50 protein-coding genes and 1 pseudogene (1 of these 51 running past the window's edge) are annotated in these 57,671 nt (G+C 46.7%); 36 read left to right on the top strand and 15 right to left on the bottom strand.

The features are described 5' to 3' along the window. Positions 1 to 48: the beginning of a methionine--tRNA ligase gene (metG, locus tag ICN15_RS04945; RefSeq protein WP_216201599.1), read on the bottom strand. Its footprint begins 1,623 nt before the window's first position; the window shows 48 of its 1,671 coding nt (coding positions 1–48); it begins with the start codon at positions 46 to 48; its stop codon lies off the left edge, out of view. A 133-nt stretch (positions 49 to 181) separates the two neighbouring features. Here metG and ICN15_RS04940 point away from each other — a divergent pair, with 133 nt between their 5' ends. The 5 genes from ICN15_RS04940 (at position 182) to ICN15_RS04920 (ending at position 4,595) form a co-directional block, all read left to right on the top strand. After that, positions 182 to 1,036: a formate dehydrogenase accessory sulfurtransferase FdhD gene (locus ICN15_RS04940; RefSeq protein ID WP_216201598.1), complete on the top strand. Its 855-nt coding sequence runs from the start codon at positions 182 to 184 to the stop codon at positions 1,034 to 1,036. 41 nt (positions 1,037 to 1,077) lie between these two features. Further along, a complete protein-coding gene (gene dcd / locus ICN15_RS04935) occupies positions 1,078 to 1,644 on the top strand; it encodes a dCTP deaminase (protein WP_216201597.1) in 567 nt (188 codons plus the stop codon). A 53-nt stretch (positions 1,645 to 1,697) separates the two neighbouring features. Then, positions 1,698 to 3,965, top strand: a complete 2,268-nt coding sequence (locus tag ICN15_RS04930; RefSeq protein ID WP_216201596.1) for an arginine/lysine/ornithine decarboxylase — start codon at positions 1,698 to 1,700, stop codon at positions 3,963 to 3,965. A 119-nt stretch (positions 3,966 to 4,084) separates the two neighbouring features. Continuing rightward, entirely contained in the window at positions 4,085 to 4,342 is a 258-nt protein-coding gene (locus ICN15_RS04925; RefSeq protein ID WP_216201595.1) for a type II toxin-antitoxin system Phd/YefM family antitoxin, read from the top strand. Continuing rightward, positions 4,332 to 4,595, top strand: coding sequence for a Txe/YoeB family addiction module toxin (locus ICN15_RS04920; protein ID WP_216201594.1), 264 nt, complete (start codon positions 4,332 to 4,334; stop codon positions 4,593 to 4,595). Before ICN15_RS04925 ends, ICN15_RS04920 begins: the two co-directional genes overlap by 11 nt. Positions 4,596 to 4,611: 16 nt before the next feature. Here ICN15_RS04920 and ICN15_RS04915 read toward each other — a convergent pair whose 3' ends face one another. Genes ICN15_RS04915 through argH form a run of 3 tightly spaced genes read right to left on the bottom strand, consistent with a single transcriptional unit; the run spans position 4,612 to position 8,116 of the window. Further along, on the bottom strand, positions 4,612 to 6,144 hold the full coding sequence (locus ICN15_RS04915; RefSeq protein ID WP_216201593.1) for a TRAP transporter large permease subunit: 1,533 nt from the start codon (positions 6,142 to 6,144) through the stop codon (positions 4,612 to 4,614). Then, entirely contained in the window at positions 6,141 to 6,692 is a 552-nt protein-coding gene (locus ICN15_RS04910; RefSeq protein ID WP_216201592.1) for a TRAP transporter small permease subunit, read from the bottom strand. The genes ICN15_RS04915 and ICN15_RS04910 overlap by 4 nt, the downstream gene beginning before the upstream one ends. Positions 6,693 to 6,697: 5 nt before the next feature. Then, positions 6,698 to 8,116, bottom strand: a complete 1,419-nt coding sequence (gene argH / locus ICN15_RS04905; protein ID WP_216201591.1) for an argininosuccinate lyase — start codon at positions 8,114 to 8,116, stop codon at positions 6,698 to 6,700. Between the two features lie 43 nt (positions 8,117 to 8,159). On the opposite strand from argH, the gene hemC reads away from it, so the two are divergent. Beyond that, entirely contained in the window at positions 8,160 to 9,140 is a 981-nt protein-coding gene (hemC, locus tag ICN15_RS04900; RefSeq protein ID WP_216201590.1) for a hydroxymethylbilane synthase, read from the top strand. 21 nt (positions 9,141 to 9,161) lie between these two features. After that, positions 9,162 to 9,971, top strand: a complete 810-nt coding sequence (locus ICN15_RS04895; protein ID WP_216201589.1) for a uroporphyrinogen-III synthase — start codon at positions 9,162 to 9,164, stop codon at positions 9,969 to 9,971. Between the two features lie 19 nt (positions 9,972 to 9,990). Here ICN15_RS04895 and ICN15_RS04890 read toward each other — a convergent pair whose 3' ends face one another. The 3 genes from ICN15_RS04890 to ICN15_RS04880 form a co-directional block, all read right to left on the bottom strand. After that, complete coding sequence (locus ICN15_RS04890) at positions 9,991 to 10,554, bottom strand: chorismate lyase (RefSeq protein WP_216201588.1); 564 nt, start codon at positions 10,552 to 10,554, stop codon at positions 9,991 to 9,993. Between the two features lie 2 nt (positions 10,555 to 10,556). Continuing rightward, on the bottom strand, positions 10,557 to 12,182 hold the full coding sequence (locus ICN15_RS04885) for a DEAD/DEAH box helicase (RefSeq protein ID WP_216201587.1): 1,626 nt from the start codon (positions 12,180 to 12,182) through the stop codon (positions 10,557 to 10,559). A gap of 253 nt (positions 12,183 to 12,435) precedes the next feature. Then, positions 12,436 to 13,839: a coniferyl aldehyde dehydrogenase gene (locus tag ICN15_RS04880; protein ID WP_216862798.1), complete on the bottom strand. Its 1,404-nt coding sequence runs from the start codon at positions 13,837 to 13,839 to the stop codon at positions 12,436 to 12,438. Positions 13,840 to 13,890: 51 nt separating this feature from the next. On the opposite strand from ICN15_RS04880, the gene msrA reads away from it, so the two are divergent. Further along, on the top strand, positions 13,891 to 14,463 hold the full coding sequence (msrA, locus tag ICN15_RS04875; RefSeq protein ID WP_216201586.1) for a peptide-methionine (S)-S-oxide reductase MsrA: 573 nt from the start codon (positions 13,891 to 13,893) through the stop codon (positions 14,461 to 14,463). A gap of 30 nt (positions 14,464 to 14,493) precedes the next feature. Here msrA and pdxH read toward each other — a convergent pair whose 3' ends face one another. After that, positions 14,494 to 15,129 carry a pyridoxamine 5'-phosphate oxidase gene (gene pdxH / locus ICN15_RS04870; protein WP_216201585.1) on the bottom strand — a complete coding sequence of 212 codons (636 nt, stop codon included), beginning with the start codon at positions 15,127 to 15,129 and terminating at the stop codon, positions 14,494 to 14,496. A gap of 22 nt (positions 15,130 to 15,151) precedes the next feature. Between pdxH and ICN15_RS04865 the strand changes: the two genes are divergently transcribed. From ICN15_RS04865 to ICN15_RS04840, 6 genes are all read left to right on the top strand, one after another. Next, positions 15,152 to 15,925, top strand: a complete 774-nt coding sequence (locus ICN15_RS04865; RefSeq protein WP_216201584.1) for a ThiF family adenylyltransferase — start codon at positions 15,152 to 15,154, stop codon at positions 15,923 to 15,925. 235 nt (positions 15,926 to 16,160) lie between these two features. Next, the gene (locus ICN15_RS04860) at positions 16,161 to 17,543 is read left to right on the top strand and encodes an amino acid permease (protein ID WP_216201583.1); all 1,383 of its coding nucleotides are present in this window, start codon (positions 16,161 to 16,163) and stop codon (positions 17,541 to 17,543) included. Between the two features lie 10 nt (positions 17,544 to 17,553). Further along, positions 17,554 to 18,672, top strand: coding sequence for an alanine dehydrogenase (ald, locus tag ICN15_RS04855; RefSeq protein WP_216201582.1), 1,119 nt, complete (start codon positions 17,554 to 17,556; stop codon positions 18,670 to 18,672). Positions 18,673 to 18,779: 107 nt separating this feature from the next. Further along, entirely contained in the window at positions 18,780 to 19,355 is a 576-nt protein-coding gene (locus tag ICN15_RS04850; protein ID WP_216201581.1) for a TMEM165/GDT1 family protein, read from the top strand. 33 nt (positions 19,356 to 19,388) lie between these two features. Beyond that, positions 19,389 to 22,007: an aminopeptidase N gene (gene pepN / locus ICN15_RS04845; protein ID WP_216201580.1), complete on the top strand. Its 2,619-nt coding sequence runs from the start codon at positions 19,389 to 19,391 to the stop codon at positions 22,005 to 22,007. A gap of 62 nt (positions 22,008 to 22,069) precedes the next feature. Further along, positions 22,070 to 23,080, top strand: coding sequence for a class 1 fructose-bisphosphatase (locus ICN15_RS04840; RefSeq protein WP_216201579.1), 1,011 nt, complete (start codon positions 22,070 to 22,072; stop codon positions 23,078 to 23,080). Between the two features lie 40 nt (positions 23,081 to 23,120). Here the strand turns inward: ICN15_RS04840 and cphA (ICN15_RS04835) are convergent, their stop codons facing one another. Then, complete coding sequence (gene cphA / locus ICN15_RS04835) at positions 23,121 to 25,691, bottom strand: cyanophycin synthetase (protein ID WP_216201578.1); 2,571 nt, start codon at positions 25,689 to 25,691, stop codon at positions 23,121 to 23,123. A gap of 33 nt (positions 25,692 to 25,724) precedes the next feature. After that, positions 25,725 to 27,884: pseudogene (cphA, locus tag ICN15_RS04830) on the bottom strand (cyanophycin synthetase); the annotation flags it as partial. A 210-nt stretch (positions 27,885 to 28,094) separates the two neighbouring features. Between cphA (ICN15_RS04830) and ICN15_RS04825 the strand changes: the two are divergent. From ICN15_RS04825 to ICN15_RS04780, 10 genes are all read left to right on the top strand, one after another. Beyond that, a complete protein-coding gene (locus ICN15_RS04825) occupies positions 28,095 to 30,407 on the top strand; it encodes an ABC transporter ATP-binding protein (RefSeq protein WP_216201576.1) in 2,313 nt (770 codons plus the stop codon). Then, positions 30,404 to 30,880: a DUF1854 domain-containing protein gene (locus ICN15_RS04820; protein ID WP_216201575.1), complete on the top strand. Its 477-nt coding sequence runs from the start codon at positions 30,404 to 30,406 to the stop codon at positions 30,878 to 30,880. Before ICN15_RS04825 ends, ICN15_RS04820 begins: the two co-directional genes overlap by 4 nt. Before the next feature lie 221 nt (positions 30,881 to 31,101). Further along, positions 31,102 to 32,100, top strand: a complete 999-nt coding sequence (locus ICN15_RS04815) for a tripartite tricarboxylate transporter substrate binding protein (RefSeq protein WP_255532911.1) — start codon at positions 31,102 to 31,104, stop codon at positions 32,098 to 32,100. A 107-nt stretch (positions 32,101 to 32,207) separates the two neighbouring features. Continuing rightward, the gene (locus ICN15_RS04810) at positions 32,208 to 32,735 is read left to right on the top strand and encodes a tripartite tricarboxylate transporter TctB family protein (protein ID WP_216201573.1); all 528 of its coding nucleotides are present in this window, start codon (positions 32,208 to 32,210) and stop codon (positions 32,733 to 32,735) included. A gap of 43 nt (positions 32,736 to 32,778) precedes the next feature. Further along, on the top strand, positions 32,779 to 34,278 hold the full coding sequence (locus ICN15_RS04805; protein ID WP_216201572.1) for a tripartite tricarboxylate transporter permease: 1,500 nt from the start codon (positions 32,779 to 32,781) through the stop codon (positions 34,276 to 34,278). A 129-nt stretch (positions 34,279 to 34,407) separates the two neighbouring features. Further along, positions 34,408 to 34,779 (top strand): DUF2946 domain-containing protein, encoded by a 372-nt coding sequence (locus ICN15_RS04800; protein ID WP_216201571.1) that lies wholly within the window; start codon positions 34,408 to 34,410, stop codon positions 34,777 to 34,779. A gap of 76 nt (positions 34,780 to 34,855) precedes the next feature. Then, positions 34,856 to 37,012, top strand: coding sequence for a TonB-dependent receptor (locus tag ICN15_RS04795; RefSeq protein ID WP_216201570.1), 2,157 nt, complete (start codon positions 34,856 to 34,858; stop codon positions 37,010 to 37,012). Beyond that, positions 37,012 to 38,262, top strand: a complete 1,251-nt coding sequence (locus ICN15_RS04790; protein WP_216201569.1) for a sialidase family protein — start codon at positions 37,012 to 37,014, stop codon at positions 38,260 to 38,262. Before ICN15_RS04795 ends, ICN15_RS04790 begins: the two co-directional genes overlap by 1 nt. Next, positions 38,259 to 38,732, top strand: a complete 474-nt coding sequence (locus ICN15_RS04785; RefSeq protein ID WP_216201568.1) for a TlpA disulfide reductase family protein — start codon at positions 38,259 to 38,261, stop codon at positions 38,730 to 38,732. Before ICN15_RS04790 ends, ICN15_RS04785 begins: the two co-directional genes overlap by 4 nt. A 46-nt stretch (positions 38,733 to 38,778) precedes the next feature. Continuing rightward, positions 38,779 to 39,252, top strand: coding sequence for a copper chaperone PCu(A)C (locus tag ICN15_RS04780; protein ID WP_216201567.1), 474 nt, complete (start codon positions 38,779 to 38,781; stop codon positions 39,250 to 39,252). A gap of 99 nt (positions 39,253 to 39,351) precedes the next feature. On the opposite strand, the gene ilvD is transcribed toward ICN15_RS04780, so the two are convergent. Next, on the bottom strand, positions 39,352 to 41,040 hold the full coding sequence (ilvD, locus tag ICN15_RS04775) for a dihydroxy-acid dehydratase (RefSeq protein WP_216201566.1): 1,689 nt from the start codon (positions 41,038 to 41,040) through the stop codon (positions 39,352 to 39,354). A gap of 227 nt (positions 41,041 to 41,267) precedes the next feature. Between ilvD and ICN15_RS04770 the strand changes: the two genes are divergently transcribed. Both ICN15_RS04770 and ICN15_RS04765 read left to right on the top strand, forming a co-directional pair. Next, positions 41,268 to 41,906, top strand: a complete 639-nt coding sequence (locus tag ICN15_RS04770) for a response regulator transcription factor (RefSeq protein ID WP_216201565.1) — start codon at positions 41,268 to 41,270, stop codon at positions 41,904 to 41,906. A 62-nt stretch (positions 41,907 to 41,968) separates the two neighbouring features. Continuing rightward, on the top strand, positions 41,969 to 43,033 hold the full coding sequence (locus ICN15_RS04765) for a helix-turn-helix domain-containing protein (protein ID WP_216201564.1): 1,065 nt from the start codon (positions 41,969 to 41,971) through the stop codon (positions 43,031 to 43,033). 34 nt (positions 43,034 to 43,067) lie between these two features. Here the strand turns inward: ICN15_RS04765 and ICN15_RS04760 are convergent, their stop codons facing one another. From ICN15_RS04760 to trxB, 4 genes are all read right to left on the bottom strand, one after another. After that, positions 43,068 to 43,406, bottom strand: a complete 339-nt coding sequence (locus tag ICN15_RS04760; protein ID WP_216201563.1) for a P-II family nitrogen regulator — start codon at positions 43,404 to 43,406, stop codon at positions 43,068 to 43,070. A gap of 70 nt (positions 43,407 to 43,476) precedes the next feature. Continuing rightward, complete coding sequence (locus tag ICN15_RS04755; RefSeq protein ID WP_216201562.1) at positions 43,477 to 45,096, bottom strand: NAD+ synthase; 1,620 nt, start codon at positions 45,094 to 45,096, stop codon at positions 43,477 to 43,479. A gap of 29 nt (positions 45,097 to 45,125) precedes the next feature. Beyond that, positions 45,126 to 45,662, bottom strand: coding sequence for an inorganic diphosphatase (ppa, locus tag ICN15_RS04750; RefSeq protein WP_216201561.1), 537 nt, complete (start codon positions 45,660 to 45,662; stop codon positions 45,126 to 45,128). A gap of 145 nt (positions 45,663 to 45,807) precedes the next feature. Next, complete coding sequence (gene trxB, locus ICN15_RS04745) at positions 45,808 to 46,764, bottom strand: thioredoxin-disulfide reductase (protein ID WP_216201560.1); 957 nt, start codon at positions 46,762 to 46,764, stop codon at positions 45,808 to 45,810. 114 nt (positions 46,765 to 46,878) lie between these two features. Between trxB and ICN15_RS04740 the strand changes: the two genes are divergently transcribed. The 10 genes from ICN15_RS04740 to ICN15_RS04695 all read left to right on the top strand — a co-directional run. After that, positions 46,879 to 49,116: a DNA translocase FtsK gene (locus ICN15_RS04740; RefSeq protein ID WP_370625418.1), complete on the top strand. Its 2,238-nt coding sequence runs from the start codon at positions 46,879 to 46,881 to the stop codon at positions 49,114 to 49,116. Further along, positions 49,088 to 49,819 (top strand): outer membrane lipoprotein carrier protein LolA, encoded by a 732-nt coding sequence (locus ICN15_RS04735; protein ID WP_370625417.1) that lies wholly within the window; start codon positions 49,088 to 49,090, stop codon positions 49,817 to 49,819. Before ICN15_RS04740 ends, ICN15_RS04735 begins: the two co-directional genes overlap by 29 nt. 28 nt (positions 49,820 to 49,847) lie before the next feature. Beyond that, on the top strand, positions 49,848 to 51,158 hold the full coding sequence (gene serS, locus ICN15_RS04730) for a serine--tRNA ligase (protein ID WP_216201558.1): 1,311 nt from the start codon (positions 49,848 to 49,850) through the stop codon (positions 51,156 to 51,158). A gap of 266 nt (positions 51,159 to 51,424) precedes the next feature. After that, complete coding sequence (locus tag ICN15_RS04725; protein ID WP_216201557.1) at positions 51,425 to 52,705, top strand: integrase family protein; 1,281 nt, start codon at positions 51,425 to 51,427, stop codon at positions 52,703 to 52,705. A gap of 180 nt (positions 52,706 to 52,885) precedes the next feature. Further along, complete coding sequence (locus ICN15_RS04720) at positions 52,886 to 53,122, top strand: helix-turn-helix domain-containing protein (RefSeq protein WP_216201556.1); 237 nt, start codon at positions 52,886 to 52,888, stop codon at positions 53,120 to 53,122. A 113-nt stretch (positions 53,123 to 53,235) separates the two neighbouring features. Next, positions 53,236 to 54,408 carry an ATP-binding protein gene (locus tag ICN15_RS04715; RefSeq protein ID WP_216201555.1) on the top strand — a complete coding sequence of 391 codons (1,173 nt, stop codon included), beginning with the start codon at positions 53,236 to 53,238 and terminating at the stop codon, positions 54,406 to 54,408. A gap of 320 nt (positions 54,409 to 54,728) precedes the next feature. Further along, positions 54,729 to 55,046: a hypothetical protein gene (locus ICN15_RS04710; RefSeq protein ID WP_216201554.1), complete on the top strand. Its 318-nt coding sequence runs from the start codon at positions 54,729 to 54,731 to the stop codon at positions 55,044 to 55,046. Positions 55,047 to 55,206: 160 nt separating this feature from the next. Next, the gene (locus ICN15_RS04705; protein ID WP_216201553.1) at positions 55,207 to 56,208 is read left to right on the top strand and encodes a phage major capsid protein; all 1,002 of its coding nucleotides are present in this window, start codon (positions 55,207 to 55,209) and stop codon (positions 56,206 to 56,208) included. A gap of 278 nt (positions 56,209 to 56,486) precedes the next feature. Beyond that, positions 56,487 to 56,918: a phage terminase small subunit P27 family gene (locus tag ICN15_RS04700; RefSeq protein WP_216201552.1), complete on the top strand. Its 432-nt coding sequence runs from the start codon at positions 56,487 to 56,489 to the stop codon at positions 56,916 to 56,918. Positions 56,919 to 57,025: 107 nt separating this feature from the next. Beyond that, a partial coding sequence (locus ICN15_RS04695; RefSeq protein WP_216201551.1) for a helix-turn-helix domain-containing protein occupies positions 57,026 to 57,671 on the top strand: 646 nt, incomplete at its 3' end.

Genomic DNA, 57,671 nt, shown 5'->3' with positions numbered 1-57,671 from the left:
GTAAGGTAGGGCAGAGGTAACTAGCAGGCGACGTTTGGAGCTACTCATGAAAAACGGACTTAAATAGAAATAGTGAACTAATGGGAATACCAGATTATGAGGCTTGAGCCTCTACTTCAGCGCTAATTTTAGTCTGCGGTTAAAGTAAACACCGATTCAAACCTAATTTAAGAGATGTTTTATGGCTTCAAGCCACCATATTCAGATGTCTAGTGCTTCCGTGCCTTTAGTGCATGAGGTACAAATTATGGACGAAGCAGGGCGCATCAAGACTGCCCATATTCCCGGCGAGCGCCCGCTCACCATTTATTTAGATAAACGTGAAGTGGTCACTTTAATGACTTTGGGTAGTGCCCCAGAGGCTTTGGTGCTCGGCTATCTCCGTAATCAGCGATTGGTAGAGTCACCGGATGACATTGCGAGTATTCAGGTAGATTGGGAAACCGATTCTGCTGCAGTGAGGACCCTTCGCAGCACCGTGGACATCGACGCATTGACCAGTAAGCGGGTGGTTACCACTGGCTGTGGTCAGGGCACGATGTTTGGTGGATTGATGGAGGAAATGTCGGAGATTCGACTTCCTGACGGGCCTCAGCTAAGTCAAGAAGCCATCGTTAACCTCATCGACAGTATTCGGGTTCATGACACGATTTACAAGAAATCAGGCTCAGTACATGCCTGTGCCGTGTTTGAGCGGGACGGAGATGGTGGTGTCCGCCTGCTACATTTCATTGAGGATGTGGGTCGACATAATGCAGTTGACTCGATTTCAGGTCTGATGTGGTTGGCTGATAAACCAGGCAGGGATCTGATTTTCTTCACTACTGGACGGCTTACTTCGGAGATGGTCATTAAGGGTGCTCAGATGGGCATCCCTTTTCTCATGACGCGCTCTGGAATGACCTTAATGGGCCTAGAGTTAGCCCGCAAAACGAACCTCACGCTTCTATCTCGCTGTTCTGGCAAGCATTTTGAGATCTTCAATGCCCCTGAGAGGGTCATTTTTACCTCCCCACCCGCAATTCCCTCCCCATAAATTGGTGGGCATAGGCCCCGCGATGGTTTTACAATTCGGCCATGACTATTAAATCTGACCACTGGATCCGCCGCATGGGCGAGCAAGGCATGATCAGCCCATTTGAGCCTGAGCAGGTTCGCCAAGACGCCGCCGGACAAAAAATTGTGAGCTATGGCACTTCAAGCTATGGCTATGACATTCGTTGCGCTGATGAATTCAAGATCTTTACGAACATCAATAGCACTATTGTTGATCCCAAGAACTTCGATGAGCAATCTTTCGTCGACTTCAAGGGCCCGGTATGCATCATCCCGCCCAATTCTTTTGCTTTAGCAAGAACGGTTGAGTACTTCAAGATTCCACGCAGCGTATTAACGGTCTGCGTCGGTAAGAGTACTTATGCGCGTTGTGGAATTATTGTGAACGTCACGCCATTCGAGCCAGAGTGGGAAGGTTATGTGACTCTGGAGTTTTCCAATACCACGCCCTTGCCTGCCAAGATTTATGCCGGCGAGGGATGCGCACAAGTATTGTTCTTTGAGAGCGATGAAGTGTGTGGCACTTCTTACAAAGATCGTGGCGGTAAGTATCAAGGTCAAGTTGGCGTTACATTGCCAAAGACATAAATCAAAGACTTAAATCTATTTAATCGCCTCACTGGCGAATTTAAAGGGTACTCATGAAATTTCGTTTCCCAATCATCATTATTGATGAGGATTTTCGCTCTGAAAACATTTCAGGTTCAGGCATTCGCGACTTAGCTGAGGCTATTGAAACCGAGGGCATGGAGGTCATCGGCTTGACTAGCTATGGTGACTTAACCTCCTTTGCCCAGCAAGCGTCCCGCGCCTCTAGCTTTATTGTGTCGATAGATGACGAAGAATTTGTTTCGGATTCTGAAGACCATGATTTACCTGCACTCAATAACTTACGCGCCTTTATTACTGAGGTACGTAAACGCAATGAAGATATTCCGATCTTCTTGTATGGTGAGACTCGTACTTCGCGTCATATGCCGAACGACATTCTCCGTGAGTTACACGGCTTTATTCATATGAATGAAGACACGCCTGAGTTTGTGGCGCGCCATATTATTCGTGAAGCCAAGGTCTACCTAGACTCATTAGCACCTCCTTTCTTCCGGGCCCTTACTAATTACGCCTCTGAAGGTTCATATTCTTGGCACTGCCCTGGGCATTCTGGTGGCGTTGCTTTCTTAAAGAGCCCAGTAGGGCGTATGTTCCATCAATTTTTTGGTGAAAACATGCTTCGCGCCGACGTGTGTAATGCGGTTGAAGAGTTAGGTCAGTTGCTGGATCACACTGGTCCGGTATTGCAGAGCGAGCGTAATGCTGCACGTATTTTTAATGCCGATCATTTGTTCTTTGTGACGAACGGCACCTCGACATCCAACAAGATTGTTTGGCATTCTACTGTTGCCCCTGGCGACGTGGTGGTGGTAGATCGTAATTGCCATAAGTCGGTGATCCATTCGATTACGATGATGGGCGCGATCCCTATCTTCTTGATGCCAACCCGCAATCATCTTGGCATTATTGGCCCGATTCCTAAAGAAGAGTTTGAGTGGAAAAACATCAAGAAAAAGATTGATGCTAATCCCTTCATTAAAAATAAGGATGTCATTCCACGGGTAATGACCCTCACGCAAAGTACCTACGACGGTATTATTTACAACGTCGAGATGATTAAAGAGATGCTCGATGGCAAGGTGGACTCATTGCATTTCGATGAAGCTTGGCTCCCGCATGCCGCCTTCCATCCCTTCTACAAAGACATGCACGCCATCGGATCTGACCGTAAGCGCACTAAAAAAAGTTTGATGTTCGCTACCCAATCGACTCATAAGTTGTTAGCTGGTCTGTCACAGGCTTCACAGGTATTGGTGCAGGATGCTGAAGACACCAAGTTGGATCGGGACTGCTTCAATGAAGCTTACTTGATGCATACCTCTACCAGCCCACAGTACGCCATTATCGCGTCTTGCGATGTGTCTGCAGCCATGATGGAATCCCCAGGCGGCACCACCCTAGTGGAAGAATCGATCGCCGAGGCAATGGATTTTCGGCGTGCGATGCGCGAAGTAGATGATAAGTTTGGTGCAGATTGGTGGTTTAAGGTTTGGGGTCCAGATCACTTAACTGAAGAGGGCATTGGTGAGCGCTCTGATTGGGTATTGGAGCCGAATGCCAGCTGGCATGACTTTGGTAAGGTTGCTCAAGATTTCAATATGCTTGATCCAATCAAGGCGACTGTTGTAACGCCTGGTTTAGATATCGAGGGTAACTTTGGCTCTATGGGTATTCCGGCAAGTATTGTGACAAAGTACCTGGCTGAGCATGGCGTGATCGTTGAGAAGTGCGGTTTGTATTCTTTCTTCATCATGTTTACTATTGGTATTACGAAGGGTCGTTGGAATACCTTAGTAACGGAATTGCAACAGTTCAAAGATCACTTTGATAAGAACGCTCCTCTCTGGAAAGTATTGCCTGAGTTTGTTGCTAAACATCCCCGTTATGAGCGTGTTGGCCTCAAAGATATTTGCCAGCAGATTCATGAGTTCTATAAGAGCCGTAACGTAGCACGCATGACTACAGAGATGTACACCTCAGACATGGTTCCGGCCATGATGCCTTCAGAGGCTTGGGCCAAAATGGCGCACAAGGAAGTGGATCGAGTTCCTTTGGATCAATTGGAGGATCGGATTACTGCAATGTTAGTGACACCCTATCCTCCAGGCATTCCATTGTTGATTCCGGGTGAACGCTTTAATAAACGCATCATTGACTATCTCTATTTTGCGCGTGACTTCAATGCGCAGTTCCCCGGCTTTGAAACCGACATTCATGGTTTAGTCAAAGCAGATATAGATGGGCGTAGCGAATATTATGTTGATTGCGTAAGGCAAGAGCCGGATATCACCCTTTAATTTGGTTTAAATGCATCATCCCCCCGAATACCCTGCATTTGCAGGGTATTTTTTTTGCTTGCACTGAAATAAGAATTTGAATATACTTGTACAATATATAGAACAAGTAGGATTTGACCATGAGAGTGATTAATTTTTCTGATGCCAGAAACCAATTTAAGCAAGTGATTGATCAGGTGGTGAGTGATTGTGATGTAGCAATCATCTCTCGCAGAGATGCTGATGATGCGGTGGTAATGTCTTTGAATACCTATAACAGCATGATGGAAACACTCCATTTATTAAAATCTCCTGCTAACGTAAAACATCTGGAGAAATCATTGGCGCAATATCGCAAAGGGCAAACCAAAGAACGAGCCCTTGTAGATGCTAAGTAGGATTGTGTGGACAAGCGCTGCATGGTCTGATTACGTTTACTGGCAAGGACAAGATAAAAAAACTTTAAAGCGTCTCAACGCGCTTATTAAAGATACTATGCGAAATCCCGAGGATGGCATTGGTAAGCCTGAAGAATTAAGAGGAAGCCTATCGGGACTTTGGTCAAGACGAATAGATGACGTTCATCGTCTTGTTTATGCCATCGAGAAAGATCAGCTTGTGATCATTGCGTGCCGATATCACTATCAATGATCGTGTTTTGGGGCGGTTATTTGATCGGCTTATCCAATTGAAATATCACTTGCGCATCCTCATCAACCTTGCTTGGTAATTTTTCTGATTTAGCATCATCACCGCTCGTGAAATTAAATTCCTGACTCTCGGCCACTGCTGCTGGCTTATCAAGCAGAGTAGTGACTAACGCTGGGAATGCCGCCACAAGCACAACCATGATGAGTTGCAGTCCTACCCAAGGCAATGCACCCCAGTAGATATCACTACTCTTCACTTCTTTGGGCGCTACACCGCGCAAATAGAAGAGTGCAAAGCCAAAGGGAGGGTGCATAAATGACGTTTGCATATTGACGCACAGCATTACGCCAAACCAGACTAGCGCAGCGCTGGCAGCGGCTTGAGGATTGCCATTCATTGAGGCGAGCAAGACGGGCGAGAGTAGCTTGACTGCGACAGGTGCCAGTAAGGGCACGATGATGAAGGCGATCTCGAAGAAGTCTAGGAAGAAGGCGAGGAAGAAAACAAACAAGTTCACTACAACTAAGAACCCAATCCAACCACCTGGCAGATGGGAAAATAATTCCTCGACCCAGTGCCCACCATCTACTCCTTGGAAAACTACTGAGAAGCAAGTGGAGCCAATCAAAATGAATACCACCATAGCAGTAATGCGCATTGTGTTTTGATAAGCCTCCTGAATCAGCCCCTTCAGATTGGGAATATTCGCTCTACGAAGCCATGCCAACAGTAATGCACCCATTGCCCCCATGGCGCCTGACTCGGTTGGGGTCGCAATTCCCATCATAATGGTGCCTAGTACCAAAAAAATCAGCGCTGCCGAAGGAATAATTCCCATGAAGCATTTTTTCCAGAGCGCCAAACCCTTGAGGGTAAGCTCACTCTCTGGCGCAGCAGGCAGGTAGTCTGGCCTAAGGCGTGACAGAAAGAAGGTGTAGAGCGCAAACAGACCAATTTGGAGCAGGGATGGACCCCAAGCACCCAGATACATACTGCCGACATCTGCGCTACCACTTTGAGTCTTCAGTTGATCAGCCAACACGATCAATACCAATGACGGTGGTACAAGCTGGGTAATCGTCCCAGAAGCCGCTAAAACGCCCGTAGCGTAGCGCATGTTGTAACCATAACGGATCATTACTGGCAGCGAGATCATGGCCATAGCGATCACCTGAGCAGCCACTGTACCGGTAATCGCCCCCAAAATGAATCCCACAATAATCACTGAATAGCCTAGACCACCCCGAACACGCCCAAACAGTTGGCCCATAGAATCGAGCATTTCTTCTGCAAGACCACAGCGTTCCAGAATGGCGCCCATGAAGGTGAAGAACGGAATAGCCAAGAGAAGATCATTTGCCAGAACACTGCCAAAGATCCGCTGTGGAATGGCTTGTAAGAACGGCATACCAAAAAAGTTCTCGCTAATAGCGATGCCGGCAAAAAAGAGGCCCGCCGCCATTAATGAAAACGCAACCGGAAAGCCGATCAACATAAACACAATCAGTCCGCCAAACATCAGCGGTGGCATCCATTCAAGCGGAATCATTGCATGGGCTTTTCATAATGGAGATCTTCAGCCGGCAGAGTTACTTTCCCCTTGAGGGCGCCAATGCGTTTAATAATTTCAGATACGCCTTGCAGGCTCAACATGAAGAAGCCGAATGGAACAATCAATTTAATGGGGTAGCGTGGTAAACCACCGGCATTGAGGGAATGCTCCGAGACCAGCCATGAGGGGTAGAACAGGGTAGTCCAAGAGAGCCAGGCAAATAAGATGCAGGCGGGCATCAAAAACAAGATCAAACCAAAGAGATCTGTATACAGTCGACCGCGATCCGAAAGTTGTGAGTAAATTAAATCGACTCGAACATGCTCATTGCGCTTGAGTGTGTAAGAGGCGCCCAGCATAACAGCCGCGCTAAAGAGATACCACTGCAACTCTAACGGCCAGTTATTGCTGATATCTAAGCCGTAGCGCATAAGCGCATTGGCCGCTGAAACTATGCAGGATAGCAAAATCAGGATGCTGGCTATCTGGCCTAAGAATTGATTGAGGCGATCAATTCCGTTTGAGAGCGTTCCCCAAAAGCCCATGCAATCTAGAGATCCGCGCGACCCTGTTTGATTGCAGCGAGTACCTGAGTTGGCGCAGTGCCACCAGCATGTTGACGTGAATGAACAGAGCCATCGACAGTCAATAGGTCAAATACATCGTCGCCAATGAGTTCAGGACGACTATCTAAGCCACAAGCAAAGCGCAACTCAGAAAGACTCAGGTCAGTCAGCATGCAATGACGACCTACACAAGCCTTGACTGCATGCGCTACTGCCTCATGCGCATCACGGAAGGCCAATCCTTTTTTAACCAGGTAGTCAGCTAAGTCGGTTGCGGTTGCAAAGCCCTCTTCAGCAGCCGCTTTCATGACATCCGCCTTGACTTGAATATGGGGCACCATGTCCGCGAAGATGCGCAAAGTATCTTGTACGGTATCGACCGCATCAAACAACGGCTCCTTGTCTTCTTGATTGTCTTTGTTATATGCCAACGGCTGACTCTTCATTAGCGTCAATAAAGCAATTAAGTCGCCATACACACGCCCTGTTTTGCCACGAGCGAGCTCCGGTACATCCGGATTTTTCTTCTGCGGCATTATGGAGCTGCCGGTACAGAAGCGATCTGGCAAATCAATAAAGCCAAAGCGTGGACTGAGCCACAGCACTAGTTCTTCAGAGAGACGGGAGATGTGCATCATCAAAATTGATGCAAAAGCGCAAAACTCAATCGCAAAGTCACGATCAGAGACGGCATCTAACGAGTTATTGCAGATACCATCGAAGCCCAGAAGCTTGGCTACTTGCTCACGATCAATCGGGTAGGTTGTCCCAGCTAGTGCTGCAGCACCTAATGGCAGGCGATTAAAGCGGGCGCGCAGATCAGCCAAGCGACTAGCATCACGACTAAACATTTCGTAATACGCCATCAGATGATGACCAAAAGTAATTGGCTGCGCTACTTGTAAATGGGTATGGCCCGGCATGATCGTGGCGGCGTGAGTCTCTGCTAGATCGAGTAAGGCAATACGCAAAGTTTTGAGGGTTTTCGCAATCTGATCGGCGCCATCCCGTAGCCATAGACGTAAATCGGTAGCTACTTGGTCATTGCGTGAGCGACCAGTATGCAGACGCTTTCCGGCATCACCCACCAATTCTGTCAGACGGGCCTCGATGTTCAGGTGAACATCCTCGAGGGCAAGTTGCCATTGGAAGATACCAGCCTCAATTTCACTTTTAATCTGGGCCATCCCCTTCTGAATATCTGCTAAATCTTGTGCGCTGATAATCTTTTGGGAAGCCAGCATTTCCGCGTGAGCTAGGGATCCTGCGATATCTACTAAGGCAAAACGTTGATCAAAGCCGATAGAGGCGGTATAACGCTGCACCAGTTCGTCAACCGGTTCAGTGAAACGGGCCGACCAAGCTTGGGCTTTGTTGGCGAGGGAATTTTTGGATGAGCTCATAAAAGCAGTATATTGGTGTCGGTCTTTAATTATTTTAAATGTTATGTCCCAATCTTCCCTATCTAGCGCTACCCCTTCTATCTCCAGCCCTCCAGAGCGTCTTGTAATCGCCTCCCGCGAGAGCCGGCTTGCCATGTGGCAGGCTGAACACGTCCGAGATTGCCTCAAAAAGCTCTATCCAGGATGCGATGTCCAAATTTTGGGTATGACCACTCGGGGAGACCAAATATTGGATAAAGCGCTCTCCAAAGTCGGCGGAAAGGGCTTATTTGTTAAAGAGCTAGAAACTGCACTGGAGGATGGACGGGCAGATTTGGCAGTGCATTCTTTAAAAGATGTCCCCATGGTGATGCCTGAAGGCTTTGATCTGTCTTGCGTGATGGTCCGGGAAGATGCCCATGATGCATTTGTTTCTAATGACTATGCCGGTCTTGAAGATCTACCCCAAGGCGCGGTTGTAGGGACCTCTAGCTTGCGACGTGAGTCGGTTCTCCGAGCCAAATTTCCCCATCTCGAAATTCAGCCCTTAAGAGGAAACTTAGATACTCGGATGGGCAAATTGGACCGGGGTGAGTATCAGGCGATTATTTTGGCTGCCGCCGGTCTCAAGCGACTTGGTTTGGAAAGTCGCATTCGGGCTTTATTACCTATCGATCCTTACACTCCAGCAGCAGGCCAAGGGGCTCTGGGAATCGAAACCCTGAGTAAGCATCCCAACATTAAGCAGTGGCTTGCCCCGTTAAATGATTTGGCAACGTTGTATGCCGTCTCTGCTGAACGCATGGTGTCACGCCAGCTTGGAGGCTCTTGTGAGGTGCCACTCGCAGCATATGCTACTTGGGACCAGAATCAGATGCATATCCGATCTTTTGTAGCTAGTGTAGATGGCAAGGCAATTTGTCTTGCTACCGCGCAAGGTGCAGTGGCGAGTTTGGAGGATGCCGAAGCCTTGGGCTTGTCTGTGGCACAAGATTTAATTGCGCAGGGTGCTGCAAGCTTGTTGCCAAATGGCTTGCCCCAGTAATTCTCGGCGACATAAAGCGTCATGAGTAGCAAGACGATTGTCGTTACCCGCCCTAGTGGGCAGAGTCGACAATTGTCCGAAGCGCTACAAAAATCCTTACTCAAGAGTGGCATTACCAAAGAGCTCTCCCCCAAGATTATTTCTTTGCCATTACTTACCATCGTCCCCAAGAATGAGGATGGTTTAGGCAATCAGATGATTCAAGCTCTTCAATCGGCTGACCTCGCTATATTCGTCAGCCCAAATGCCATTGAGTGCACCCTGCGTCTTCTCGAAAAGTCTTGGCAGGAGCTATCCAATCACGTGATTCCGATTGGGGTGATGGGTGGCAGCAGTATGGCGGCGTTAAAAAATCATGGCATTGGAGCTGAGAGCACTCCCACACTAATCATTCTTCCGCAAGATAAGGCCCATTGGGATTCAGAAGGCTTATGGTTTGAGTTGCAGAAATTGCAATGGAATTGGCCAAGTAAGAAAGTGCTGATCTTCAAAGGCGAGGGTGGGCGCGACTGGTTGGCTGAAACCTTGAAGAATGCAGGAGCGCAAGTGGAGGCGATTTCAGTCTATCAGCGTGTGCCTTTAGCTCTCGATAATCCTGCTTGGCATGACATTCATGAGATGGATTTTGCACAATCACTTTGGTTGCTGACCTCTTCTGAGGCGGTGCGCTATTTGGGTCAGGCGAAGTTGCCATTGGATCTCGCTACTGCGATTTGTCCACATCACAATATTGCAGACGCTGCTGAGCGAATTGGCTTTGGAGAGGTGTTTACTTGTGAGCCCGGCGATGATGCTTTGATGGCAGCATCGCAAGCTTGGGCCGCTATTTAATCTGGGCTAGATCAGTAATTCAGTAGCTCAGTAGTGCTGGCAGAAAAACTTCACTCACTAGAAGTGGGCGCCCTTTGAGCTCATAGAGTGTTCGTCTTGCCCAAGTTACCGATGGTAGTTTAGGATATTGCTGAACACATTTTTTCCATAGTGAACTTTGCTTATCTAGGCGCGAAATTTCGCGCAGCGGTTTCCTGTGGGAGTGCATGCGTGTTTTTGCAAAGAGAACAGCGCCTAATGGCTTCTTGCCTAGGCGCAGAACTTCATGATTGCTGCCACTTGAGCTCATGGTGGGGATGATGCTACGCGCCATTACCAGCGGAATGCCATTGGCGCAGAGTAATACTTCTCGTATACGACAATGTTTGATTTTGAAATGAAAATAGCGACTCTCGTCGCTATCTAAGTTTTGCCGGCAATCGCGTAACACTACAACCTCTAGCTTTTGACCAATGAGCTGTTCAATTTTTTGGGTTAAAGAACCAGTATCACTAAGCCAAGGCTGCCATTGGCGTGGCGCTTGATGAAGTTCACCGGAATCGACTCGATTCCATGCAGAACGGAGACGAAAACGGTGAATCATTTTTAGCTACCGCTAAAGTTTCTGCGTTGACCACCAGTTTTGGGTTTAGCAAAACGAGGACCAGCAGACGGACGTGAGTCACCAGAGCGAGCAGGTCGTGAGTCACCAGAGCGAGCAGGTCGTGAGTCGCCAGACGGGCGTGAATCACCAGAGCGCGCAGGACGTGAATCAGCAAAGCGATTAGCGCCAGCAGCAGGACGTGAGTCGCCAGATGGACGGGAATCACCAGAACGAGATTCAAAATGATTGCCTGAGCGATTACCACCGCCTCCGCCACCACCACTGCCAGAGCGAGACTCTGAACGAGCGCCTGAACCATAACGACCACCGCCACCGCCGCCGCCAGAGCGACCGCCGCCACCGAAACCACCTGAACGACCACCGCCTGGGCGACCGCCGCCGCCACCACCAAAGCTAGGCTTGGCTTGCGGCTCTAGACCAGCGATTACTGAAGCAACAATGTCTTGCTGGGTAAAACGCTCAATATTGCGAATCTTGGCACGGTCACGATGTTCAACCAAAGTGATGGCAACGCCATTACGACCAGCGCGTCCAGTTCTACCAATGCGGTGCGTGTAATCTTCTGGTTTCATTGGCAAGCCAAAGTTAATCACATGACTAATACGGGGCACATCGATACCGCGAGCGGCTACATCAGTCGCAACCAAAATCTTGGTGTGACCTTTGCGAAGAGACTCGAGACGACGCATACGAACAGCTTGTGGCATTGCACCGTGTAAGGCGCTTGCTTCATAACCATTCGCACGCAGAGTATCAGCAATTTTTTCACTTTCAATTTGCGTACTAGCAAACACCACTGCTTGATCTAAAGAGGCGTCAGCCAAAATGTGCTCGAGCAGCTTATGTTTGTGTGACATGCTGTCAGCCCAATGCAACTTCTGTTCGATATTGGCATGCTTTTCACCAGCGTGAGCAAGCTCAATCCGCTTTGCATTGCTAGTCAGTTCATTTGCTAAAGACATAATCTTTGGCGCAAAAGTTGCTGAGAACATTAGGGTTTGGGTACGGCTAGCACAACGTTTGTCAATGGCTTCGAGATCATCAGCAAATCCCATGTCAAGCATACGATCAGCTTCATCGATCACGAGTTGTTTTACATCATCTAAGCGAATTGCTTTGCTGTCAGTCAAGTCGAGTAAACGACCAGGGGTTGCGACAACTAACAAGGCGCCTTTGAGCGCTTGGATTTGCTTGCCATAAGGCATGCCACCCATGACGGTTGCGATACGAATGCCTTTCATGCCACGAACTAAGTTGACTGCATCTGCAGCAACCTGTTGAGCTAATTCACGAGTAGGGCAGAGCACCAACACTTTAGGTTGAGCGCGGCCTGGAACAGGTGAGCTGTTAGGGTTATCTTCGATCAGTTGATTAATTAAAGGTAATAAAAAGGCTGCAGTTTTACCGCTACCAGTTTGGCTGCTGACTAATAAGTCACCGCCAGCGAGCGCCGCAGGAATAACCTGAGCTTGCACTTCAGTGGCTTGGGTATAACCCAGTTCAGCAACGTTTTTAAGGAGTTGCGCCGCAAGGGCGAAAGACTGGAACTCAGTTCCAGAGGGTTTTGAGTCTTTCAACTCAGGATTCGTTTCTTTAGAAAAAGTCATGCTATTGCACATCCCGATGAAGGGATGTCTCCGTGTATACACTCTTTGTTTTTTACTGAGTGTGATGGTCAAAGGCATCGACCATCAGACAGGCGGCAGCGCGTTTTTTGGACTTCGGTGTTTATAACCTCTAAACGGTACGCTGAAATATAGCTGGGGGGCGATGAATCAAATTGCTTTAAAAAGCCTCCAATTATGGCATTTTTGTAGCCGTATTACAAGGGTTTTCCCGAATTAATTGCTACTGAAGCAATTAAGGTAGCCAACGCAATAAACGCTCCACCCCATTGCCGTATGGCGGTCTTACCAACTGAGTACCCCGCAAGTAAGGTATGCCAAAGAAGCCACGGACTTCCAAAACGGATTTGCGATGACTGAATAGTTCAAAACCCACTTTGCCATGGTAGGCACCCATGCCACTGGGACCAACGCCGCCAAAAGGTAAATTTTCTACCGCTGCGTGTAGCAGGGTGTCATTAATCGTCACACCACCAGAGCGTGTTTCATCGAGAATGCGCTGCATCACTTTTTTGTTGTTGCCAAACCAATATAGGGCTAATGGCATTGGCCGGTCATTGATATACCGAATAGTAGAGACCAGATCATTGATTATTACGATTGGCAGAATGGGGCCGAAGACTTCTTCTTGCATGATGAGCGCTTCATCAGGCACATTAAGGAGTGCTACGGGCGTGAAGGAGGGCGAGCTATTTTCACCAAAAGAAATGAGTGGAATTGCTTGCGCACCACGCTTCACTGCGTCTTGAACTAATTGTTGCCAGCGAGTAAGTTGATGTTCATCAATCGCTCCAGTTAATACTTCGGGATTCGAGAATTGATTTTGAGCCGCACGCTGCAGCTCTTGAACAAAGTTATCGACATCATTAGCATGCACCACCACATAATCAGGGGCAATGCACGTTTGACCACCGTTAATGAGCTTACCGTAAATGATGCTGGCCGCAGCCTCTTGAAGCTTGGCAGAGGGGTCCACAATAGCTGGGGACTTACCCCCTAGCTCTAGTGTTATAGGCGTTAAGTGATCCGCAGCGGCGCGCATAACTTTTTTACCAATATTGCCGGAGCCAGTGAAAAATAGATGATCAAAAGGGAGTGCCGCAAAAGATTCTGCGAGATCTGCGCCACCAGCGATGACACAAAATTCGCTAGGGTGAAAGTACTCTTGGATCAAGGCTGTCAAAAATCCGGAGGTGCGTGAACTTCTTTCTGATGGCTTGAGCCATACTCGATTCCCGGCTGCAAGGGCGGCGATGGCTGGAACCAGCGCAAGCTGAACGGGATAATTCCAAGGACTCATGATGCCAACTACCCCTATAGATTGCATTTGGGTCCAAGCATGAGAAGACCCCATAAATCCTGGGGTCGGCACAAGCTGGGGTTTCATCCACTCTTTGAGATGCTGGCGAACATGCTTACAAGCCTGATAAATCATCTGAAATTCAAGCAGCCTACTCTCAATTGGGTGACGCGTACCAAAGTCTGCAGCCAATACCGTACAGAGCTTTTCCTCATTGGCAGCAATCATTTGTTCAATGCGCCCAATGCGCTCAAGGCGAACCTCTAAGCTGGGGTTTGGTTCTAAAGCATAAGCCGCCTTGATTTCATCTAATTGGAGTGTGAAGCGATTTATGAGCATTGAGTTTATCTATGGCGAGCAAAAGATTGAATAAGGCATTAGGATAAAGCCATGAACGAAATCACCCATAAAAATCACTCAGGCCTGGAGCGCGCCACTTTGGGAGGCGGCTGTTTCTGGTGCCTAGAGGCGGTTTATCAGCAAATTTCAGGTGTGAGCACGGTAGTGTCCGGTTATGCAGGTGGAGCCATGCTAAATCCTGATTATGAATCGATCTGCTCTGGTCAAACGGGCCATGCAGAAATCGTCGATGTGTACTTTGATCCGGAGATAGTCTCTTATCGCGACTTATTAGAAATCTTTTTCGTGATTCATGATCCAACAACCTTGAACTATCAAGGTAATGATCGTGGTACGCAATATCGCTCAGTTATTTTTACTCATAGCGAGAGTCAAATGACAATGGCGCACGAGGTTGTAAAAGAGCTGGAGGTGGCGAAAATTTATTCGGGTGCGGTTGTAACTCAAATTGATGCCGCTCCTGTCATTTATCCAGCTGAAGCGTATCACCAGAATTATTTTCGTCAGCATCCAGGTCAAGGCTACTGCATGGCAGTTGTCGCTCCCAAGTTAGCTAAATTTAGAGCAAAGTTTCACTCTTTAATTGCTTCGGAGTTTCGCTAAGACGGTCGAGATTGTTTCTGCTAAGCCTCTTTAGGGTGCTAGGCGGGTGATGCGCCAACCGTTACCTACAACTCGGTAATGGATGCGATCGTGCAGGCGTGAAGGGCGACCTTGCCAAAATTCAATCTCAGTAGGATGCAGGCGATAGCCACCCCAGTGCTCTGGTCTTGGAGCTTGGTCACCAAAGTCTGCCGCGAAACGTTTTTCAGCGTCTTCAAGAAATTCTCGACTGGGAATTTCAGCGCTTTGTGGAGAAGCCCAGGCGCCAATGCGGGAGGCGACAGGGCGAGAATGGAAATATTCATCGCTTTCTGCGGCGGTCGCTTTTTCGACTACACCTTTGATGCGAACTTGGCGTTCAAGCTCATGCCAATGAAACAATAAGGCAGCATGAGGACGAATGGCCAACTCTTTGCCTTTTTGGCTTTCATAATTAGTAAAGAAGGTAAAACCAGCTTCATCCGCCCCTTTGAGTAAGACAATACGGGCTGAGGGATTGCCTGATATATCAGCAGTCGCCAAAGTCATCGAGTTCGGTTCCGGACATTGTGCCGTAATTGCCTGATCAAACCAGACCTGAAATAAGACCAAAGGATCGGGTGGAACCTCAGTTTCTGAAAGCTGACCGAAGGTATAGTTTTTGCGAAGTTGAGCAATGGAGTCCATTTTTTCAGTATAAAGAGAAGCTATGGAAGAAAACAAGATAGAAGATAGGAAAGAAGTCAATTTGGATGATCGTCGTTTTGGGGGAGTAGCTCGTCTATACGGCCCTGAGCTGCGGGAGTGCTTTCGTCATGCCACGGTCGTAATTGCCGGCCTAGGAGGAGTGGGTTCTTGGGCTGCCGAAGCCTTGGCGCGCACGGCAATTGGACATCTTGTATTAATTGATTTTGATCACATTGCTGAAAGTAATACCAATCGTCAACTTCACGCGCTCGAGGGTGAGTTCGGTAAGGCAAAAGTACAAGTGATGACTGATCGTATTCGCCGAATTAATCCTGATATTCAATTAACCTCCTGCGATACATTTTTGGAGTCAGGGAATTTAGATGAATTAATTCCCCCTGATGCCATTATTTTGGATGCTACAGATTCAGTACTAACCAAAATTGCCTTAGCAGTGTGGGCAACTAAAAACGAGCGCGCTCTAGTGATGTGTGGTGCTGCTGGCGGAAAATCTGATCCTACTTCTGTGCGTTGCGATGATCTTTCTCGAACCGAGCAAGATGCTTTACTCGCTAAGGTGCGTCAAGGCCTACGACAAGACCATGGCTTTTCTAGAAGCCTGAAGAAAAAAATTGGCATTCGCGCTATTTATTCTCATGAGCCACGGGCAGGGGCTGCCAGCGGTGGTCTAGCTTGTTCTGGTTATGGATCTACAGTCATGGTCACTGCAGCCTGTGGTTTGGCCGCTGCTGCCGAAGTTTTAAATCTGATTGCGATTCAGAAGGCCATTGCTTAAAACGATCCCCAAATCCTTTAGGGGAATCCCTGTAGGAAATTACGGATTCTGATGTCGTCCCTAATTAATTCAAGTTCGTCTTAGCCTTTATCTATTAGGTTAACAACTTTTTTGCACCTCATATTTATTTCTTTAAGCACTTTGTGCATTTCTAGCCTCTAGTCTAGAAGTCCAGTCCTCCCTAGACTTTGTCTCGTTGGTGACTTATCAACGACAAATCGAAAGGAGGTCTCTTTTGCAGACTGAACACACTGGTTTAAAGCGCCACCTCAAAGTCCGGCATATTCGCCTCATGGCCTTGGGTTCTACTATCGGAGTTGGATTATTTCTGGGATCGGCTAGCGCGATCCAAATCGCAGGACCCTCTATTTTGCTGGGATACCTGCTGGCCGGCATCGTGGCCTTCATTGTGCTGCGCACCTTGGGGGAAATGGCTGTTCATGAGCCAGTAGCGGGCTCATTTGCCGCCTATGCCAACAACTACGTTGGCCCACTAGCAGGCTATATGGTGGGTTGGGGTTATTGGACTTATTGGATTGTCGTTGGCATTGCTGAGGTAACTGCTGTTGGTATTTATATGGGCATTTGGTTTCCTGATACACCTCAGTGGATATGGGCCTTATCTTCTATCTTGATGATGGGCCTGATTAATCTCATTGCTGTAAAAGTTTTTGGTGAGTTTGAGTTTTGGTTTGCCTTAATCAAAGTAGTTGCTATTGTTGCCATGATTGCATTAGGTGCTTCCGTCATTTTGTTTGGCTTTACCAATGACTGGCAACCGATTGGCTTGAGTAATTTGTGGCAACACGGCGGCTTCTTTCCGAACGGGATTAGCGGAATGCTACTTTCCTTGCAGATGGTCTTATTTGCCTATGTTGGTATTGAGATGATTGGTTTATCTGCTGGTGAAGCTGAGAATCCACGCAAAACGATTCCCATGGCAATTGATTCATTGGCATGGCGCATCTTGATTTTCTATATGGGCGCAATCCTCGTTATCTTAGCCATCTTTCCTTGGAATGAAATTGGCCAACAAGGTAGTCCGTTTGTAGTGATGTTTGAGCGTATTGGACTGCGTGAGGCTGCTGGAATCATTAACTTTGTGGTGATTACTGCAGCGTTGTCATCTTGCAATGCCGGCATCTTTAGTGGCGGTCGTCTCTTGTACGCACTCTCGAAGAATAACTATGCGCCAGCTCCGTTTGCCAAGCTATCAAAGAATGGTGTTCCGCATCGGGCAGTGATGGCTACCGTAGCAGTCTGTATGACGGGAGTGGTATTGAATTACTTTGTTCCAGATAAGGCATTTCAATACATCATGGCCGCAGTTACTTTTATTGGTCTGATGGTATGGATTGCTATTTTGATCACACAAATTCAATTTCGCCGTTCTCTTACTAAAACCCAGGTTGCTGAGTTGGCCTATCGCGCACCCTGGTGGCCCTATTCCTCGTGGTTCGCATTGGCATTTATTGCTTTGGTAGTGGTGTTGATGGGCTTTCATGAGGATGCACGGATAGCTTTGATCTTAGGTCCGTGCTTATTAAGTGTGTATCTCGCCATGTTTTATCTCGTTGGCTTGCATCGCAAAACAAAACTGAGTCGTGAATTCAAATAAGGAGATATAAATGATTGTTGGCGTACCTCAAGAAGTAAAAAATAATGAATTTCGTGTTGGCTTAACACCAGGTAATGTTCGGGGTTTGTGTAAGCACGGTCACTCTGTTTTAGTGCAACGTGGAGCTGGTGAGCAAATTGGTTTGAGCGACGAGTCTTACCGCTTAGCTGGAGCTTCTTTGATTAATAGTGCTGCAGAGGTGTTTGCCAAAGCAGAGATGATTGTTAAAGTAAAGGAGCCTCAGCCACAAGAATGCGCGATGTTGCGTGAAGATCAAATTCTTTTCACTTATCTTCATCTGGCCCCAGATCCACAGCAGACTATGGCCTTAATCGCTTCGGGAGCCACGTGTATTGCATATGAAACTGTCACTTCATGCACTGGCACACTGCCGCTTTTGGCGCCTATGAGTGAGGTAGCAGGCAGGATGTCCATTCAAGCTGCCGCTATTCATCTAGAAAAGACGTCTGGAGGATTAGGTATTTTGATGGCCGGCGTCCCTGGAGTAGCGCCGGCAAAGGTGGTCATATTGGGGGCTGGTGTAGTAGGGCGAAATGCTTTGCAAATGGCGGTTGGCATGGGTGCAGAGGTTTGTATCTTTGATCGCAATATTGACTGTTTAAGACAGATTGATATGCTCTACGGGAATCGCGTAAGAACCTTTTATGCAGATCCACTTTTAGTGGAGTTAGAAGTCTGCGAAGCCGATGTAGTGATTGGTGCCGTGTTATTGCCAGGTGCCGCAGCGCCAAAGCTGGTCACTAGAGAGATGGTTCGCAAGATGAAGGCTGGCGCAGTAGTGGTCGATGTAGCAATTGATCAAGGCGGTTGTTTTGAAACATCTAAACCCACTACGCACGCAGATCCTACCTTTATGGTGGATGGCATACTGCACTATTGTGTTGCGAATATGCCCGGCGCAGTTGCTCGCACATCTACTTTTGCTTTGACTAATGCGACCTACCCCTTTATTGAAGCATTGGCAAACCGCGGAATAGTGACAGCCTTATCTAAAGATCATCACTTGCGTAACGGCCTGAGTGTGCATCGAGGAAGTCTGACATCTGAGCCGGTAGCTCAGGCCCAAAAAGTCGATTTTGTATCGGCCGAAGAGTTGTTGGCTGTTTAATTCTCGCATTAAAGTTGTCCATGCTGAATGCATCAATTTCATCTGATGCATTCAGTACAAAATAGATAGAAGCTTGCAATGACTGGATCTTCCTCTATTATTCAAGAATGGACTTATCCGCACTAGCAATTTCTACGGGTGTAGTGGCTCTCGCCGAGATGGGTGATAAAACACAATTACTCTCACTCATGCTAGCTGCACGCTATCCCAAGCAGGCCTTTGCGATTATCGGCGGGATTCTGATTGCAACCATCGCCAATCATGCCTGTGCCGCATTACTAGGTCATTGGCTCACCACATTATTGAGCCCAGACCTGCTGAAGTGGATTTTGGGATTAAGCTTTTTGGGAATAGGGCTCTGGCTCTTGGTTCCTGATCATATTGATGATGCTGGAAGTTCTAAGGCAGTTGATCGCCCTTTTCAGGTATTTATTCTGACGGTTGGACTTTTCTTCTTAGCAGAGATGGGGGACAAGACTCAGATCGCAACGATTGCTTTAGGCGCTAAGTATTCCGATGTTTTTTCTGTAACCGTTGGTACCACTTTGGGGATGATGTTAGCCAATGCTCCAGCGGTTTGGATTGGTCAGAAATTTACCCAGCGCATGCCAATTCGGTGGGTACATGCTGTAGCTGCCGTAACCTTCATTGCTATCGGTGCAGCAACCCTTATTTGGGGCTAGGGCAAATGGATCCACAGGGCTTAAAATTGCCCTATGAAAACTGATCTCCCACAGAGCTTTCGTAGGCTCGAATACCGCGCTCCAACTTATACCTTTTCACAGGTCGAACTCGACATTGCCTTAGATCCTGCTAGGACAATTGTAAAAAGTCGCCTTGAAGTTTTGCCTGGAGCTGGCTATGAGGCAGGTGCTCCTCTGGTATTGCAGGGTCATGAGCTTGAGTTTGTTAGTTTGCGCATTAACGGTGAGGCGCATCGTCAGTTTGAGTTGAATCCAGAAGCTTTGACTATTCATGCCTTGCCTAGTGGGGGCAAGCAGGGTTTTGTTGTCGAAATTATCTGCGTCTGTGTGCCTGAGAAAAATACTTCCCTGATGGGCCTGTATGTTTCTAATGGCAACTTTTTTACGCAATGCGAAGCTGAAGGTTTTAGAAAGATTACTTACTTCCTCGATAGACCGGATGTAATGGCACGATATCGCGTTACCTTGCGCGCTCGCGAGGCTGCGTACCCAGTTCTACTTTCTAATGGAAACCTCATTAGCACTGAGAAACTCTCTAATGGTTGGCATAGCGCTGTTTGGGAGGATCCATTTCCGAAGCCATCCTATTTATTTGCTTTGGTTGCTGGTAAGTTGGAATGTATTGAAGAGACTATTACCACTAGTAGCGGTGCACAGAAGTTATTGCAAATTTGGGTCGAACCTCATGATCTAAAAAAGACCCGTCACGCAATGGATTCTTTAATCGCCTCCATTCGTTGGGATGAAAGGCGCTATGGTCTAGAGCTTGACCTGGAGCGTTTCATGATTGTTGCAGTGGGTGATTTCAATATGGGTGCAATGGAGAATAAGGGCTTGAATATCTTCAATACCAAATATGTTCTCGCTCAAGCCGAAACTGCAACTGATGCTGACTTTGCCAATATCGAAAGCGTTGTAGCGCACGAGTACTTCCACAATTGGACCGGTAATCGAGTGACTTGTCGTGATTGGTTTCAGCTCTCGCTCAAAGAAGGCCTGACTGTGTTCCGTGATCAAGAATTTTCTGCGGATCAAATGGGAAGTGAGTCGGGGCGAGCAGTAAAACGCATTGAGGACGTCCGCCTCTTGCGTCAATTGCAGTTTCCAGAAGATGCGGGTCCCATGGCTCATCCGATTCGCCCTGATGAATACCAAGAGATTAATAACTTTTACACCGTAACCGTTTATGAGAAGGGCGCTGAAGTTGTGCGCATGTATCAAACCTTGCTTGGTATTGAGGGCTTCCGCAAGGGGATGGATCTCTACTTCAAACGTCATGATGGACAAGCAGTAACCTGTGACGATTTTTTGGCCGCCATGGCCGATGCTAATGGCCGAGATCTTTCGCAATTCAAACATTGGTATAGCTATGCGGGCACGCCTCAGGTATCAGTAAAAGAATCCTACGACGCGGCTAAACAGCAATATCACCTTACCTTAACTCAAAGTCATTCAGTAAACACGGCACAAAAAGAGAGTGAGCCTTTTCATATTCCATTGAAGATGTGCTTGCTGACCCCTGAAAATAATCGGGCTGAGATTTTGTTAGAGTTAACGCAAGCACAGCAAACTTGGACTTTTGATCGGCTGGGAAGTCGCCCTGTGCTGTCGATTAACCGAAACTTCTCAGCACCGATTCATCTCGATTTTGATCAAAGCGAAGCAGATCTATTAGTGATGCTCTCTAGTGATGACGATGCCTTTAATCGCTGGGAGGCTGGTCAGAAATTGGCAATGCAAATGATTTTAGAAAATCGCTTGCCAGATATAAACCTGATTGCTGCCTATCGCAATCTCTTAACTGATCCTGATCTCGATCCTGCTTTTAAGGACTTAGTTCTAACCTTGCCAGCAGAAACCTATTTATATGAGCAGTGCATCAGTGTTGATCCACAAAAGATTTATGTCGCACGTCGCTCCTTCCGCCATGCTATTGCTAGTGAGTTACGTATCGAATGGGCTGCACTTTATCAGCAGATGCAAACCCCAGGACCATTTAACCCGGATGCCGCTAGTGCTGGTAAGCGGGCTTTGAAAAACTTAGCACTGAGTATGTTGCTCGAAGCAGATCCCCTGATCTGGGCACCAATGGCCGTAAATCAATACCAGAATGCTGACAATATGACTGACCGCTACGCAGCGTTAGCAGGATTGGTCATTCATGGGGCTCAATCCGCAACTGCTTGTTTAGAGGATTTTTATATTCGCTTTGCTGACGATGCCTTAGTCATTGATAAGTGGTTTGCTTTGCAATCCAGTCGTCCGCCCGTTGCCAATGCTGCCCCCACTTTGAGTGAAGTCAAGCGCTTGCGTGAGCATGAAGCCTTCAAAATGAATAACCCTAACCGCGTTCGCAGTGTGATCCATGCTTTCTGTATGAATAACCCAGCCAGCTTTCATCAGATTGATGGCAGCGGTTATGCATTTTGGGCCGAGTCGGTGCTTGCTTTGGATCCTATCAATCCACAAGTTGCTGCACGCTTGGCAAGGGGATTAGACCGCTGGCGCCAGTTTGCGCCGATTTATCAGGAGCAGATGCTGGCAGCTCTAAAACAGGTGGCCGCATCTGAAACCCTCTCTGCGGATGTGAAAGAGGTGGTTTTGAAGGCCTTAGGCAACTTAGGCAATTAAGCATCCTATAACAAGGCAAAATAGAGTCATTACTGCATCAACCCATTACGGAGAAATTCCTTTTGACCGCTTCAAGTACTTTTAATACCAATTTCAAGCAGTATTTAGAAACTACTCAGTTCAAGGGCTCAGCTATTCCTGCTGGCCTGCAAGAGCTTTTGCTGGCGGTTTCTCATACCTGTTCAACTCTGAGTCACGAAGTAGCGCAAGGTGCTTTGATCGGCTTATTGGGCTCTGCCGGTACTGGTAATGTTCAGGGTGAAGTTCAGCAAAAGCTGGATGTCATAGCCAATGACTTGTTGATTGATGGTGTGCAAGGGTGCCGATCTTTGGCGGGCTTAGCTTCTGAGGAAATGGAGTTTCCCTTGCCCGTTCAAGGTACTGGCGATTACTTGCTACTCTTTGATCCTTTGGATGGTTCATCTAATATTGATGTGAACGTGTCGATTGGCACTATTTTTTCTGTACTAAAGAAACAAGATCCTACGGCCTCCTTACAAACTACTGATTTTTTATTGTCAGGACGCCATCAAGTAGCAGCAGGTTATGTAGTGTATGGCCCGCAAACGACAATGGCCCTCACACTAGGCGAGGGTGTCGTGATGTTTACATTAAATAAAGTCACGGGTGAATTTGTATTAATTAAGCACGCAGTGGAAATTGCCCACTCTACTAAAGAGTTTGCTATCAATATGTCCAACATGCGTCACTGGGCTGAGCCTGTTCGTCGCTATGTGGATGAGTGTTTAGCGGGTGTCAGTGGTGAGCGCGATAAAGATTTCAATATGCGCTGGATTGCTTCCATGGTGGCTGATGTCCATCGTGTGTTATCGCGTGGTGGTGTCTTTATGTATCCATGGGATCAGCGTGAGCCGCATAAGCCTGGCAAGTTACGGTTAATGTATGAGGCTAATCCTATGAGCTTCTTGGTAGAGCAGGCTGGTGGAGCATCAACCAATGGTGAGCAACTGATCATGGATATGATTCCGACCGAGCTTCATGAGCGGGTATCTGTGATGCTAGGGTCTAAAGAAGAAATTGAGCGCTTACAGCAATATCATGCGCAAGCATAAAAAATAGCCAGCAAGAATAGCAAGGAAAATACAGCCGAACTTAAGGTTGTACTTTCTCTTTAAGGTAGGCAAGTGACTCCTCTACCTGGTCAATCAGTATGAGGCAGATATCCCCAGCAGACAAATCATTGAGTGCCGTATCAATTGCTAAGAATTCCCCGGTAATTTCTTTTACTTGCTTAGCTTTACTTGTACCTACTAGGCCTTCTTGAAGAAGCTTCAACACTTCACCGTCTTCACGTCCACGCTGACATTGGTCTTGGTAGAGAATGATGTTGTCAAAACTGTTACCTAGGATACGCGTGAGGTCACGAATATCTTCATCGCGACGATCTCCAGCGCCGCTAATTACCACATGACTCCTAACAGGTTTCATGGCTTCAATTGCGTTTGCTAAGGCACGCATTGCATCTGGGTTGTGGCCATAATCCGCAATGACGGTCGCGCCTTTGTGCTGGAATTGGTTAAACCGTCCAGGAACCGCGTTTGCAGTACTCTCAAAAGAATGCAATCCACGCGCAATAATGTCGGCATCCAAACCTAAAGCCCAAGCCGCGCCAATAGAGGCCATGGCATTTTCTACTTGGAACCCCAATATGCCGTTTTGAGTCAGCGGAATTTCGCTAACCGGGAAGCGGAAAAGTATGCGTGACCCTTTGGAGCAGACGATATAGGCCCCATCAAAGTAAATCACTTTTTTATTCTTGGCGCGGTGCGCTGCAATGACAGGGTGATGTTGGTTCTGCGCAAAGAAAATCACTCGCCCTGTACAGACATCACCCATCTTCACAACCATCGGATCGGCAGCATTCAGAACTGCCGCACCAGTAGGCGCCACGTTTTGTACTACGACCCTTTTCAGGATAGCTAAGTCTTCAACGCTAGTAATGTAGTTCAGGCCCAAGTGGTCACCTTCGCCAATATTGGTAACAACGGCAACTTCACAGCGATCAAAACCCAGACCTTCACGCAGCATACCGCCACGGGCCGTTTCTAAAACAGCGGCATCGACATCGGGATGCATGAGTACATTGCGAGCGCTCTTGGGACCGCTACAGTCACCAGAGTCAATCAGGCGATGATTGATATAGACCCCATCCGTTGTGGTCATACCAACCCGTAAGCCGTTCTCGTTGAGTAAATGAGAAATCAATCGAACAGTGGTTGTTTTTCCATTTGTGCCAGTCACTGCTACCACTGGAATGCGTCCATCCTCGCCAAGGGGATACATCATGTTGACGATATCTTCACCAACAGGGCGGCTCTTCCCAAAGGAGGGGTTGAGATGCATTCGTAAGCCCGGTGCTGCATTGACTTCAACAATACCACCACCTTGTGCCTCTAATGGTTTGTAAATTGCTTCACACAAAACATCGACCCCGGCGATATCTAATCCAATCATTTGTGCAGCAGCGATAGCGCTAGCAGCAACATCCGGATGAACATCATCAGTCACATCAGTTGCAGTCCCGCCTGTGCTCAGATTAGCGTTATTACGCAATAGGATGCGTTCACCCGTTTTAGGTATGTAAAGGGGGCTGAAGCCATTACTCGCCAAATGCGCAAGCGCAATCTCGTCAAACTGAATCTTGGTTAAGGCAGTAGCATGGCCATCGCCACGCAAGGGATTCTTATTTTCCTGCTCAACCAATTGCGCAACGGTATTTTTTCCATCACCAACAACTTGAGCGGGTTCGCGCCGTGCTGCTGCTGAAAGGCGATTACCTACCACGAGAAGGCGGTAGTCAGCTCCAGGTAAGTAGCGCTCAACAATGGTTTCACGGCCAAAGGCTTGAGTAACAATAAATCCAGCCCGTACTTCGGCTTCAGTCTGGATGTTAGCAACAACCCCTTTGCCTTGGTTACCATCTTTGGGCTTGAGTACGATTGGGCCACCAATGTTTTGGGCGGCACGCCAGGCATCATCCGCAGTAGTAACAACTTCACCGATGGGAACTGATACTCCAGCCGCGGCTAATAAGTTTTTGGTGAGCTCTTTATCTTGCGCAATAGCCTCTGCAATCGCGCTGGTATCGCTAGTTTCAGCTGCTTGAATGCGCTTTTGTTTACTCCCCCAACCAAATTGCACCATGCTGCCCTCAGTCATACGGCGATAAGGGATATTTCTTTGAACAGCAGCATCCACAATGGAGCCGGTGCTGGGTCCTAAGCGCACATCTTCATATAAAGCTTCTAATTCTGAGAGGGCGGCTGCCAGATCAAAGGGTACGTCATTCAGGGTCGATTGAATGAGGGCAAAAGCAAAGTCAAAAGCCATGCGCCCCACAACCTCTTCGGTGTACTCCACGACAACTTGGTAAACCCCAGCATCAATCGTCTGCACTGTGCGACTAAATGTGACTGGGCAACCTGCTTGAGATTGAAGGCCTAAGGCAGCGTGCTCAAGTGCATGTGCTAAAGATAGAGCCTCATTATGGCCACCACGACGCATACTTCCGAGCTGGGGAAATCGCTCACGGATTTTAGTTTCAAATTGAGGAATCGAATCGATGGAGCGCTCAGATTCATCGCAAGAAACAATGGCCTCTAGCGCGGTATGGCGACTCCATAAATTGGGGCCGCGTAGCATACGAATACGAGTAATTTCCAATTAGACCCCCGCTGGAATGATGGCATCAGAAACAAAGGTTTCTGCACCAGCCTCTAAAACATTAAACGGGATTCCCAAAGCCCAGGCTGCAGCAATTGCAGCGCCCAGATTCATGGGCTGCCAGGGCGCGCTAGCATCGAGCTCTGAATAGCTTGGCACAGGAATATTCTTTTGATCCTGATTGCCAGTTTTTAAGGTAATTTGCTGTTTACCAATGATGACTGCGCGACTACCCTTTTTGAGATGCTCTTGTAGTACTAAGGATGAGGAATCTTGGGTAAAGAAGATCACTTCGCCATCGCAAAGCTCCGCCATCTTGACAACTAGGGGGTCATCTGCATTGAGAACGGCAACTCCAGTTGGCAGCACAACATCGACTTGCGTTCTCATAATGCTAAAGACTTGGTCTTCATCATAGATGGCATATTGAGGAAAGTTGGCCATCGGATCCACATTGAGTACAACACCTACTTGGCAACGGTCGTAGGCAAGACCTTCAATTAACATGGATAAATTATTATTTTCGATAACAGCGGCTTCAACTGCGCGATTCAATAAAGTACGACGGGCATTTTCCCAATTAGCCGCATTGCTTTTTTGAATGGCGCGATGACCAAAAAATAATCCCTTACTGCACGAGAGACCGACATATAAATTAGTGAGCCGCAAGAAGTGCGCAATCATTTCTGCAACAGGAGTTTTACCGCGAGCACCACAGACACCCACTACAGGAATGCGAAAATTAGCTCCAGGTGGAAAAAGGTGATTGGCAATTTCTTTACCTACGGGCTGTGGTTTGCCGCTGGCCGGTTTTAAGTGCATCAAGAGACCGGGGCCAGCATTTACTTCGACAATGGCAGCATTTTGTTCTTCTAATGGCTTGCTAATATCTTGAGCAACCAAGTCAACACCAGCAATTTCCAATCCCACCACGCGTGCTGCTAAGGCAACCTGACTAGCCACCTCCGGGTGTACTAAGTCAGTCACATCAAAAGCGACATTGCCATTACTTTGAATCAGTACTTTTTGATCGGGAGCTGGAACACTTGAGCCAATTAGCTTTTGACGTGCAAGCTCGAGCTCGACTGCAGAATCAATTCGAACTGGATTGAGTGGACACTCCTCTGATCTACCGCGACGGGGGTCAGAGTTAATCTGAGTCTGAATAAGTTCAAGGACCGTATGTTTACCATCACCTGTAATCCAAACTGTTTCACCTTTGGCAGCTGCGACGACTTTGTTGCCAACCACCAAAAGGCGATGCTCATCACCAATAATGTGGCGCTCAACTAAGACTTCGCTGCCTTCATCAATGGCAACTGCGTAAGCAGCTTCAATTTCTAGTTGAGTGTAAAGATTAATAAATACTCCGCGACCATGATTGCCATCAATCGGTTTAACCACGACAGGCAGACCAATATCTTGTGCAGCTTCCCAAGCATCGTCTGGGCTGGTGACTGTGCGACCTTTAGGGGTTGGTACGCCTGCGCTAGATAGCAGACTCTTTGTGAGATCTTTGTCGCGAGAAATGGTTTCAGCGATAGCACTGGTTTGATCTGTTTCTGCTGTCCAGATGCGGCGTTGATTGGCCCCATAACCCAGTTGTACCAAGTTGCCCTCTGATAAGCGGATTGAGGGGATACCCATTTCCTCTGCTGAGTTCACGATACAAGCAGTGCTAGGCCCTAGCAACAGATCATCGCCGAGCTCGCGCAGATTTTCGAGAATGGTTTGTACCTCAGCCACTGGGTCTTTAGTATCTTGAGCTAAGGCAAGATATAAGTCTCTCGCATATTTGAGGGCAGTGAGCGTCACTTCCTCATTGATTGCGCTCACCATGACTTTGTAAACACCCCGACGGTCGCCGTCACGGGCCTTACCAAATCCACCGGGAATGCCAGCTAAATTTTGTAATTCAAGGGTGAGGTGTTCGAGAATATGAGCAGGCCAGGTGCCTTCTTCAACGCGCTTTAAAAATCCACCGGCTTCACCATAGCTACAACGATGTTCTTGAAGGCTTGGCAACGCTAGGATCAAGCGCTCATAAAACCCAGGAATCAGGTTAGAGGGGTAGTCCTCCAAGTCACCAATATCTACCCAAACCTCAATCACGGGATGGTAAGTCCACATATTGGGTCCGCGGAGATGCTTCACGCTCAGGATCTCAATGGTTTTATCTAGTAATTGGGGCATATGTGGAATGGGCAATCTCAGCGCCGCCTTTAAAAGTCATGGCGGGAGTGTCTCAGGCTGTCTCTCTAGTTCTAATAATTATTCAAAATCCACAAAATTGGCAAAAATACATAAAAAGGCCTAAGTTAATCATTTAACGGCTTTCTTCCCCTCAAAGTTGACAGAGCTATTAAATCTAAAAAATCTAGCTCCACTATACTTTTAGAACTAATGAACCCAGAAATTTCCCTATCCGCACCCCCTCCACCAAGTCATTGGACAAGTGCTTTGATAGGATCATCTCACCCCATTGAGGACCTAGGTTCAATAATGGCCTGGGTTGAGCTGGATCTTGATAGAGAGATGCGCTTTGAAAAAAGCCTGCTTTGCTTAATTCCGGCAGGGTTGATTTGGGTTGATGGCAATCGCTCGGAATTTTGGCCGATGCGTTCTGGGGTTCATCTTTTGCATGGGGATCATGCTGGGGTGGGTCACCTTAGACTGGAGTCCGAGACCAATCTGCTTAGGATTTGGTATTTTACTTTAGCGGTAAATCCTCAGATCTTGCGTTTACAGACCGGCTTTATGCAACTGTTGCGTGGCGATCAACTGAATCACCCGAGTCATGAGGCATCCGAATACGACAAGCAGGTGTGCTCGGTTTGCTTAACTCCCAAGCCCGCGAATTCAGATGCATGCCCGACTTGCGATCCTGAGGAAGATATTCCCCCGTCTACTTGGACCTTATTTAAATTGTGGCGTTTTGCGCGCCCCTATAAAAAAGAACTTGCACTAGGCTTTGTACTGACCTTGCTGTCAACAGGTGCGACCCTGATACCTCCATATCTCACAATGCCGATCATGGATCATGTGCTGATCCCTTATGAAAAAGGGAATCCCATTGACTTTGATTTAGCGAGTAAATACTTATTTGCTTTACTTGCAGCAGCCATCGTAGCCTGGGGTTTGGGTTGGTGGAAGACCTACCTGCTTGCATTGGTCAGTGAGCGTATTGGCGCAGATTTACGGAATACTACCTTTGAGCATTTACTTAAATTGTCATTGGAGTATTTCGGGGGCAAAAGAACAGGCGACTTAATTGCGCGTATCGGCGCTGAGACTGATCGTATTTGCGTATTTCTATCGCTCTATGCTCTCGACTTTGCTACTGACGTTCTGATGATCACGATGACTGCTGCCATTTTGATTTCAATTGATCCGTTATTGGCCTTAGTAACGCTCGCACCATTGCCCTTCATTATCTGGATGATTCATGTGGTGCGCGACAAACTGCGTTTTGGTTTTGAGAAGATCGATCGTATGTGGTCTGAAGTAACTAATATCTTGACGGATACCATTCCAGGTATTCGGGTCGTCAAGGCATTTGCCCAAGAAGATCGTGAGTTGAAGCGTTTTGTTGATTCCAATAAACACAATTTACAAATCAATGATCGTGTCAATCGTGTCTGGGGATTGTTCTCCCCAACAGTCACACTGCTCACCGAGACTGGCCTTCTGGTAGTTTGGGGTTTTGGTATTTGGCAAGTTGCTCATCAAAAGGTAACGGTAGGTGTTTTGATTGCTTTCCTAGCTTACATCGGCCGTTTTTACATTCGCCTTGATTCAATGAGCCGTATTGTTTCGCATACACAAAAAGCAGCTGCTGGTGCAAAACGTATTTTTGATATATTGGATCATGTTTCGAGCGTACCTGAGCCGATTAATCCTGCACCTTTGGGTCAAGTAAAAGGGCGCATCTCCTTAAGGGGCGTAGGTTTCCGCTATGGTAATCGTGCAGTATCTAAAGGCATTGATCTGGATATTGCTCCAGGAGAGATGATTGGATTGGTTGGGCACAGCGGCTCCGGTAAAAGCACCTTAGTGAATTTAATTTGCCGTTTCTACGATGTTAGTGCGGGTTCGATTGCTTTGGATGGCCGTGATATTCGTAGTATTGCGATCGCAGATTATCGTAAGCGTATTGGCCTGGTTCTTCAGGAGCCATTTTTATTCTTTGGCACGATTGCTGAAAATATTGCTTACGGTAAACCTGAAGCAACGCGTGAAGAAATTATTGAAGCAGCAAGAGCTGCCCATGCTCATGAATTTATTCTCCGTCTGCCCCTAGGCTATGACTCATTAGTGGGCGAGCGCGGTCAATCACTTTCCGGTGGAGAGCGTCAACGAATTTCTATTGCCCGCGCCTTGCTGATTAATCCCAGCATTCTGATTTTGGATGAAGCAACCTCTTCAGTTGACACCACCACCGAGAAAGAAATTCAGCGTGCTTTGGATAACCTGGTAAAGGGCCGTACTACTATCGCGATTGCTCATCGCCTCTCCACACTCAGAAAAGCAGATCGCTTGGTAGTTCTCGATAAAGGCGAGATTGTGGAAATCGGATCTCATGATGCATTGATGGAGGCGCAGGGAGCGTATTACGCCTTATATCAAGCACAGCTTCGTCATGCTGCAGAGTTGGTTGAGGGTGGTGTCATTGGTGAAAGTCTGGAAGAGAATGCGGTACAAGGGGGCGGGCTATGAGTCATCATCAATTGCCCCACGCACTTGAGCGAGATTCGCTTGGGCGTCTGGTTTTGATTGACGCCAGTGGTAACCGCCATGTGGGGGTCTACCCCGTGAGAGCTTTCCCAATTACTGCTCCAGGTGCTGGCATCTCCATCATGGATCAATCTGGCAAAGAGTTATGTTGGTTTAATGGCGTTGGCGCAATTCCAGAGGCTGAGTTAGGTCTCATCGAGGCAGAAATGGCTTCTCGTGAATTCATGCCCATCATTGAAAAAATCACCAAAGTGTCTACTTTTGCTACTCCGAGTATTTGGGATATTGAAACTGACCGCGGCCCGACCAGAATTAGACTCAAAGCAGAGGAAGATATCCGTCGAATTGCTGGCAATACACTCCTTATTGCCGACTCTAATGGTTTGCAATTCTTAATCAAAGATGCAACTCACCTTGATAAAGTCAGCAAGAAGCTTTTGGATCGATTCCGCTAGGAATACATCCTTGAAAAACTACCTAGTCCATTCAAAGCTAGCTCTCATGCAGTTTTATTAGGGTTTGTACTAATTAGTTAGTGTTACCCCTAAGGCCCATTTAGTAATTGTTGATGGTAATCAAGCAGGGATACACTCACTTCGATAAAAATCTACACATAACATAGAGAAGCCAAAGTAATATTGGTATGCAAATTTTTTCTGGAGGAGCATACATGAAGATGAAGTTCAAAGGGGCGTTGATTTCCACCGTATTAGCCCTCGGTGTTGCTGGTGTCACACCTGCTTCAGCTGCATGGGAGCCAACTAAACCAGTAGAGTTCATTATTCCCGCCGGACCTGGCGGCGGAGCTGACCAAATGGCTCGGATGATCCAAGGGATCATTACAAAAAATAACTTGATGAAGCAGGCCATCATCCCAGTGAATAAGTCTGCAGGTGCGGGTGCTGAAGGCTTCTTGGCAATGAAAGAGGCTAAAGGCGATCCGAATAAAATCGTGATCACGCTTTCTAACTTATTTACCACTCCCTTAGCTACTGGCGTTCCATTTAATTGGAAAGATATCACTCCGGTTGCTATGCTGGCCTTGGATCAATTTGTATTGTGGGATAACGCAGAGAAGCCTTATAAAACAGCCAAAGAATATATCGATGCCGCTAAGGCAGCTGGCCCAGGTAAATTTAAAATGGGCGGCACTGGCTCGAAGCAAGAGGATCAAATTATTACCGTCGCACTGGAAAAGGCAACCGGCGCTAAGTTCACTTATATTCCTTTTAAGGGGGGTGGCGACGTTGCCGTTCAGCTCGTCGGTAATCACATCGACTCTTCTGTGAATAATCCAATCGAAGCGGTTGCTCAATGGCGTGCAAATAAATTACGTGCTTTGTGCGTTTTTGATGACACTCGCATGCCATACAAGGAAAAGATCACCGATACGCAATCTTGGTATGACGTCCCCACTTGTAAAGAGGCGGGAGTGTCCACTGACTATGTGATGTTGCGCGGTATCTTTATGGCCCCAGGCGTGACTCAAGAGCAGGTAGATTTTTATATCGATCTGTTCAAAAAAGTACGTGCAACTCCAGAATGGAAGAAGTTCATGGCTGATGGCGCATTTAACCAAACATTTATGACTGGTAAAGAATTTAGTAACTGGTTGACGCTGAATGAAGCTTTACACAAGCAGTTAATGGCTGAAGCTGGTTTCTTGGCCAAGTAAGTAGAAGGTCTTCAATAGGACCTCCCTGTGGAGGTCTTATTTTTTGTTATCTATCATCAGTAAACGTAATACTGTATTCATTAACTATTTAATGGCGAGCGAAGCACATGTCTGAACATTCAAATCATTCAAATCAAGAGTCCGTGATCAGTGTCAGGATGATGGATATCATCACCGCGCTCCTATTTATTGCTATAGGCATTGTTGTGATGATGGGCAGCATCAAGTTGGGCGCGAGCTGGGGGAGTGATGGCCCAGAGGCTGGTTATTTCCCCTTCTATATCAGCCTGATTATCATTTTTTCTAGCGCTGTGACACTCTACCAAGCTGTAGTAGTAGATAGAAAAAAGCAAGCAGAATCCTTCGTAGATAAAGAATCTTTCAAGCAGGTCATGGCTGTGTTGTTGCCGGCTATTGTTTTTGTGCTTGGCGTCCAGTTGATCGGTATTTATATATCTTCTGTGATCTATATTGCGATCTTCATGATTTGGCTTGGTAAATATCCAGCATGGAAAGCGCTTGCAGTTGCGGTAGGAGTGAGCGCATCTCTGTACCTGATGTTTGAGTACTGGTTTCAAGTGCCATTGCCACACGGTTCATGGATCAACCCGCTCGAGTTTATCGGCGTGCAATAAAAATAATAATAAGTAATAAAGATTAAAAAAGAAGGAGTTTAAGTTGGAAGAAATTAGCGCTCTATTCAACGGCTTTGCCGTCGCAATGACACCCTTTAACTTGCTATTAATGCTGGTCGGAGTCACTCTTGGTGTCATTATTGGTGTGCTGCCCGGTTTAGGTGGCGCTAACGGAATTGCAATTCTGTTGCCATTGACCTTCACCATGCCGCCAACTTCGGCAATCATCATGCTCTCCTGCATCTACTGGGGTGCATTATTTGGTGGTGCGATTACATCTATTCTGTTTAACATTCCTGGCGAGCCCTGGTCAGTTGCAACCACCTTTGATGGTTATCCAATGGCGCGAGAAGGTAAGGCGGGCGAGGCACTGACTGCAGCATTCACATCCTCATTTGTGGGTGCGTTCTTTGCCATTGTGATGATTACCTTCTTAGCACCCTTGGTTGCGAAGTTTGCTTTGCAATTTGGGCCGCCTGAATTCTTCTCGGTGTACTTATTAACCTTCTGTAGCTTTGTGGGAATGAATAAGGGTTCGCCATTTAAGACTATCTCCGCCATGATGCTCGGCTTTGCTTTGGCCTCTGTGGGTATGGATACCGTAACCGGTCAATTGCGCTTGACTTTTGGTAGTCATGAACTGATGCGCGGTTTTGATTTCCTAATCGCGGTTATCGGCCTATTTGGTATTGGCGAGATCCTGTTGTCGATGGAAGAAGGTCTTGAATTCAAGGGCGCTGCAGCGAAGATTCGTCGTCAGGTGGTTCTAGAGACTTGGGCGAAGCTGCCAAGATATTGGGCTACTACACTGCGCAGTTGTTTGATTGGTTGCTGGATGGGTATCACTCCCGGAGGCGCCACTCCCGCCTCGTTTATGGCCTACGGTGTTGCTAAGCGCGTGTCCAAGAGGGGTGAGAACTTTGGTAAGGGCGAGATGGAGGGTATTGTTGCTCCCGAGACAGCAGCCCATGCTGCTGGTACTGCCGCTCTACTACCAATGCTCTCCTTGGGTATTCCGGGTTCACCAACGGCGGCTGTATTGCTCGGCGGCTTATTGATTTGGGGCTTACAACCAGGACCACTGCTATTCGTTGAGAAGCCAGACTTTGTTTGGGGCTTAATTGCGAGTATGTACTTAGGTAACTTGGCAGGCTTGTTTGTTGTATTAACTTGTGTCCCATTGTTTGCCTCCATCTTGAGAATTCCATTCTCTATTATTGCTCCAGTCATTATTGTGATTTGTGCAGTGGGTGCATACACCGTTCACAACGCTACTTTTGACGTTTGGCTGATGCTTGGCTTTGGTGTGCTTGGATACATCTTCAAGAAACTGGACTATCCAATGGCACCAATGGTCTTGGCCTTGGTTTTGGGTGATCGTGCGGAAGATTCTTTCCGTCAGTCCATGTTGATGTCTCAAGGTAGCGTGGATATATTCTTCTCAAACTACTTGGTAGCCGGCATTAGTTCCCTTGCTTTGCTATTGCTCTTCTGGCCATTAATTGGCAAGGTAATTGGCAAGAAAAAGGCGGCTGCAGTCTAATTAATAGAAGATAAAAATATCGTCCAATCAAGTCAAAAACGAAGATTGATCAGATAGAAGGGGGCGCAAGCCCCCTTGTTCTATTGAGGTGGAACGATTTTCCGCAAACTCCGATAAAATATTTAGATCATGAATCTTCGTAAAAACCGCCTTATTCACTGGATTGCTTCACTAGCAATCGCTATGAGCGCACTTGCCCCCACAGTTTCACAAGCGGTATCGCTTGTGAACCATGGCCAAGGTTTTGCAATGGAGATTTGCTCGGCTGATGGTAATAAGACCCAGATGCAGGTGACAAGTAATGATCAGACTGATCTTACAGATGCCAAACCGTGCCCTTATTGTTTGGCACAGAGCAATACCACTCCCGCCTTTCATACCACCCTCACATTTCAAGCGCCGCAAACTCTCGCTTTGCTGCCACAGCTGTTCTATCAATCACCCAAACCACTTGCGGTTTGGATCACTCCACCTTCTGCAGCACCCCCTACACCAACCTAATTCTTTTTAGGGCATAGCCTAGCTATGCAGTTGGCAACCCATCTGGGGTTGTCGCAATATTGTTTGTGGGATGAGGATGTTGTTTAAGCAAAAGAAAATAAGCGTATGCCTTGGCATACTATTTGGCCCAACATTATCTGTTGTTGGTGCTCAGGCTCAAATTGCCCCACCGCCCGATTACGATCAGAAGTTGAAAAATGTCACTGTCAGTGCAACCCGTTCTGGGACACCTTTGGATGAGATTCCGCTAAACACGACGATTTTGACTAAGGAAATGCTGGAGATCTCACCGGATCAAACCATTGATCAGGTATTAAAGAATGTCCCAGGCATCATCTTGAATGACACACCCTATTATCAAAAGGATCCCACCGGACAAAGTATCAATGTCCGGGGACTCGGTAATGCCAGGACCTTAGTATTGATTGATGGCGTGCCAGCGAACGATGCTTTTTATGGAACTGTCCAATGGAACCTTGTCCCTATGTCATCGATTGATTCTGTCGAGTTTATTCGTGGGGGAGTTTCCAGTCTATGGGGTAACTACGGAATGGGTGGCGTGATTAATATCAAGACTAAAACACCAGTCAATAGTCAGCAAGAGGTCTCAGCAAGTTATGGTGCATTTGGCGCTGGCAATGTAGCCGCATCTAAGGATTTGATTGCCTCGGAAAATCTTCAGCTGAGATTCTCCGCTGATTATTTCAATACCGACGGCTATCAAAATATTGCGACGATTTCTCCAGCCGCATCCAATAGTATTAAGAATGGACAAGGCGATGCAGCCTCACACAACTCCAATGTCAGACTACAGGGTTATTTCAAAGCTACTGAAGACACCAATGGGTTCTTCCGCGTGGGGTATCACACCATGTCAAATCTCTCGTCAGGTTATGCCTTTGCTACAAATATTACTCAAGAGACTGACTTGGCTGGGGGTACAACCACTCGCTTAGACGATAAGTCAAAAGTAGATGTCAATTTCTTCTATGGGAATACAGGCTTTAATAAGCAAAATGGGTCAACTACTTCAGCTACAGGATCAAATCCAAAAAACTATCCTTATATCAATGCGAACTATAAAGACCCCTACAGCACTGTAGGCGCCTCTGCGCAATACACTCGAGAAGTAACCGGTTTAATTGATCAATATGTTGTGGGTGTAGATGCGCGCAATATCGCTGGTTCCATTCAAACCAATAACCTGAGTACTGCTGGGTCGGTTACTGCCGTTAACTATGGCAAAGGTCAACAAACATTTTATGGTTTATTGGGCCAAGTGAAATCAAAAGCAGAATCATTTCCCTTAGAAGCAACTTTGGCAGCCCGTTTGGATCAATGGAGTAGTCAAACGCCGACATCTTACAATGCTGGATTGTCAGGAATACCCTCGTATCAGAATGTTCCAAATCAGAGTAAAACTCAGGTAAGCCCTACTCTGGGTTTGTTATACAAGTTAAGCAAGGATTGGGATTTGCGCTCAGCGGCTTACCAGGCCTTTCATGCCCCTGGAATGAATAACACCTTAAGAAGTTATGGTTCTGGAACTGGATACTCTTTTGCAAATCCAAACTTAACTCCTGAAACAATGACGGGTTATGAAGTTGGTACAGACTACAGATGGAGGAGTGGTTTTGCACAATTAACTGCCTTTAACAATTACATTCAAAATGCGATTGTGAGTTATAAAATTCAGCCAAGCCAACAGGCCTTAGCGAATAGTTTGTGTGCAACCGTAGGAAACCCACTCGGCTGTTCAACTAATTCCAGTTATTACACTAATAATCAAAGTCTTCTCAGTCAGGGTATTGAACTTCAATTCCACCATGACATTAATTCTCAGTGGGCTACAGATGCAAACTACGCGTTTACAAGCACTAAATTAACATGGACAGCAACAACAGATCCGGTTGGCAAGCAAGTTGGTGGAGTTCCACAAAATATTTTGGGTGGCGGTCTGACTTATTTTCCAATTCCACAAGCCAGCTTGACTGCAACGGTTCGCTATATTGGAAGCTCATGGATGGACAATAGCAATACTCTGCCGGTTGCTGCGTATGCAGTAGTAGGTCTACGCGCTAACTATGAGTTGACTAAAAATGCCACTGTATATGCATCTGCAGTGAACTTATTTAATCGTCAATACATCACCTTTGGAACCGGGAGTAGCAATACTGGCTATGTCGTGGGTATGCCACAAGCAATTTCTGTGGGTGCACGTATCATCTTCTAATGACTAATACATCCTGTAGCCTCGTTCTCAAGATGCTCTTAATGAGTGCTTTGGGCCTAGTTGCGTTTGATTCTGTATTGGCTCAAATGAATCATTCGTCTCATATGGCTGGTGCTTCCGCAACAAAGCCAGCATCATGTGTTGGATTTGGTTTGGAATGCGCTAATGCTGCCACTCCTTTTTTGACTGGGGATGGCAAGCTATTGCTAGCATGGACTGCTAATGGAGTGGTATCTGTAGCTCAGTCATCCGATCTTGGGAAAACATTCTCATCTGAAGTCAAAATTGCTGAGCATGGCAAATCTTTAGACACGGGTGCTGATGCTCGCCCACAAATCTTAGTTAATCAACAGGGCAATGTATTTTTAGCGTACTCATTTTTTAAGGATGCTAACTGGAATGCACAAATCAATACCGCTAGATCTGTTGATGGCGGCAAAACCTTTACTGCCCCTGAATCATTGGTACGAGATGGGTCAAGTCAGCGCTTTCCTTCGGCATTAATCAGGCCGGATGGATCTGTCTTTATTTCCTGGATTGATAAGCGTTTAGTGGCTATGGCTAAGCAGGGTGGTGAGAAGCGTCTTGGCGGGTCAATTGCCTATGCTTTTTCAGGGGATGGTGGCAAGACTTTTCAGACCGAACGTATTGCTAATGACAGTAGTTGTGAATGTTGCCGCATTGGTGTGAGCCTAGATCCTAAGGGTCAGCCCGTGGTTGCCTATCGCGCTATTTTTCCTGGAGGCATTCGAGACCACGCTACGCAAGTCATTGCCAATGCAGGGGCTGAGTCAGTCCGCAGAGTGGCTGATGATGATTGGAAAACAGATGCTTGTCCTCATCAGGGTCCCTCCATTGCTATTTCAGGTACAGGCAAGTTTCATGTGGCTTGGTATACACAAGGTAGCAAACGTTCTGGGGTGTTTTATGCGAACTCGAGTAATCAAGGTTTAAGCTACTCAAAGCCAGTGCGTATAGGTTCAGAGGGGGCTAATGTATCTAGGCCATACTTGTTGGCATCAGGCAGTCAAGTCTGGCTAGTGTGGAAAGAGTTTGATGGTTCCTATTCAGCGATATATACAAAAGACTCCATGGATGACGGTAAGACCTGGAGTGCTCCCCGGTTGATTTCCAGAACAGCGGGATATAGCGATCATCCTTTATTGTTGAGCCATCATGAGGATGTCATGTTGTCTTGGCTTACACGGATCGATGGATATCAACTTATTAAAATTGGACAGAAGCAATGAAAAAGTATTTAATGATCTGCCTGATGCTGCTGTCAATAGCTGGTCCGGCATTAGCAGATACCTTCAACCTAAAGCCTTATCAAAGCGGTGATTGGGCTGGGGTTAAGAGCTCACTAGGTACGCCAGTAGCGATTCATTTTTGGGGTGTTACCTGTCCCGCTTGCGTTAAGGAAATGCCACAATGGGGTAGTTTTTTAAAGCGTCATCCAGGTGCCAAGGTAATCTTTATTCAGGTAGATGATGTTTCTCCTAATGCAATAAAAAAAATGCTGAGTAAAGCAGGGCTTGAGCGAGAAAATAATTACTATATTGCTTCAGCATTTGATGAGCGTGTGCGTTATGAAATCGATCCGAAATGGCAGGGTGAAACGCCAATCACTATTCTGATCGATCAGAATGGTAAGTCGTCCAGAAAGACTGGCTTAATTGATTTTCAGATGCTACAAAGTTTCTTAAGTAAGGGTACTTAAGTTGTCTAAGATGTCATTGTTAAAGAATAACCAGGGGAGTTTTAATATGAAATCAAATGTATTCGTTACCATCTGTGTGGCAATGGGTATCACCTTAAGCGGGTCTGTATTTGCGCAGAGCGCTTCTGTCAACGCAATCAAAATTGAGAACGCCTATACCCGCTCTACTGTTCCTGGCCAAATGGCTGCGGGCGGGTTTATGAAGATTGAAAACAAGGGTAGTAACGCCGACCAGTTGCTATCCGCTAGCTCACCAGTGGCTAGCGAAGTGCAATTGCATGAAATGGCAATGGAGGGCAATGTCATGAAAATGCGCCAAGTGAAAGATATTGCCGTGCCAGCAGGTGGCGCTGTTGAGTTAAAGCCCGGTGGTATGCATTTAATGTTCATGAACATTAAGGCTCCTTTGGCTGCTGGTGAGACTGTGCCACTCAAGCTCAAGTTTGCTAAAGCTGGTGAAGTGGAAGTGAAACTGCCTGTGAATGCCATGGGTGCTCACGGCGGGGCGATGAAGCACTAGGCTTTCTCCTGAGTCTGTAGTCTTTGGTATTAAAAAAGCCTCTAGGTCTTGCGACTAAGAGGCTTTTGTTTTAATGCCGCTGATTTAGTATTTCAAGCTTCAATCTAAATTGAGATCGGTTACCGCACCTTTACTAGCGCTGCTTGCAAGACGGGCATATTTCGCTAGCAAGCCGCGGGTGTAGCGTGGCTTAGGTTGTACCCAAGCGGCGCGACGCTTTGCGATTTCTTCATCACTCACGTTCAATTGAATCAGCAGCTTATGAGCATCGATTGTCACGGAGTCCCCTTCGTGAATCAATGCAATCACACCACCTACAAATGCCTCAGGTGCTACGTGACCAACCACCATACCCCAGGTGCCGCCAGAGAAGCGCCCATCGGTAATCAGACCGACTGTCTCGCCTAAACCTTGACCAACTAGGGCTGAGGTAGGAGCGAGCATCTCGCGCATGCCAGGACCGCCTTTGGGGCCTTCGTAACGAATGACCATCACATCACCATCTTTGATCTTTTGCGCCATGATGGCAGCCATGGCGTCATCCTCAGAATCAAATACACGGGCAGGGCCAGTAATCGATGGGTTCTTGAGACCAGTAATTTTCGCTACGCAACCTTCTGGGGAGATATTGCCTTTAAGGATAGCCAAGTGACCCTGCTTGTACATTGGATTATCTAAAGTGCGAATGACTTTTTGATCTGCACGCGGTGTAGATGGAACATCTTTTAGTACTTCAGCAATCGTTTTGCCGGTGATTGTCATGCAGTCGCCATGCAACAGTCCACCATCTAGCAAAATCTTCATCACTTGTGGAATACCACCAGCTTGGTGAAGATCGGTTGCTAAATACTGGCCGGAGGGTTTCATATCCGCAATGACGGGAACACGTTTACGAATGCGCTCAAAGTCATCAATCGTCCAATCAATTTCCGCGGCGCTGGTAATCGCTAGGTAATGCAATACGGCATTGGTAGAGCCACCAACCGCCATGATCACGCTGACCGCATTCTCAATAGATTTTTTGGTGATGATGTCGCGTGGACGTAAATTGTTTTTAATTGCCTCAACTAGAACCTTTGCTGACTCGTGCGCACTAGCCACTTTCTCGGCATCTACGTTGGACATGGTGGAGGAGTAGGGCAGGCTCATTCCTAGGGCTTCAAATGAAGAGCTCATCGTATTGGCTGTATACATACCGCCACAAGAGCCGCTACCTGGGCACGCATTTTGTTCAACACCCTTGAGATCTTCCTCGTTCAAACGTCCCGAGGTAAATTCACCAACGGCTTCAAAAGCGGAAACAATATTGAGATCCTTGCCTTTGTAATGACCTGGCTTAATGGTGCCACCATAAACATAAATACTCGGGACATTGGTGCGGGCCATTGCCATCATGCCGCCCGGCATATTTTTATCGCAACCACCAATCACGACTACGCCATCCTGCCATAAGCCGTTGACGCAAGTCTCAATGCTATCGGCAATGACTTCGCGGGAGACAAGGGAATACTTCATGCCCTCAGTGCCCATACCAATGCCATCAGAAACAGTTGGCACACCAAATACTTGCGATTTAGCACCAGCCTCTTCTAGGGCAATCACTGCTGCATCTGCTAGCTGCTGTAGCCCACTATTGCATGGAGTGATGGTGGAATGGCCATTTGCCACGCCGACCATGGGTTTGACGAAATCGTTCTCCTGATAGCCCATGGCGTAATACATTGAGCGATTGGGTGCGCGGGCAACCCCTTCGGTGACATTGCGTGAGCGTTCATTGAGGCGTTTCATGCTGATTTGGACTCCAGAGAATAATTTGTCGAAAACCTCTATTGTGCCGCGATAGAAGGGGAAATGCAGAGGTTTATAAGAAGCCTTTAGCTATTTATTGGTGCGCTGCAATAAGAATATGATTTGATTTAATTGAATCATTATTCCTTCTGTTAGCTTAAAAGCTAATATCCTTTCAAAAAAAACTGCATTACATTCTGTTTTTATTACCTTTTCCTTTAAATTCAATGTCTAAACTTGGTCACATCTACTTAATTGACGACGATGACTCGATGCGCGCCTCTTTGGGGAGGATGTTGAGAGAGGTGGGTTACATTGTTGAAGATTTTTCCTCGGCACAGACATTTATCGAAGATTCCTTGCCTGTAGCGCCGGCAGTCATTTTGTTAGATATGCAAATGCCAGATCAATCGGGATTGGATTTGCAAGAAACATTGCTGAAAATTGGGCGTAAGACTCCGATTGTGTTCATTAGTGGGCAGAGCCATCCCCATCAGATTGTGAAAAGCCTTAAACAGGGGGCTGTTGATTTCCTCTTCAAGCCATTCAATATTGAGGATTTATTAAAAGCGGTCGCCGATGCTTTGGAGTTGGATAGCCGTCAGCTCAAACGTATTTCCAAGGAAGTGGAGACGAAAAAGAGCTATGCCACATTGACTCCGAGGGAGAGGGAGGTATGCTTTTGGCTAGTCAAGGGCTTACTGAACAAGGATATTGCCGTCAAACTGGGGACAACGGATGCCACGATTAAGGTTCATAAATCTAGAGTCATGGATAAGATGAATGTAGAGTCAGTTCAAACGTTGGTTACAAAGTACCTTGAATCTGATCTTGAAAATATTCAAGATCATAGGCTGTTGAATTAATAGCAATAATAGTATGTTAGATTCTCAACAACGATTAATATTCTTATAAATAAGTTACTCCTGTGACCATCCACTCTAAGCCTCCCGAGATTCGTAAAGAAGCCTTTATCAAGGCTCGAGAGAGCCTTGGCCTAAGCACAAAAGTACTCGGCGGCATGGCCTGTCTATCGACTCGTCAAATTGAGCAAATTGAAAATGGTGGAACGAGTTCTTTTTATAGCGAACAGATTAAAGTCACCGCTGCCAAGAAGGTAGCAAGGCTCCTTAAGCTAAATGATGCGGATGCATTCGACGATAGCTCACAAGTGCCGCAAAAATTTAATGCAAGCCAAGAGGAGCTTCCGATTGCAGAGGCTAAGTTAATAAAGAATCCTCAGGATCTTCAGGTTGAAAAGATGTTGGCCAGTGAGGTAGATGTAGTTAAAGATGCCCTTGAAATCAAAGAGCGGGCGGAGGAGACTCAGTTACCCACGATGGTAATTGCAGAAGAAAAAAAAGAGCCTGTTACAAAAGTGCAAGCCAAAGAAGTGCCATTCACCAGAGCAGCAAGCAAGTCAAAATCCAGTTCGCAAAACACACTTTTTCTTTGGTTCAGCGTACTTGCCGCTGGGGTTTTTGCAGTTATTAATTTGCGACCTTTATTTTTCGCAGATAAGCCAGAGGAAATAATCCTCGTAAAAGAAGAAATCAATGAGCCTGCCCCACCGTCCGTAGCGACGCCAGTTGAGTCGCCCCCCGCAGTGGCGCCGGTAGAAGTAGCGCCGGTCTCAGTGGTTGCTGCAGGCACCTCTGGCGTTTGCCCTTCAGAGGAAGGGGGTACCAGCTTTAAGCCAGAGGCGGCTCGAAAACCAGCCAATGTGGTTTACGTACAGACTAAATCTCAGCAAGTTATTTGTGTAGTGGATGCTTCCGGTAAGACTCAAAATAAACTCCTTGAGCCGGGAGTGGGGATATCGTTTAATGGTAAGCCGCCGTTTAAGGTGCTGACAGATGGCTTGAGTCAGATGGATGTATTTTTCCAGGGGGTAAAAGTACGCCCGTCAAATCCCAACACTAAAACATTGATTTTGGAAGCTTCTGAGATAGCGGCTCCACCTACAGATCGGTCGGATTCTCAATTGCGCTAACCCTAAAAGGATTAGCGCATGGTGATGGCGGTTTTTATACCGCGGAGTCGTTAATCTCTCCAGTCCGAATACGAATGGCCTGCTCAATTGGGCTTACAAAAATCTTACCATCACCAATCTTGCCAGTATGAGCGGCTTTAGTAATTGCCTCAATGGCTGCTTCGACAAGGTCGTCAGGAATGACGACCTCTACTTTTACTTTCGGTAAAAAATCAACCACATACTCGGCGCCACGATAAAGTTCAGTGTGACCTTTTTGGCGACCAAAACCTTTTACTTCGGTGACAGTCAGCCCAGTAACACCTACTTCAGCGAGGGCTTCGCGAACTTCATCAAGTTTGAACGGCTTAATAATGGATGTGATTAGCTTCATATATTCCCCTTAATAAGGTAATCATACCTAGATCTCTTACCAAATGCCCTAAAACCCCCATTGGGGCTGCTTAGGCTCTAAATTGTGAAGTAATAGGATAGCGCCAGTCGCGCCCAAAAGCGCGAGTAGTTACCCGGACACCTGGAGGTGCCTGTCGGCGCTTATATTCATTGAGCTTTATGAGGCGGGTAACCTTTTCAACGCTTTCAGCATCAAAGCCGGCAGCAATGATTTGGGTGATGGACTGGTTTTGCTCTATGTAACGCTCAACGATGCCGTCCAATATTTCATAGGAAGGGAGGCTATCTTGATCAGTTTGATCAGGGCGCAATTCGGCGGAAGGGGCACGCGTCAGGATTCGCTCCGGAATAATGGGGGTAATGCTATTACGGTAGGCGCATAGGCGATAGACTAAAGTCTTAGCGATATCCTTAATGACGGCAAAACCACCAGCCATATCACCATATAAGGTGCAGTAGCCTACAGCCATCTCACTTTTATTGCCTGTAGTCAGAACCAGGCGACCCGTTTTATTAGAGAGCGCCATCAGCAGAGTGCCACGTACCCGTGCCTGAATATTCTCCTCCGTAGCATCTAGTTTCAAACCTTTAAATTGCTCTGCTAAAGATTTTTCTAAGGCGTCTACTGGTTCGCCAATCGGAATCTCATCGTATTGAACCTGAAGATTCTTCGCCATTTCTCTAGCATCAAGCCAAGAAATTTCAGCGGTATAGCGAGAGGCCATCATGACAGTTCGCACACGATCGGCACCTAGGGCATCCACGGCAACAGCTAGTACTAATGCAGAGTCAATACCTCCAGAGAGGCCAATAATGACTCCGGGAAAGTGATTCTTTTGAACATAGTCCCGCACACCTAAAACTAGCGCTTGATAAGCCTGGGCTTCTACGCTTAAGGTTGCCACTAGAGATCCTTGTTCTAGATCGGCAGATGCATTGACATTAACCAAGCCAAGAGCGGTTTCAAATTGAGGCATCGTCATAACTACTTTGCCTGCACTATTCAGTGCAAAAGATCCACCATCAAAAACGAGTTCATCTTGACCGCCAACGGCATTGACATACACCAAAGGCATCTTCGTTAGTGCAATATGCTTGCGCAGAACTTCAATGCGTAAAGTTTCTTTTTGGAGATGATAGGGGGATGCGTTGAGAACCAATAACACTTGTGCTCCAGCAGCATGAGCTTGTTTAGCAGGGGCTGTATGCCAGGCATCTTCGCAGAGAATAAGTCCATATTGGATGCCGGCATTTTCAAATACACAGGCTTCATTACCTGCTGTGAAATACCGCACTTCATCAAATACTTCGTGATTAGGCAATTCTTGTTTTGCGTAGCCAGCAATGACTTTTCCATCGCGCAGAACAGACGCGTAGTTTTGTAAACCGCTGGTCGTTCTTTTGGGATGGCCAACAATAACAATCAGACCAGGGAATTTCTGGAGCGCTAGCATTAAAGAGCTCAGCTCACGCTCTGCAGCCTCAATAAAAGCAGGGCGTAAGAGTAGATCTTCTGGTGGGTATCCAGTGAGTGAAAGCTCTGGTGTTAGTAGTAGATTTGCGCCTTGTGCATAAGCATCGGCCGCAGCTTGAGAGATGAGACGGGCATTACCAGGCAAATCACCTAACAGAGGGTTCATTTGCGCCAAGGCGATTGTTTGCGAGCTCACTCCCAATGATTGCTCCAATAGTTGCTTAATTATTTTTGTGACTGAGCGTAGCCTTCGATGCCACTCAAAATTTCCTGATGGGCACCGGCAACACCTGTCCAGCCTTTTACTTTGACCCACTTCCCTTTTTCAAGATCTTTGTAGTGTTCGAAGAAGTGCTGGATTTGGTTCAAGAGTAGTTCGTTGACATCCTCAGGTTTTTGTAAATGCTTATAGATCGACAAAATCTTGTCTTCTGGAACAGCCAACAACTTCGCATCCTGTCCGCCTTCATCTTCCATCTCTAACATGCCAATAGCGCGACAGCTAATGACTGAGCCTGGAACCAGAGCGAATGGAGTAATGACGAGAACATCAACAGGATCGCCGTCACCAGCAATCGTACGCGGAATGTAACCGTAGTTGCATGGATAGTGCATTGCTGTACCCATAAAGCGATCGACGAACAAACAACCACTGTCTTTATCAACCTCGTATTTCACTGGATCCGCATTCATGGGGATCTCAATAATGACATTGAAGATTTCTGGGATTTTTTTCCCGGGGCTGACCTTGTCGTAACTCATGAATACTCCAGTTGATGATGAATAATTGCCTCAATATTAGCAAAGAGGTGAGGGTATGCCTAGTTTAAAGCCTTGCCGTCAAATTAAAAACGCCTAGCGATAGGGCTAGGCGTTTTCTTTCGAGCCTTGGTTAATGACGCGTTAATTACTCTAAAGTCTCCAAGTAACGTTGGGCATCTAAGGCAGCCATACAGCCAGTGCCTGCACTCGTGATAGCTTGACGATAAATATGGTCTTGTACATCACCTGATGCAAATACGCCGGGGATATTAGTAGCAGTAGCATTGCCCTCTAAGCCAGAGTGGGTTTTGATGTAGCCATTATTCATATCCAGCTGACCAATAAATAACTCCGTATTCGGTTTGTGACCAATTGCAATAAAGGCGCCTGTCACAGCAAGATCTTCGGTGCTGCCGTCTGCTTTCTTAATACGAACCCCAGTGACGCCCTTTTCATCTCCGAGTACTTCATCCAGAGTGGAATTTAATTTCAGCTCCACTTTGCCTTCAGCTACTTTGGCCATAAGGCGATCAATGAGGATAGGCTCCGAACGGAATTTATCGCGACGATGGATTACGGTTACTTTCTTGGCAATACCAGTGAGGTAGAGCGCCTCTTCAACGGCAGTGTTACCACCGCCTACTACGCAGACGTCTTGATTGCGATAGAAAAAACCATCACAAGTCGCACATCCTGATACACCGCGACCCATGAATGCCTCTTCGCTGGGTAAACCAAGGTACATAGCAGATGCACCTGTAGAAATAATTAGGGCGTCACAAGTGTAGGTTCCCGAGTCACCCACTAAGCGGATTGGTTTTTCTGTGAGGGCGGCAGTATGAATATGGTCAAAAATGATGTCGGTATTAAAGCGTTCAGCATGCTTTAAAAAACGATCCATGAGCTCTGGCCCTTGGACGCCATCGGGATCTGCTGGCCAGTTTTCTACATCTGTCGTGGTCATTAATTGGCCGCCTTGTGCCAAGCCAGTAATGAGTGTTGGGCTGAGGTTAGCGCGGGCTGCATATACTGCAGCTGTGTATCCGGCAGGGCCTGAACCTAGAATAAGGACTTTTGAGTGTTTGGGGGTATTTGTAGTCATAACCAAATTATAGGTTTGCTTGTTTACAATCGGTAGAACATGGCTAGAACTGCATACCCGAAGTCAAAAACCCCCTTAAGCCCCAAGCCCCCCGACAATCAAGGGCAGGGTAGGATGCCCCGACTTCTGCTGGAGGCCCGCTGGTTTATCTCTTGTGGCCTTTGCTTGGGATTATTGGCTATTTTGCTGACCTACTCCAAAGCCGATCCTGCTTGGTCCCATGCCAGTTTTGAGGCCCCTAAGAATCTAGGAGGCCGTTTTGGCGCTTATTTCGCGGATCTATTGCTTTATATATTTGGTATTTCAGCATTTTGGTGGGTTGTGCTCTTTGGTCGCCGTGTTTTAACTGGTTGGCGTGAGCTTTGGAGCATTCCTCTGTCTCCAGACCCAGAAGCTAAGCCAGACTCTTTGTTAATGCGCTGGCTGGGCTTTGGACTGACTCTATTCAGTAGCATGGGGTTGGAGTCTCTTCGCTTACATTCCTTGACCTGGGACCTTCCAAGGCCTCCTGGCGGTATTTTGGGGGAGCTTATAGGTGACCCACTCCAAATGACGCTTGGCTTTACTGGCTCCACCCTGGTTTTGTTATTTACCCTTTTTGCCGGGCTTTCATTATTTCTTCATTTTTCTTGGTTAAATGTCGCGGAAAAAGTAGGGCGTTCCCTCGAGCTGGCCTACAACCGTCTCCGTGAGCGCCGCGATAGTGAAGAAGACCGCAAGCTAGGTGAGGTTGCTGCTGAAGAGCGCGAAGAGTTTGTAGAAGAGTTCCGTGGGCGTGTAGAAATTGCAAAGCCTGTGCAGATTGTGCGTGCCCCAGTAGAAATTCCTAAAAGTGCTCGAGTGGAGCGCGAGAAGCAACAACCGCTCTTTGTGGATATTCCGGATTCAGAATTGCCCCCATTGGCATTGCTTGATCCTGTGCCTGAGATAAAAGAAACGATTTCAGCCGATGTGCTGGAATTTACTTCTCGCTTAATTGAGCGCAAGTTAGCCGAGTTCAATGTGGAGGTGAAGGTTATTGCCGCCTATCCAGGACCAGTAGTGACCCGTTATGAAATTGATCCTGCGGTCGGCGTCAAGGGTAGTCAGATTGTGAACCTCTCACGCGACTTGGCACGCTCCCTTGGCGTAGTCAGTATGCGTGTCGTCGAAACCATCCCCGGCAAAACCTGCATGGCTTTGGAATTGCCAAATCCAACCCGTCAATCCGTTTATCTCTCTGAGATTTTGAGCTCGCAAGTCTATAACGATAGCCATTCCATCTTGACTCTGTCTTTGGGTAAAGATATTTCTGGTAGCCCCATCGTTGCGGACTTAGCGAAGATGCCGCACTGCTTGGTTGCTGGTACTACAGGCGCTGGAAAGTCAGTTGGTATTAATGCCATGATTCTGTCGATCCTCTTTAAGGCCAAACCAGATGAAGTGCGTTTGATCATGATTGATCCGAAGATGTTAGAAATGGCGATGTACGACAAGATCCCACATCTCTTGTGCCCCGTTGTGACGGACATGAAGCAAGCGTATAACGCTTTGAATTGGGCTGTGAATGAAATGGAGCGCCGCTACAAACTGATGAGTAAGTTTGGTGTGCGTAACCTAGCTGGATTTAATAAGAAAATTTTAGAGGCTGAAGAAAAAGGGGAAAAGCTTACTAACCCCTTTAGCTTGACTCCGGATGATCCAGAGCCCATTTATAAAGCACCCGTCATTGTGATCGTAATCGATGAGTTGGCTGACTTGATGATGGTTTCTGGCAAGAAGATTGAAGAATTGATTGCTCGTATTGCACAGAAGGCTCGTGCTGCTGGTATTCACTTGGTGTTAGCAACCCAACGCCCGAGCGTGGATGTGATTACTGGTTTGATTAAGGCTAACGTTCCAACTCGTATTTCTTTCCAGGTGAGCAGCAAAATCGACAGCCGGACAATTCTCGACCAACAGGGAGCGGAGGCGCTCCTCGGTATGGGCGATATGCTTTACATGGCCCCAGGCACTGGTTTGCCAGTCCGCGTTCATGGTGCCTTTGTATCTGATGATGAAGTCCATCGTGTTGTCGAGTGGTTGAAAGAAAAAGGCGAAGCCAATTACATTGACGGCGTGCTCGAAGGCGCTGATGAATCCACTATGGATGCGCTGACTGGTGAGGGTGGTGGTGAAGCTGACCCTTTATACGATCAGGCAGTAGCGATTGTGCTTGAAAATAAGCGCCCATCAATTTCTTTAGTACAGCGGCATTTGCGGATTGGTTACAACCGCGCAGCACGCTTGCTTGAAGATATGGAGAAAGCAGGACTCGTTTCCAAAATGGGCAATGGCGGTAATCGTGAAATCCTTCATCGCTCTTCCGAATAAGGTCAACACCTTGAACAGATTTGTATCGTTACTTGCTTCCGCCATCTTAGGTCTTACCCCCTTTTTCTTTTCGAGCCTTGTATTAGCAGAGGGTGAGAGCGGCGCAGAGCAGTTACGGCAATTTGTACGGAACTCCAAAACTGCCGAGGGTGAATTTATACAGCAGCAGTTGCGCGCTGCTAAGGCCAATGAGCCCCAAGACAAAGGTTTAAAGGTGGTTCGTCAAACTCAGGGTCAGTTTGTGTTTCAAAGGCCGGGACGTTTTATCTGGGATACCCAAAAACCCTATGAGCAAAAACTGATTGCTGATGGCAAGCAACTCATCCTATGGGATAAGGATTTAAACCAGGCGACCTTCAGGCCTGCGGGTCAAGTCTTAGCTAGCACCCCTGCTGCCATTTTGTTTGGTGAAACCTCACTAGATCAAAGCTTCGACCTGGTTGAGGGTGAAGATCGCCTAGGGATGAAATGGGTTGCTTTAAGTCCCAAGAAAAATCCCAACGCAAAAGGGGGTAATGACTTGCCCTATACCAAGATCTCTGTTGGTATGGTGAATGGCCTGCCGAAAGCACTAGAGCTGATTGATGGCCTGGGAAGTGTTGTTCTAGTGACTTTGGATAAGATTGTGCTCAACGTCAATTTACCTGCTAACCGCTTCACTTTTACGCCCCCCGCTGGTGCTGAAGTCTTACGCTTAAACTAAAAACTGAATCTAAAAGACCGAGCAATTTATGATTGATCCCCAACTACTTCGCAAAGATATCGCAGCCGTTGCTGCGCGTTTAGCCACTCGCAAATTCCAACTAGATGTTGAGAAATTCAACACCTTAGAAGCCGAGCGTAAATTACTGCAGACTCGCACCGAAGAGTTGCAGGCAAAACGCAATCAATTGGCCAAAGCTATTGGTATGAAAAAAGGCAAGGGCGAGGATGCGACAGCTGAGATGGCTGAAGCCAGTCAAATTAATATTGACATGGAATCGGGCTCAGCAAGACTATCTATTCTCCAAATGGAGATTGCTGATTTCTTGATGGATATTCCAAATCTGCCTGATGAAGCAGTGCCTGTTGGTAAGGACGAGAATGATAATAAAGAAGTGAAGACTTGGGGAACGATCCCAGAGTTTGCATTCCCGGTAAAAGACCATGTCGATTTGGGTGCACCCTTGGGCCTTGACTTTGAATCTGCTGCCAAGATAAGTGGCTCCCGCTTTGCTGTTCTCAAAGGACCTATCGCGAGATTGCACCGTGCCTTAGCGCAATTCATGATCGATCTACATACCAATCAGCATGGTTACGAAGAGCTCTATGTTCCTTTGATGGTGAATGCAGCATCCATGAGGGGTACCGGTCAGTTACCTAAGTTTGAAGAAGATTTGTTTAAAGTCCCTCGTCAGATGGGTGGTGAAGATGGGGCAGGCGAAGCAAAAATTGAAAACTTTTATCTCATTCCCACAGCTGAAGTACCAGTAACGAATTTGGTGCGTGATACTATTACAGCAGCCGAAGAACTGCCGCTCAAGTTTGTAGCGCATACACCCTGTTTCCGATCTGAAGCTGGAAGTTATGGGCGCGATGTACGTGGCATGATTCGTCAGCACCAGTTTGAAAAAGTAGAGCTGGTACAAATTTCAAAGCCTGAAGAGTCAATGCAATTGCTGGAAGTATTAACTTCCCATGCTGAAAAGATTTTGGAGTTACTCGAATTGCCATATAGAAAAGTATTGCTCTGTACTGGTGATATGGGCTTTGGTAGTAGCAAAACGTATGACCTTGAGGTCTGGATTCCATCGCAAAATGCTTACCGTGAGATTAGCTCATGCTCTAATATGGGCGACTTTCAGGCAAGACGGATGCAGGCTAGATTTAAAGTCGGGCAAGGAAAGCCTGAGTTGGTTCACACCCTCAATGGCTCTGGTCTCGCAGTCGGTAGAACCGGAGTGGCTATCTTAGAAAACTTCCAGCAGGCTGATGGCAGCATCGCCATTCCAAAAGTATTGCAACCATACATGGCTGGCCTGGAAGTAATTAAGCCATCCTAATCAGACGTCTAACAAACTAAACAGTATCCCAAAGCTATAATTGCCCCTTCGGTCCGGAGAGGTGGCAGAGTGGTCGAATGTACCTGACTCGAAAATAGTAAAAGCCACTTATTCCGATACATTCCCTAAAGTAGCGTTATGTTGATTTAGTCAATGTTTATAAGGGTTTGCAGCCAACTCACAAGTTGAGTTCAACTTTTTCTCATTCCTTGCTATTTCGATATTTTCCTGTAATGTGAGTACAAAGTGCTTACAAAAAAGGGGATATGAACGAACGCCTGACACCAAAAAGAGAACGCCTGACACCAGCAAGAGTTTCTGCTTACATGAGTTCTGGAAAACGCTTACAAGAATTTTTTTGGGATACTGACACATCGGGTTTTGGTGTGCGAGTCACCAAGAAAACCAAGCTCAATCTGAGGGGTAGCAAAGCCTTTATCTTCCAAGGACGATTTAACGGCGAGTCCATTCGGATGACGATTGGCGATACCAAGGTATGGACATTAGATAGCGCCAGAATCAAAGCCCGTAGCTACCAGACTCAAATTGATGATGGCAAAGACCCAAGAGAAGTAAAGGCACAAGTGATTGCGGCTGATGTTGCCGTGAAAGAGGCGCGGGTAACGGCAAAAATAGAAAAGGAGCGCGAACATAGGCTTACATTGCGGGCTTTATGTACCGTGTACTCGGACGGGCTTAAGGCAGCGGGCAAGCTAAAGGCAAGCTCAGATTCATTTAGCGCCTTTACTTGCCATGTCTTTACCAGCAAGTTTGCTGATGTTCCTGCCAAGCAAATTATTAGTGAAGATATTGCAGACATTATTCGCAAAGTGTTTGAGGCTGGTAAAAAGCGCACTGCTGACATTACACGCAGTTATTTATCGGCTGCTTATAACGCAGCGATGAAGGCAAAGTTTGATGCTCAAGCCCCTGCTGCGTTCATACCTTTCAAAATTACCAGTAATCCAGTAACGATCATTCCTAAGATTCGTAATAAAAAGACAAATCGCCATCTATCTAAGCAAGAGCTAAAAATGTATCTCATGGCTTTGACCGATAGCCCAGTCGATACTTTACTCAAAATCCACATGATGTCGGGCGCGCAGCGTATTGCCCAGTTATCCCGTATTACTGAACAGGACTATCAATCTGAAATAGGTGCAATTAAATTGCTAGATCCAAAAGGGCGGCGCTTAGAGCCTAGAGAACATCTTGTGCCTTTAGCGCCGAAGAGTTTAGGTTTGCTGCAAGATATGCCTAAGGGTGAAAAACATTATTTTTATTCAAATGCGCGCGAGGCTGGTGCAAGAGTGTCCCAGATCAGTAAATCAATGGGTGAGAACACATTTGATATACGAGATTTGCGGCGCACTTGTGAAACGATGTTGGCTCAAATGGGTATAAGTAAAGATTTACGCGGTCAGCTATTAAGCCACGGCATTCATGGTGTGCAAGATCAGGTCTACAACATGTATGAGTATCTGCCTGAAAAGCTCGATGTTTTGAAGCGCTGGGAGTCCAAGCTGGAAGATATATTGGCAGCTTAGGCATTCCTATATAGGAATAAGAAGTAATTTTCATAATCTGAAATTTTTGCCACTTTGAAAGTGGATATTTATTTTCTCTTGCCACTTTTGAAGTGGCAGTTTTTTATCAAACTCATAGTCCAATGGTATAGCTAGAAGATATAGCTTTACATCGAAATATGGACAGGGGAATAAATCATTATGGAATTACCAGAGGTAGTAATTACAGAAGAGTTTGCTAAGGCTGTGCATAATTCCCCTCAAACTGTACGCAAAAATTATTGTGAGAAAGGGCATTGCTACGGCATTGTGCCTATCAAAGTTGGGGGTCGATTACTGTGGAGAGTTTCTGATATTGCCAAGCTGCTAGAGAATGGTGAGGCTGCTTTATTGGAGCTTATAAATGATGAGTCCCGCACTCAAAAAGCCACAGCCTAAGGGGTCAATATGAATCCCCCAATAAAAAAATCTGGCTCTCCAAAGCCAGACCTTTTCAAAACAAATTCAATTCCGATCATACGCTGCCAAGGTTTTATCTGCAAGGTGGGAATATGAACACAGTCCAGACAAACGAAGAATGGCAAGAGGGCTTTGGCGAGACCGTACCTGAAGAAGAAAGTAGGGCTAGAGGTAGAACTATTAACTTCAAAGCTGGTAGTCAACATATTGAGCCATTACTCTCCCATCAAAAATCTAAGATTCCCCAAATCTTAAAAGAGATTCCAGACCCATTCGAAGGATTAATGAATATGAAAGTGACCGAGAATAAGGTTAAAGAAATTCAAGATGCAAAATTTATTTATCTAAAACTTTTTGTTGCAGGACACTTGATTGCCATTATTGGAAAAGCTGGCTCTGGTAAAACTGCTTTTCTGACCTATATTGCAGCGTTATTGGCGGGAGTGGGCTATCAAGTCATCTATGTCAATGCTGACGCATCAGCCAGCGACATTAAAGACTATGCAGCACATGCGAAAGATCACGGCTATACGCTTTTAAACCCAGATATAACTGGGCATACCAACGATCAGGTAGTTGAATATCTAAAACAGATGTCACTTATCGATAAAGACTATTCCAATGTTGTGCTGGTTCTCGATACGCTCAAGAAGTTCACCGATTTGATGGCAAAAAACAAAGGGAAGACTTTTTATTCAATCCTGCGTGCCTTGACTGCCAAGGGAATGACTGTAATTTGTCTGGGGCATTGCAATAAATACGATGGTCTTGATGGTTTGCCCATCTATGAAGGTACTGGCGATCTGAGAAATGACTTTGATGAGCTAATTTACCTTATCCCCATTAAGAATCCAGATGGTTCGATAACGGTGTCAACTCATATTGATAAGTCTCGTGCGCAACTGGAGGAACTCACCTTTGTGATTGACTCAGATCGTGGCGTAACGGTGCAGCCAAGGCACATTGATACTCTGGCGCTATCTAAGCATAAGAAATACCTACAAGAGGATGCTGACGAGATCTCATTCATATTGGATAACATCAGAATTCTCAGTAAATCCTCCAATGATTTATTTGAAATCTCTAAAACTCAAGAGAGAGGGTTTGCTCGCAGACGATTGGATGGAGTTTTAAAACGCCATTGCTCATCATTTTCGGTAGATCCACTATGGCTATCAATTGCTCAGCCCAAACATGGGTTTCGATACGGCTTGATTGCGGATGAATATAAAAACCAATTAGCCAATCAGCGAAGGGGGGTCTAAAAGTGGTTTCTTTGGTATCTATGACTATTACAGCGAGAGCTAAAGAGAATCAAGTAGCAAGAAAGGGTGAGCAGCTTGGAACAACTAAGCAGAATTCTGCGGAGTTATCCTCAGCTTCCGCAGATTTCTGCGGAAGCCTCCCCAATCGATTCTATTAAGCAGAAATCTGCGGAACAGATTGATACCCGCTTAAAACTAGCCAAGATAGCTGGCATAGCACACGATACCAACCATAGATTCCATACTTACCATTAATAACAAAATAACCATATTTACCGTTTTAAGTACCCCTTATATACCTTCACTTTAGGATCAACACCATGAAAGCACTAACAAACCCATCACCAGAAGCAATGCTCCATATAGACAATGAGATTTTGATGGACAACTTGAATCAACTCTTTAACAAAATTGCATTTTTAAAGACTGAAGCTTATTCTCCGAGCGCAGTTATTAAGTGTGCTGATGAAATGCGATCGCATCTTGAAAATGTTTGCCGTTGTTTGTCTTCGAAGCAGACTATTGAACATAAGATTTATGTTGGTCAGATTGCAACGCAAGAGATAATTGCAAAAGGCTGGCAAGAGACTGCCGAATATGCCGCAACAACATTAAAAAAATGTGTTGCTAATTCATAGGATCAGCGGAAAATAGAGTTATTGGTTTGTGTACTTCCTGAGTGATTCTTGCAGTACACAATCAAAATCCCGACACAGCTCGGAAGAAGAAAACCCAGAACAGAGTGAGTCTGTCGAAGAGTAGCCTTAGAGCAAATTTATTAACTCTTTGGAGCATTCCATGACACACGACCTATTAGCCCTTGTTCAAAAGGGCAATGAAGATATAACCAATTTTGTATCTGACTTTGGCGACCGCTTAAATACGCTTGAAGCAGATCAAACTAAATCAAACCGCCCTAACTTTACGGGTGGCAGCAATAACAATACCGAGTGGCGCGATGCCTTCGATACCCTAAAGGGCAATGACTTTAATGGCAGGGTAGCCTTATCGCGTAAAGCGATTGTGTCGGACTCTGGACTTAGTGTGCCAGCGATGATGAATCCGATTGCCATGACGGCAACGACAGGGTGGTCATTTATTGAGCAGTACCTACCAACCCGCATTGTTGATGCCCCCTCTGTGGTGGTAAACAAGATTGGTTCAACTGATACTGCTGGGGTTCAAGCAGCGCAAGGTGATGCCAAGAAGCTCTTAGCCATTAGCACCTCATCTTCGACAGTAGAGCTGCTAACTTATGCCTGTTATGCCAAGATCTCAACGCAAGCATTGCAGGACATTCCTGATTTGCAAAGTATCGTGAACAATGTGCTGAATCTCAGATTAAGAAAAACGATCGATGATGCTATCTGGACTATGGCTAATACTGCTGGTAACAATACAGCGTATGTCAGCGCCAGTACTACGGTGGCAGACAACCTTGTAGGTGCAGCAGCGCAGTTAGCTTTATATGGACTCTCAGGGACATTCTTTCTTAATCCCCAAGATTACGCAACTCTCGCCCTGACAAAGGCTAGCACTAGCGGAGTCTGGTTAGGAATGCCTCAGATGTATGGCATCACGATTGCCCAAGCCTCGTCCATCCCATCTGGGAAGTTCTTATTAACGACATTAGATGGCGTTGGCGTCTCATTGGCTGAGAGATCACAAGCAATGCTGATCCTCGGACTTGATGGCGAAGATCTGACTCGTAACCTTCGTACTGTTCTATTAGAGAAGCGAGTAGTCCCATTTACTACTGATGCAGGAAGAGTGCTAATCGGTGATTTGGTTTCGGTTTAAGTTGTTGACATGTCGTCCCAGCCAGCGGTGGGTGATCCTTTGAAAAACTCTGGCAGTTTGAACAGTCCTAATTAGATTGGGTCATTCAGTATCTTTCTGGGGGTGCATACAGGAATCTCATCGTTAATACCTTTCGGTGAGCCTCCCGTACCCTAGGGGGCTTTCAATCCCTATGGGATTACTGAGCTAAACCGCGCGTAAGGCACGACACACACAATGTCAATTTTTGAATTTTCAAAATAGAGGTTTATATGGCTGGCAGAACTCCCAAACCCACAATGTTAAAACTCCTTCAGGGGACTAATCGCGCTGACAGAGCCAACCCAGCCGAACCTAAGCCTCATGGTGACTTAGTTGAGCCGCCAGCATACTTTGGTGAAGAAGAGAGGCAAGTCTGGGGCTATGCGATGACGCACGCTCCTAAGGGTTTATTGAAAATGATAGATTCTAGCCACATGGAAGTCTGGGTGAACGCTTTAGTGGCTTACCGCATTGCTGGTGTAGAAGTTAAAAACTCTGGGCAGACAATCAGCGCCGCCAACGGTGCAACTGTGATCAATCCCGCCATGTCAATTCAGAATCGCCAAGCCATCTTAATGATGAGGGCTGCAACAGATATGGGATTCACTCCAAGTTCACGCTCTCGGATCGTGCTAATTGAAGAAACCCCACTAGATAACCCTTTTGCGAAGTTTAAAGTGGACTATTAGGGTAAAAAGCAGGGTTTGCTGGGTTTAATCAATGACCGCTATCGGCCTTGAATTCAACTGATCGATGCAACACACTACTAACTGCGTAAGCAAAAGGAGTGTTGCTCATGAAACAAAGACCTCGAATCTATTACACAGCCACTCAGAAGGCTTTAATGTGGGAGCGCTGGCAAAAAGGCGATAACCTTCATCAGATAGCGCAGTTATTTGATCGGGGCCACTCTTCTATCCAGCGTATTTTGGCCGAAAGTGGTGGCATCAAACCACTAGAGCGATCTCGATCAGCTCTATCGCTGACTTTGGCTGAGCGAGAAGAGATCTCCCGCGGTCTAGCAACGGGACAATCCCTTCGTTCTATCGCACAGCTTTTAGGCAGATCGCCTTCTACGGTTAGTCGGGAGGTTAAGCGTAATGGTGGCGCCAAAGACTACCGATCAGCTGGGGCAGATAGCTCAGCTTGGGATCGAGCACTTCGTCCTAAGACTTGTAAACTGGTCTTGAACAAGCCCTTGGCAAGTATCGTGACAGATAAGCTGCAGCTCTTGCAGTGGTCGCCACAACAGATTGCCGGATGGTTAAAGCAAACGTATCCAGATGATGAAAGCTATCAGGTGTCACACGAGACAATTTATCGCAGCCTCTTTATCCAAGCCCGTGGAGCCTTGAAGAAAGAGCTCGTGGCACATTTACGCCGTACCCGCATCATGCGTCGTTCGCGGCATCACACACTTAAAGATCAAGCTCTGGGTAGTA

It is taken from the genome of Polynucleobacter sp. CS-Odin-A6 (genome assembly GCF_018882095.1).
Lineage (GTDB): Bacteria > Pseudomonadota > Gammaproteobacteria > Burkholderiales > Burkholderiaceae > Polynucleobacter.
The sequence above is the reverse complement of the archived record's forward strand: the minus strand, read 5'-3'. Positions and strand labels throughout refer to the sequence as shown.

Coding starts and splice junctions, on each gene's coding strand:
- ICN15_RS04940 (WP_216201598.1), top strand. CDS start 182: ATGGCTTCAAGCCACCATATTCAGATGTCTAGTGCTTCCGTGCCTTTA.
- dcd (WP_216201597.1), top strand. CDS start 1,078: ATGACTATTAAATCTGACCACTGGATCCGCCGCATGGGCGAGCAAGGC.
- ICN15_RS04930 (WP_216201596.1), top strand. CDS start 1,698: ATGAAATTTCGTTTCCCAATCATCATTATTGATGAGGATTTTCGCTCT.
- ICN15_RS04925 (WP_216201595.1), top strand. CDS start 4,085: ATGAGAGTGATTAATTTTTCTGATGCCAGAAACCAATTTAAGCAAGTG.
- ICN15_RS04920 (WP_216201594.1), top strand. CDS start 4,332: ATGCTAAGTAGGATTGTGTGGACAAGCGCTGCATGGTCTGATTACGTT.
- ICN15_RS04915 (WP_216201593.1), bottom strand. CDS start 6,144: ATGATTCCGCTTGAATGGATGCCACCGCTGATGTTTGGCGGACTGATT.
- ICN15_RS04910 (WP_216201592.1), bottom strand. CDS start 6,692: ATGGGCTTTTGGGGAACGCTCTCAAACGGAATTGATCGCCTCAATCAA.
- argH (WP_216201591.1), bottom strand. CDS start 8,116: ATGAGCTCATCCAAAAATTCCCTCGCCAACAAAGCCCAAGCTTGGTCG.
- hemC (WP_216201590.1), top strand. CDS start 8,160: ATGTCCCAATCTTCCCTATCTAGCGCTACCCCTTCTATCTCCAGCCCT.
- ICN15_RS04895 (WP_216201589.1), top strand. CDS start 9,162: ATGAGTAGCAAGACGATTGTCGTTACCCGCCCTAGTGGGCAGAGTCGA.
- ICN15_RS04890 (WP_216201588.1), bottom strand. CDS start 10,554: ATGATTCACCGTTTTCGTCTCCGTTCTGCATGGAATCGAGTCGATTCC.
- ICN15_RS04885 (WP_216201587.1), bottom strand. CDS start 12,182: ATGACTTTTTCTAAAGAAACGAATCCTGAGTTGAAAGACTCAAAACCC.
- ICN15_RS04880 (WP_216862798.1), bottom strand. CDS start 13,839: ATGCTCATAAATCGCTTCACACTCCAATTAGATGAAATCAAGGCGGCT.
- msrA (WP_216201586.1), top strand. CDS start 13,891: ATGAACGAAATCACCCATAAAAATCACTCAGGCCTGGAGCGCGCCACT.
- pdxH (WP_216201585.1), bottom strand. CDS start 15,129: ATGGACTCCATTGCTCAACTTCGCAAAAACTATACCTTCGGTCAGCTT.
- ICN15_RS04865 (WP_216201584.1), top strand. CDS start 15,152: ATGGAAGAAAACAAGATAGAAGATAGGAAAGAAGTCAATTTGGATGAT.
- ald (WP_216201582.1), top strand. CDS start 17,554: ATGATTGTTGGCGTACCTCAAGAAGTAAAAAATAATGAATTTCGTGTT.
- ICN15_RS04850 (WP_216201581.1), top strand. CDS start 18,780: ATGGACTTATCCGCACTAGCAATTTCTACGGGTGTAGTGGCTCTCGCC.
- pepN (WP_216201580.1), top strand. CDS start 19,389: ATGAAAACTGATCTCCCACAGAGCTTTCGTAGGCTCGAATACCGCGCT.
- ICN15_RS04825 (WP_216201576.1), top strand. CDS start 28,095: ATGAACCCAGAAATTTCCCTATCCGCACCCCCTCCACCAAGTCATTGG.
- ICN15_RS04820 (WP_216201575.1), top strand. CDS start 30,404: ATGAGTCATCATCAATTGCCCCACGCACTTGAGCGAGATTCGCTTGGG.
- ICN15_RS04815 (WP_255532911.1), top strand. CDS start 31,102: ATGAAGTTCAAAGGGGCGTTGATTTCCACCGTATTAGCCCTCGGTGTT.
- ICN15_RS04810 (WP_216201573.1), top strand. CDS start 32,208: ATGTCTGAACATTCAAATCATTCAAATCAAGAGTCCGTGATCAGTGTC.
- ICN15_RS04800 (WP_216201571.1), top strand. CDS start 34,408: ATGAATCTTCGTAAAAACCGCCTTATTCACTGGATTGCTTCACTAGCA.
- ICN15_RS04795 (WP_216201570.1), top strand. CDS start 34,856: ATGTTGTTTAAGCAAAAGAAAATAAGCGTATGCCTTGGCATACTATTT.
- ICN15_RS04790 (WP_216201569.1), top strand. CDS start 37,012: ATGACTAATACATCCTGTAGCCTCGTTCTCAAGATGCTCTTAATGAGT.
- ICN15_RS04785 (WP_216201568.1), top strand. CDS start 38,259: ATGAAAAAGTATTTAATGATCTGCCTGATGCTGCTGTCAATAGCTGGT.
- ICN15_RS04780 (WP_216201567.1), top strand. CDS start 38,779: ATGAAATCAAATGTATTCGTTACCATCTGTGTGGCAATGGGTATCACC.
- ilvD (WP_216201566.1), bottom strand. CDS start 41,040: ATGAAACGCCTCAATGAACGCTCACGCAATGTCACCGAAGGGGTTGCC.
- ICN15_RS04770 (WP_216201565.1), top strand. CDS start 41,268: ATGTCTAAACTTGGTCACATCTACTTAATTGACGACGATGACTCGATG.
- ICN15_RS04760 (WP_216201563.1), bottom strand. CDS start 43,406: ATGAAGCTAATCACATCCATTATTAAGCCGTTCAAACTTGATGAAGTT.
- ppa (WP_216201561.1), bottom strand. CDS start 45,662: ATGAGTTACGACAAGGTCAGCCCCGGGAAAAAAATCCCAGAAATCTTC.
- trxB (WP_216201560.1), bottom strand. CDS start 46,764: ATGACTACAAATACCCCCAAACACTCAAAAGTCCTTATTCTAGGTTCA.
- ICN15_RS04740 (WP_370625418.1), top strand. CDS start 46,879: ATGCCCCGACTTCTGCTGGAGGCCCGCTGGTTTATCTCTTGTGGCCTT.
- serS (WP_216201558.1), top strand. CDS start 49,848: ATGATTGATCCCCAACTACTTCGCAAAGATATCGCAGCCGTTGCTGCG.
- ICN15_RS04725 (WP_216201557.1), top strand. CDS start 51,425: ATGAACGAACGCCTGACACCAAAAAGAGAACGCCTGACACCAGCAAGA.
- ICN15_RS04720 (WP_216201556.1), top strand. CDS start 52,886: ATGGAATTACCAGAGGTAGTAATTACAGAAGAGTTTGCTAAGGCTGTG.
- ICN15_RS04715 (WP_216201555.1), top strand. CDS start 53,236: ATGAACACAGTCCAGACAAACGAAGAATGGCAAGAGGGCTTTGGCGAG.
- ICN15_RS04710 (WP_216201554.1), top strand. CDS start 54,729: ATGAAAGCACTAACAAACCCATCACCAGAAGCAATGCTCCATATAGAC.
- ICN15_RS04705 (WP_216201553.1), top strand. CDS start 55,207: ATGACACACGACCTATTAGCCCTTGTTCAAAAGGGCAATGAAGATATA.
- ICN15_RS04700 (WP_216201552.1), top strand. CDS start 56,487: ATGTTAAAACTCCTTCAGGGGACTAATCGCGCTGACAGAGCCAACCCA.